This window comes from Parabacteroides sp. D25 (genome assembly GCF_000307475.1).
Taxonomy (GTDB): domain Bacteria; phylum Bacteroidota; class Bacteroidia; order Bacteroidales; family Tannerellaceae; genus Parabacteroides; species Parabacteroides distasonis.
Genome location: NZ_JH976500.1, coordinates 640242 through 697912, shown reverse-complemented (window position 1 = coordinate 697912; position 57671 = coordinate 640242). Strand labels below are relative to the sequence as shown.

Here is a 57671-nt window from a genome sequence, read left to right as displayed (position 1 = left end):
CTCCGGTAAAACCCGGCTGCGGGCAAGACCTGAACCGCCAGATCGAACTGATCTATCCCGAGCATAACGCCATTCTCTACCTTCCGAAAGGCTTCTCCGGGAAGTCCGAGAAATTTATCTTCAAGGCCGCCCACGCCCGCCGTGATGCTACGATTTACTGGCATCTGGACGAAAGCTATCTGGGAGAGACCACCGATAATCACCAGATCAGTTGCTCCGTCGGCCAAGGAAAACATCTCCTTACTCTCATCGACAACGAGGGGAACCAGAAGAAAATACAATTCGAGGTCAAGTAAAGCATCCGTTAAGCCTTGACCTTGACCCAAACAGCCAATTTGCCTCCCTTGACAAGGAAACGGCCCTTCCCTTCCTCATCAATCGCCACGGTATCTTTTACCGAGCCTGTGATCTCATGCCATACCTCGCCTTTCCGGTTCTCCCCCACAGACATTGTTTTCTCTCCATCTTCCCCGTTCGAGATAACCACCGCCAAGCCCGAATCAGCATGTCCCGGATCTCCCAAGCGTACGAAGCCGATCGTGTTCGGATGATCAAAATAATCCACCTCTTCCCCGTACGCATATTCTTTCCGAGCACGCAATAGCATATCCAATACCTTACGATGGGGAGATTTCTTCCCTTTTACGCCATAATAATCCCCATAAAAGATACACGGATACCCCTTCTTCATCAACAGGATCAAACCGTAGGCGGAAGGTTTGAACCAATCCTTCACCTGCGACTCCAAAGAACTGTTTTTCTGGGAATCATGGTTATCCACGAAGGTGACGGCTTGATCCGGGCATATCTCGACCAAGGTCCCTTTTAATAGATCGCGTAAATCATAGTCACGACCTTTCTCGGAAGCCTCATTCAAGTTATAATGTAAGGCTACGTCAAACAAATCCACGTTATATTCTACTTGCGACAGGTAAGCCTCCAACGATTCGGTATCGTTTTTCCAATATTCCCCGACAGCGTAGAAACCCTCTCCCCGATCCGCTCTCACCGCCTCCAGAAAATGCTTGATAAACTGGTCGTTCATATGCTTGATCGCATCAAGGCGCATACCGTCCAAGTTTAGTTCGTTCGATACCCAGATCCCCCAGTCCTGCATCTCACGCACGACTTCGGGGTTATCGAAATCCAGATCGGCGAACATGAGATAGTCATAATTTCCATTCTCATCATCGACTCCCTCACTCCAATGTTTTCCCTCTCCCAGAATCTGGAATATACCTTCCTTCTTGCGGGACACATCATAGTCCGTCCCGGAGAAATGAAACCAATGCCATTTAAAATTAGAATACATATTGCCACGCCCCGGGAAGTCGAAGCCAGTCCATCCCTCTATCTCATGGGGTTCGCTGGTAGCGTTTTCCCGTTGCCCAGGATCTACCTCTTGCGCCATAAACCACTCGGTATAATCGGCTCCCGCCTTATGGTTCATCACGGCATCCAGATATACGCCAATCTGGTTCCGGTGAAGTTCCTCGATCATTTCTTGAAGTTCCTGTTTAGTTCCATACTTGGTGCGTATGGTCCCTTTTTGGTCAAACTCCCCCAAATCATATAGATCATAGGTTCCATACCCCTCGTCCGCTTGCTCATGGCCTTTGTAAGCGGGTGGAATCCATACGGCGCTGATCCCGATCTCATGTAAATGCGAGGCATCATCCTTCAGCCGTTTCCACAGCATTCCATCGTTCGGCAGATTCCATTCGAAATACTGCATCATTACTCCATTTTCCATATGTTTCTTCTATTTGTTGATAAAACAACACTTCTCAAGCGTCATAAGTTGCTGAAACTAACCACCACCTCCTTTTGTTATAGTAAAAAACTAAAGAATAATAAGATGGATTCAAAGCATGTTACAGAGAGTACGTCCGGTCAAGAGGACATTCAAAAGACTTGGTGGAAAGAAGCGATTATATATCAAATCTATCCCCGTAGCTTTCAAGACAGCGATGGCGACGGAATCGGTGACTTAAACGGTATTACCTCCCGCTTGGATTATATACAAAGCTTGGGTGTGGATATCATCTGGTTAAACCCGATCTTTCTCTCTCCCAACGATGATAATGGCTACGACATCAGCGACTATCGGGAAATCATGCGGGAATTCGGTACGATGGAAGATTTCGACCGCCTCCTGAAAGAGATTCATAAACGGGAGATGCGACTGGTACTGGACTTGGTAGTAAACCATACCAGCGACGAGCATCCTTGGTTCGAGGAAGCCCGTAAATCCAGACATAATCCCTATTATAATTATTACCATTGGTGGCCGGCCGAGAAAGGTGAGCCTCCCTTGCGCCTCAGCTATTTCGACGAGGAAGGCAACGCTTGGATGTATAACAAGTCAACCGACTCGTATTACCTGCATTATTTCTCCCGGAAACAACCCGACTTAAATTGGGAGAACCCGGAGGTACGCCAAGAGATTTTCGATATGATGCGCTTCTGGTTCGATAAAGGGATAGACGGTTTTCGCATGGATTCTATCTCTCTTATCGCCAAAGATCCCTCATTCCCTCTCATAGATTCCAAGAAATATCCGGATATCTTTTCTTTCTATGCCAAAGAGCCTCGCCTACACCTCTATCTTCACGAGATGAATCGGCAGGTATTAAGCAAATACGATTGTATGAGTGTTGGAGAAGGTTCGGCCGTGATGGTAGATGATGTCGCTAAATTTGTCGATCCGGCCCGGGAAGAGTTGAATATGCTTTATCATTTCGACGCCGCCCGTATCCGGAATACAACCCTACCGGACAATCCGGAATCCGGTATAGACTATAGCTTGATCGCCCTAAAGAAGATGTTTACGGAATGGGATAAGGCGGTAGATAAGGGTTGGCCCTCGATCTACTTGGGTAATCATGACCAGCCCCGTATGGTCAGTCGCTTTGGTAGCGATAAGGATGAGTTCAGGGCCTTGTCCGCTAAGATGCTTATTACTTTTCTGCTTACGATGAGAGGAACGCCTTATTGGTTCGCCGGGGACGAGATAGGTATGCGTAACATTCGGTTCGACCGTATCGAGGATTATAACGATATCGATACGATCAACCGCTATAAGAAAGCGAAAGCAGAGGGTAAAGATCCGCAGGCGGTATTGGACGAACAGAAAGAGACCGGACGAGACAACGCCCGCACTCCTTTCCAATGGGATCGCTCGCCGGAAACGGGATTTACGGCAGGAACCCCTTGGTTAAAGGTAAATCCGGATTATACTTGGATAAACGTAGCGGACGAAGAAAAAGATCCGACCTCCATACTTAATTATTTTAAGAAAGTAGTCAGTTTCCGTAAGGAGAATCCGAGTTTGATTTATGGCAGTTATCATTTGCTGGATGCGGAGAATCCCCAATCCTATACCTTTTTACGCAAGACTGGGGCCGACACTTATCTGATTATGCTCAATTTCTCCCCCAAGGCGGCAATCTCCACTCCGGGGATAGATATGAGTAACGCACACGTCCTATTGGACAATTACGGGGACCGAAGTCATATGGCGCCTCAAAAAGATATCACGCTCCGTCCTTTCGAAGCGATTGTCTTTCAATTGAACCATCCCGTCTATGAATCCTTCATAGATTCGCTAGATCTTTTGGAATGATTCGTTAAAAAGAGATACAAAGCGCAACCAAAGACTTTTCGGATGTGTTTAAATACAAAGCATCAGAACTTTTAAATAAAATATAAAACTATTCGTTATGGGATTTATTTGGTCTATTATCATCGGTATCGTTGCCGGCTATCTGGCTGGTAAGATTATGCGTGGAGGAGGTTTCGGGGTCATTGTTAATTTGATCCTAGGTATTATTGGAGGTGTATTGGGTGGCTGGGTATTCAGCTTACTAGGCATATCGGCCGGTGGTATCTTAGGAAGCTTGATAACCTCTACGGTCGGAGCTATTTTGTTATTATGGATCGGCTCGCTATTCAACAAATCCAAAGAGGTTTAAGAAGGCGTGCTCAATTATCAAATCATATATTACATGGCAACAAGATCTCACGAAACTTTAGTTACGGCATAATATAATGTAAAAGGCAGTCCTTGCCGGACTGCCTTTTTATTTAGATCGTTTCCACTTTTTCTTTAGGTAAAACCCATTTCAATACCAGATAACCGCAAAGACCGGATATAAACGATCCCGTGAATACACCCAGCTTCGCCTGATTCAAGAGATCGGCACCCGCCGCCGTACTGCCGTCAAAGGAAAGATTCGCTATAAACAAAGCGACCGTGAAACCGATTCCTCCCAACATGGATACTCCAAATAAATTACGCTTGCTCATGCCTGTAGGCATGGAGGCAAATGGCGTACACGCGAACAAGTAAGAGAAAGAGAATATACCTAATGTCTTTCCTACAAATAGGCCCACGAACACTGCCAACGGAACATTAACTAATGTCTGGGGTTGGATATCCCCGAATGTCACACCGGCATTCACGAAAGCGAATAAAGGAAGTATCACATAGTTTACCAAAGGATGCAACTTATCAGCGATGGTCTGCAACGGACTGATCGTTTTATCCGCCAACGTATGGATGTTATTCAATACCTGAATTTGTGTAGGCGTAAGCACTTCCGCTTTACGGGACTGACGAACCTCGGTATAGTCCAGCATATTCAAATACCCGGTCATATCACACGTGAAATCATCTAGCTTAACAACCGGACGGGCAGGAACCGTAAAGGCGATCAACACGCCGGCGATTGTCGGATGGATTCCTGACTCCAGAAATAGCAACCAAACGATAAAGCCACCGATATAGAAAAACAATCGGTTGTGTACCCGGAACTTTCCTCCCACATACAACAAAGCGAGGACTATCAGGGATATCAACAAAGGCTCGAAAGCGATATGCCCGCTATAAAACAGGGCGATAATTATGATACCTCCAATATCATCCACCACAGCCAAGGCGGTCAAGAAGATACGCATGCTCAACGGCACCCGCTTCCCCAACAAGCCCAATACGGCCAAGGCGAAAGCGATATCCGTAGCCATCGGAATAGCCGCCCCGTTTACCTCGGGAGGCGTATTACATACTAACATATAAAATAAGACCGGCACGATCATTCCACCACAGGCGGCGATAATAGGCAATAGCGCCTTCCGCACGGAACTCAACTCACCGATCAATACCTCTTGCTTGATCTCCAGACCGATCACGAAAAAGAAAACCGCCATAAGGGCGTCGTTCACGAAAGCCAGCATAGACATAGTCTCGCCATGATGCGCAAAGAAGTTAAACTGCCCGGCTTGCAGATCGATTGGAAAAGCTAATAACTGGTGATACCTATCTGCCCAAGGCGAATTGGCCAAGACCATAGCAACGATGGTAGCGGCAAACAATAAAAGACTAGCGTTCGGCTTCTGTATAGCGAAGCGACGCAACGGTTTAAGGATAACATTAATCGTACGGTCCATAAATAATAAGTTAGATGAAGGTCTTCAACAATTGATCGTACTATGACTATTCCCTTTCCCTCCCAAGAGGGAAACGGGATATCATCTTGAAATACCTTCAAGTGTTTTTTCTATTAATTGACAGCTTTGGCTTTTCCTGCTTGCTCCAGGTTATAAGCGCTGCGTGTGAGTTTCTCTACCCAGATGACAAAGATACCAGTTAAAATTAAATTAAACACAATAGTTAACACAGAAATTATCAACATAGGGCCACCTAATCCATATCCCAAGGCTATGAAAATAACGCCGGCTCCTACCTCTCCACGGGTAAACATACCGATAGACAGCGCCAAACGCTCCCGTTTCATCCGGTCACGGTAGAAAAACAAAGGAAATAGTTTACCGATATTGGATAAGAATGAGACGATTACGACGTGTAAAGCGATCATTGACCATGACATCATCGGCTGGGAACCTGTCACCGTAGTTACTTCCGCCGCTTGCTGAGCGAAATCCACGCCCATAAACACCGGCATGCTCACTCCGACAAGGAACATAAAGAGATAAGAGATAAAATCGGACACTTGATGCTCGATCTTGGTATCGATATGCTTATGCCGCATGATCATACCTACGACAAACGCAGGTAAAAGTACCTCGATATGGATGCTAGCCTCCTCCCCGTACATATGTTTCGATACCAGATAAATCACTTGCGTGATACCAAACGTCACAACGGCATAGAACAAGATGGCTTTCCAGTCTTGACGTACATTATAATATCCCATTTTCTTCCAGCCCAGGATCAAGAGCAATACCACAACCAGAATAATGACCCCCAATTGCCAGCGCAAGCCGATCATCATGATTTGCAACGGGATCATCAACAGGATCGTATCCAAGTCGTCGAAGATCGCCAATACCTGTACTTTCTTATATACCCAAGAGGCTTTTAGCCCGGCGGCGGCCAACATCGTAAACAAGATACCCGCCGAGGTAGGCGCGGCGAACCGGCTTAGCAACAGGTTCTCCTTCCAAGCGTCCCAACTTCCCCATAAATCGCCCGGAAGCAAGACAAACATATAATATAAAGCCACGAATATCCACGGAAACGCAGCCGTAGCCATCGCTATGAAATAATCTTCGGTATAAGACTTCCACCGGGTCTTATCAATCTCGAACTCACGCCCCACATTAATCATGATAAACGCAAGGCAAATAAACAAAAATGTATTAGAGATCGTCTTTACCAGCGAATACTGTTCCCCAACCATAGCGGGAAGCATTTGCGACACGACCAAACCCAACACTAGAAAAAAAGAGAATAAAAGAACTTTTTTCATTCAGATAAAACTATATTAATATTTACACAATAAAATGCAGGGGCAGGGTTCCTCATGAGCCTTGTCTCTACAAAAAACAATTGAAAATTGAATTAGTTGATCGCTTGCTACTCTTTTAGATAAGCGGTCTCAACCTTTAACAAACGATTTTTGAGGCGTTCAGCCTCTCCTTTACGGATACGAAGCGTCATCTCGCAATCCATCTCGAACTTCTGTGAGATGATAGCGGGGTTATCCTCTTTTACGATACGCATGATCCCGTTCAGGTATGGATATTCGAAAACGACCGTGATGTCCTCGTCTACCGTACGTTCCTCGATCTCTGCGGCGGAGATAGCCTCGGCGGCGGCCGTGCGATAAGCGACGATCAGCCCGCTGGTTCCTAACTCGATTCCACCAAAGTAACGTACTACGACAATCAATAAATCGGTCAGCTCATTCGAGTTGATCTGTCCGAGGATCGGTTTCCCGGCCGTGGAAGAAGGCTCCCCGTCATCGTTGGCCCGGAACGTCTGCCGCTCTGGACCTAACATATACGCCCAGCATACATGGCGGGCATCATAATATTGTTTACGGTATTTCTCCAGTTGCTCCTTCACCTCTTCTACCGTACGCACGGGGATAGCATACGAGATAAAGCGGCTGCGCTTCTCGGTATAATATCCCTCGGCTACTTGCTTGATGGTCTTGTAACTGTCGTCTGCCATAAATCAATCCGGTATTTTAGTGTTAGACACTTCCTCCCGGTACGCCCGGAAATCTTTCATGATCTCTTCGATCTCCTCGATGAAATAAGGATCTTTCACCTTATTCCTCACCTCCTCATAATAGGTCTCTATGGCAGCCAACGCACATACGTCCTGCCCTCTCAGCACGAAGTAAGGTTCCTCCTTCTCCACGCACTGCTTGATCATTTGTATAGGATTCTTCATTTTTTCTTATTTGCTATATCTAACTCTTCTTTCAAGAACGGAGCCGTAAACCCGACACCACTCTTCGCTAAAGCCTCCGGAGTCCCTGTGAAAAGGACATTACCTCCACGGCGACCGCCCTCGGGGCCCATATCGATCAAGTAATCGGCGCTTTTGATAACATCGAGGTTATGTTCGATAACGATGATCGTGTTGCCTTTATCCACCAACTTGTTCAATACCCCCAGCAAGACCCGGATATCCTCGAAGTGCAGACCGGTGGTAGGTTCATCCAATACATAAAGCGTCTTTCCCGTATCCCGCTTCGCCAGCTCGGTAGCCAGCTTGACACGTTGGCTCTCGCCACCGGATAAGGTAGTAGAGGGTTGCCCCAACTTGATATATCCCAGACCTACATCCTGCAGGACCTTGATCTTGGATAAGATAGTCGGGATATTCTCGAAGAACTCCACTGCCATATTAATCGTCATATCCAAGATATCCGCAATTGATTTCCCACGAAAACGAACCTCTAGGGTTTCCCGGTTATATCGCTTGCCGTGACAATCCTCGCAAGGCACCAGCACATCCGGAAGGAAATTCATCTCGATCGTCTTATAGCCATTTCCCTTACAGGTCTCACACCGTCCGCCCGATACGTTAAAAGAGAAACGTCCCGGTTTATACCCTCTCACCTTCGATTCCGGAAGTTCCACGAACAGATTCCGGATATCCGAGAATACCCCCGTATAGGTAGCTGGGTTGCTCCGGGGGGAACGACCGATCGGAGATTGATCCACATTCACGATCTTATCGACATGCTCGATTCCCTCGATGACGTCGTATGCCAAGGGGTCTTCCAGCGAGTGATAGAAATGCTGGCTCAAGATCGGTTGCAGCGTGCGATTTATCAAGGTAGACTTTCCGCTACCCGACACACCCGTGACGCAAATAAGCGTACCCAAGGGAAAAGACACGTCCACATGCTTCAGGTTATTGCCACTGGCTCCCTTGATCGTAATAAACTGCCCGTTGCCTTTCCGACGCTCGGCAGGAACGGCTATCTCCGTGTTTCCATTCAGATAGGAAGAGGTCAAGGTATCTACACGCAACATCTCCTTGGGCGTTCCCTCAAAGACGACCTCACCACCCAGACGGCCCGCTTTAGGCCCCATATCCACCACGTAATCGGCACTCAGCATCATATCCTTATCATGCTCCACGACGATCACGGAGTTTCCCGTATCACGCAATTGTTTCAGGGAATTAATCAAACGGACGTTGTCCCGTTGGTGTAAACCGATACTCGGCTCATCCAATATATAAAGTACGTTCACCAATTGACTTCCGATCTGGGTAGCCAAACGGATACGCTGGCTCTCACCGCCAGACAAGGTAGCGGAACCCCGGTTCATGGAAAGATAATCCAATCCCACATCCAGCAAGAAGCGCAGGCGGGAGCGTATCTCCTTCAATATCTCCGTAGCGATCCGAAGCTGTTTCGGGTCCAGCTTCTCCTCGATACCCTCCAGCCACTCGTATAATTCCGAGATATCCATGGCCGACAACTCGGCGATATTCTTTCCCGCTATCCGGTAGCTCAACGCCTCCTTATTCAATCGCCAGCCGTTACATTCCGGACAAGTGGCCATCTTGATGAATTGTCCCGCCCATTTCTGCGCCGAGGCGGATGCCTCGCTCTCCTGTTGCATCAAGATATACTTGGCGACTCCCTCATACGACAAAAAATAGTTAGACGATCCTAACGAGTCATTCTTGATCTGCAACCGCTCGTCCGTACCGTTCATGATCTCGTCCATCGCCTCCTCGGGAATATCCCGTATAGGCGTCTTGATCGTCACGCCATGCTTTTGGCAAAGCGCCTCAATCTGCCAGAATATCAACGAATTCTTATATTTACCCAAAGCGACGATGCCACCGCTATATATACTTAAGGATGGATCGGGAACGATCTTGTCCATATCCAACAAATTGACCTGTCCTAAGCCTTTACATTTCGGACACGCTCCTTGAGGGGAGTTGAACGAGAAATTATGCGGAGCCGGCTCACTGTAAGACAATCCGGTCACCGGGTCCATCAAGCGACGACTATAATGGCGAACCTCGTTAGTCTCGGCATCCAGTATCAGTACAAGGCCATCGCCTTGCTTCATGGCGATCTTCAAGCTCTCTTTCAAACGGCGCTCGTCTGCCTCGGAGACAATCATCTTATCGATCACTACCTCGATGCTGTGCATCTTATAACGATCCAGCTTCATCCCATGGAAGATCTCTTTCAACTCGCCATCGACACGGACGTTCAGATATCCTTTTTTACGTATCTGCTCGAAAAGTTCCTTATAGTGCCCCTTACGATTACGGACCAACGGAGCCAAGAGATACGTTTTCTTCCCGTTGTATTCATCCAAGATCAGCCGTAAGACTTGATCCTCGGTATATTTCACCATCTTCTCCCCGCTCAAATAGGAATAGGCCTCTCCCGCCCTAGCGTAAAGCAAACGGAAAAAGTCATAGATCTCGGTAGTCGTACCGACAGTGGAACGAGGATTCTTATTGGTTGTCTTTTGCTCAATGGAGATAACCGGACTCAGGCCCGTTATCTTATCCACATCGGGTCTCTCCATATTCCCTAAGAAATTCCGGGCGTAAGCCGAGAATGTCTCCACATACCGCCTTTGTCCCTCGGCGAAAATCGTATCGAACGCCAATGATGACTTGCCGCTACCACTCATGCCGGTAATCACCGTCAACTTATTCCTCGGAATCTCTACATCTATATTCTTCAGATTATGAACACGTGCGCCAAGTATGGATATGCGCCCGCCTTCCAATGCCTGCTTATCTTTTATCATCTTTTACCTATCTGGTTTTAGGGGCCGTAAAGATACGAAAAAAACAGAAGCCAATCAAACTTTCCGGCAAATCATAGTGTAATCTCCGCCACTTCCTCCAGCCTGTTTGTTCCCTACGGGAAGACCTCGCAGTATCCACCGTAAGGAACCAGGGTTTCTATTTATCCTTCACCTCTGGCTGGGGAGAAGGAGCCTGTATGTTCTCATAAAACCTCTTTTTCTCCTCGTTACTTTTTTGGACAAGGCTTGTCACATATACCGTAAATATTGGAAACATCATCATGCCCAAAGCAGCCAATACGACTGAGAGGACTCGTCCCGTAACCGTAATAGCGGATATGTTAGAGCCAACCGTCGTCACATCCATAAACGCCCACCATAGAGCGTCCCCATAATTAGCCACCAACGGGTTCACCTTATGCTCCAAGACAAAAAATATAAGACTTGAGAAATAAACCGTGGCCAACAACATCGTCAAGTAAGAAACAAACAAGCCCGACGCCTTATTGTACGACAACCATCCCACCACGATCGCCAACGCATACCCACCCCGTACCAAAGGAACGAAACGTAAGAAATAACTAAGCTCGGGTGAGGTGATAATATGATAATATTCTATTATATTTTGGTAAGGGATCGCTACGAGCAAGAAAATAAAGTGCGTTCGCAAATAACGTAATTTATCTTTCGACAGGAAAAATTCCAAAACAAAATCGAAAAGAAAAAACAAACAGATCCATAATTGAATCTTCTTATAAGAAGTTTGCGTGTAAAAGGGAATATTCTTAAATGTATCGATGGAGATACTGATAACCAAGAACAGCGACAACAATAGTATAATGATATGTAACACACCATATACCCCCTTCTTTCTCAATGCGAAATCAAATACGGCCATTTTCATAAGCGTTACTATTTATTTAATTATAATCCTTTTCATTTTGGTTTATGACAACAAACCTCATATACCATTTGTTTAAACAGCGAAATGTGTTAATTAACCAAGTTTTACGTAGCAAAAACAAAACATCTTCTTTGATTCGCTGTTATAAACTCAGACTTAAACGAGAGAAGTAATTCTCATTTTTAAAACATAAATCTATGGCAAATATCAACAAGACAGTAAAGCTAGGTGTGTTTACCCTAGCAATCATGAACGTGACGGCAGTAGTATCTTTACGCGGACTGCCAGCAGAAGCCGTATACGGACTAAGTTCGGCTTTCTATTACTTATTCGCGGCAATCGTATTCTTAATCCCGACCTCTTTGGTGGCAGCGGAATTAGCGGCAATGTTCCAAGACAAACAAGGTGGTGTATTCCGTTGGGTAGGTGAGGCCTATGGAAAACGTCTAGGCTTTCTGGCTATCTGGGTTCAATGGATTGAAAGTACGATCTGGTATCCGACAGTATTAACTTTTGGAGCCGTATCCATCGCCTTCATCGGTATGGATCATCCCGAAGATATGCTACTGGCGAATAACAAATACTACACATTAGCGATCGTGTTAATTATTTATTGGCTGGCTACATTTATCTCACTAAAGGGATTGAGTTGGGTTGGAAAAGTAGCGAAAATCGGAGGTATGGTAGGTACTATCATCCCAGCGGCGTTACTCATCATTTTAGGTATCGTATACCTAGCGACTGGCGGGCATTCCAATATGGATTTCCACAGTAACTTCTTCCCCGACTTCAGTAAATTCGACAACTTAGTCTTAGCCGCAAGTATCTTCCTTTTTTACGCAGGTATGGAAATGGGCGGTATTCACGTGAAAGACGTTGACAATCCTTCTAAAAACTATCCGAAAGCTGTATTTATCGGTGCCTTGATCACCGTTGTAATCTTCGTACTAGGAACTTTTGCGTTGGGTATTATTATCCCAGAGAAAGACATCAATCTTACGCAAAGTTTATTAGTGGGATTCGACAATTACTTCAAGTACATTCATGCCTCATGGTTATCCCCAATTATCGCTATCGCTTTGGCATTTGGCGTATTAGCAGGAGTATTGACATGGGTCGCTGGTCCTTCCAAAGGTATATTCGCAGTTGGTAAAGCAGGTTATCTGCCCCCGTTCTTCCAGAAGACCAATAAGATCGGCGTACAGAAAAACATCCTTTATATCCAAGGAGCGGCTGTTACACTTCTTAGCTTATTATTCGTGGTAATGCCATCCGTACAAAGCTTTTATCAGATCTTATCACAGCTTACGGTGATCTTATATTTAATAATGTATATGTTGATGTTCTCCGGAGCGATCGCATTACGTTATAAGATGAAAAAGGCAGGTCGTCCTTTCCGTATCGGAAAAGGTGGCAATGGCTTGATGTGGTTAATCGGAGGTTTAGGATTCTGTGGTTCCTTATTAGCGTTCGTATTAAGTTTCATTCCTCCTAGCCAGATTTCTACAGGAAATAATACGGTTTGGTTCGCCGTTCTCTTCATCGGTGTAATTGTTGTCGTTGCGGCACCGTTTATTATCTATGCGTCTAAGAAAGCATCTTGGGTAGATCCGAACACTGAATTCGAACCGTTCCATTGGGAAGTAAAAAATGACGTATCCGAGACGAATACGACAAAAGCATAACACACATTCATCTCGATAATTACCTAGTCCGGGCTGCGAAAATATTGCAGCTCGGACTTTTTCGTAAAAATAGCACAGAATATTTACGTTTTATTATGTGTATTATAAAAATGTAATTATCTTTGCGATAGTATTCATAAAATAAAATATCAAAAGAACTATGGCACGTACAGTAGATTATTCAAAAAAGGCAGAGAAAATCAAAGAGCAAGTAGATGAATTAGTACAAGAATTAATGGCTGCTAAATCGGCTCCGGTAGTTTCCAAAAGAAGTTTAAAAGTAGCTGACATCAATTTCGAGAACGAGGATGTTAATACATTAATGCAAATACAAGCTCGCCTCGCTCGCGTTATCTTGGAGAAGAGCAAATAAGAAAAAACTCTGCTAAGGTTTTAATAAAAGTGCCTTTCCCGTCTTTAAGGATGTTTCGGAAAAGGCACTTTATTTTTTAGGTCTCGTGCGAACTTTCAAAGAAAAAGCTTATCTTTGAAAACCTAATCAATAACATGTATGGAACTAACACTCCCAACGAAAGTTAATGTGACACATCCCATCATGCTAGACACGAAGATATTAGTCGTGATCGGAGCGAACGGTGCGGGAAAAAGCTCTTTTGGCAGAGATTTATTGGAGAGATATGCGGGTCAAGCGAAAAGAATATCCGGTATACATGCCTTATTCATCAGCGATGACGAATCTAAATTATCGGCCTCCAATGAATTCGCACGTTTACAGTCTATGATCAAAGAACGACTGTTCATGCCACGTATTTCTGAATACGAGAAACTGATTTTGCAACTCCAGAGCGAGGAGTTCGAGGCGGCAGTCAATTTCAAGGAAGCCTGCAAGACTAATAACGAAGTAGATCCTCCGATCACCAAGATAGATATTATACAAGCGATCTGGGAAAAGATGTTTCCGCATAATCGTCTGATACGAAAGTCGGGATTTATCGAGCTTGTATCCACGGGGCGTGATTCAAATTCCTACACCGCCGGACGCATGAGCGATAGCGAGAAACTGGTGTTCTACTTGATTGGGGCCGCATTATGCGCATGCCCGAACGCCTTGCTCGTGATCGAAGAGCCGGAAACCCTTCTCCACAACTCCATAAAGAACCAGCTTTGGGACGAGATTGAGGCGATACGTCCGGACTGTACGTTTGTTTATCTCACACATGACATTGATTTCGCCACCTCCCGCTCCGACAGCAAACGGATCTGGATTCGTTCTTACGACGCGGATCATTCCGTATGGGATTACGAGTTGATCGAGAGTAATGAAAGTTTCCCGGAAGAAGTATATATGGAAATACTTGGCAGCCGGAAACCGATCTTGTTTATCGAAGGGACCGACACGAACAGTATCGACAGTAAGCTTTACCCCTTCATATTCCCCGATTATTTGGTGAAACCGATGGGTGGTTGCCAAAAAGTAATCGAGACAACCAAAGCGTTCGGCCAACTGAAAGACTTCCATACATTAGATAGCAAAGGTATCGTAGATCGTGATAGGCGTACACAAGGAGAAATAAACTATCTACGGGAACAACATATTTATGTACCGGACGTAGCGGAAGTGGAGAACCTATTGATGATAGAGGATGTGATCAAGACGGTCGCCAAACGGTTGATGAAAGATCCGGACGATGTTTTCAAGCAAGTGAAAGAAAACGTAGTACGTCTTTTCCAAAAAGAACTGGACTCGCAAGTAATCCTTCATGCCAAACATCAAGTCCGTAAAAAACTGGAGACTACCGTTGATCGCAAGATAACGACGGTGGAGCAATTAACCGAACATGTAGAGAGTATCCGTCTGAACATCCATGTGGAAGAAATATACAAAAACATAAAAGAAGAGTTCGAGTCTTATATAGAAACGGAGAACTACAAAAGCATCCTCCGTGTTTATAATCAAAAAGGGATGTTACCACAGAGCCGCCTATGCGCGATCTGCGGTATCAGTAACAAAGAGAGTTATTTAAACCTGATTCTCTCCATATTAAAGGAAAACAAGGAGGATGCGGAAGCGATACGAAAGGCTATCAAACATTCATTGGGCACATAAAAAGTTTCTAAAAATGCGGGGAAAGTCCATAAAAAATTGTTCTTTTGCAAACTGTTTTATAACATTAATGGGCCAAAGCCCTATATATTAATTGTCATATGCGTACACCTACACTTCAATATCTTTACTTGCAAAAGCCGGTAACCATGATGGTAGTAATCTGTATTATATCTGTGTTACCTTGGATCGGCCTCGGCGACTTCTCCACCAAAGGGGAACCCCGGGAAGCGGCCGTAGCGATCTCCATGCTCGAGACGGGCAATTGGGTCTTGCCACAATCCTACGCCAACGAGTTCGCTTTTAAGCCACCGATGGCGCATTGGTTAATGGCTGCTTTCTCCTATCCACAGGGATATGTTTCCGAGTTCACCTCCCGCTTGCCATCGGCTTTAGCCTTTATTACCTTGATCGGGTTCGTATTGGTCTTTTTCGGTAAACGAATCGTAAAGTTTCAGGAGGCATTCATAGCGACCCTCCTATTGGTCACCTGCGTAGAGATACATCGGGCGGCCATGACGACTCGGGTGGATATGTTGCTCACTACTTTCATCGTCATAGGGCTTTTCCAGCTATATCGATGGGAAGATAAATTAGAGCTGAAAGGACTTCCCATATTCATACCTTTATTATTAGGATGCGCCGTTCTGACCAAAGGACCGGTAGGCGTAGTATTGCCCCTATTCGTATTCGGCATTTATCTATTAATGTTAGGTCAATACAGTTATCTCACCATATTCAAGACTTTATTATATGCGGGAATTTCCTCTTTATTCCTACCGATGTTGTGGTATACCGCCGCATGGAAGCAGGGGGGAGATGAGTTCCTTAATGTCGTATTAGCGGAGAATTTCGCTCGTTTCTTACACCTAAACACTCCTGAAATTTCCTATGATCTGGGGCATGAGAATGGTGTTTGGTACAATTTCATGACGTTGGCGGCAGGCTTTATACCTTGGACTATTTTCTTTTTCTTCTCTTTATTCGGGCTGAAACTTAGCAAGCCTGAGCAACCTATTAAAGAGATCTTAAAGAATACGTGGAAACGTATCCGCTCCATGGAAAAAGTTCGTTTATTTAGTTTGGTTGCTTTAATCGGCATCCTTTTCTTCTATTCGATCCCTTCCAGTAAACGAAGCGTATATTTAATGCCGGCTTATCCGTTCATTGCCTTGTTCTTGGCTCAGTATGCCTTATATATTACAGAATACCGTACGAAAGTAACTCGGGTATTCGCTGCCTTTTTAGCTTCCGTAGTAAGTGTCGTCATGATAGCGATCTTGCTTACGGTATTCGGTATTATTGATCCTGTTGGTATCGTCGGTCAATATACACAAAACGCATCGACCTTGGACATGGTACGAATGGTATCAAAAGTATTGGTTCATCCCAGCACGCTTACGATCTGTATTATCTTCATAAATCTATTGATATTAGGAACGGTCTATTACCAGATGTTCAAGAAAATAAATATCAAGATTCTCTACGCTACGATAGCCTTGACATTCTCGGTTAATTTATTAATTGATGGTGTCATTATGAGAGGTATTCGTGAAGGGGATTCTTGCCGTGTTTTCGCTGAACGTATCCTGAAAGAATATCCATTGAATAAAAAGAATGTATATGTCGTAAATAACCTTCGGATTTATCGGAATCTGTACGGGTTAAACTTCTATATGGGAAATATCTTCCATGACTTCGATAAAGAAACACCCGCCAAAGGTTATTTCTTGATCGGAGAAAATGAGATGGAAAAGGTACTTTCCACATACGGGGATAAATATACCTTCCGTACACTGACTAAGTCCGATCAAACGTTCAGCGAACTAAAACAAAAAATTGTACTTAGCGAGTTCGAGTTGAAATAGAAATGTAACATCTAATAATATACCATGAATAGCTCCTATATTTCCCCTTTCGCTAAGCCGGTCTACATCATGTTGAAACCGATTGGTTCTGTTTGTAATTTGGCATGCGAGTATTGTTATTACCTTGAGAAAAGCAAGTTCTATCCGGATGTAAAGAATCACATCATGACAGATCAGATACTCGAGAAGTTCATCAAGGAATACATGGAATGCCAAACCATGCAAGAAGTCTTGTTTACATGGCATGGAGGCGAGACGCTGATGCGGCCGATCAGCTTCTATAAAAAAGCCTTGGAGTTGCAGCGTAAGTATGCGGGAGGACGGCAAATAGATAACTGTATCCAAACCAATGGTACCCTATTGAATGATGAGTGGTGCCAATTTTTCAAGGAAAATAATTTCTTGGTGGGTGTATCTATCGATGGCCCGCAAGAGTTCCACGACGAATACCGTAGGAACCGGCAGGGACTCCCCTCTTTCTATAAGGTGATGAAGGGAATCGAGTTGCTGAAAAAACATGGGGTAGAGTATAACGCCATGGCCGTCGTGAATGATTATAACGTGGATTATCCGCTGGAATTCTATAATTTCTTCAAGGAACTGGATTGCCGTTTCATCCAATTCGCCCCGATCGTGGAGCGTATCGGCCGGCACAAGGAAGGCACCAAGCTATCTTCTCCCGAGGAGCAAGACGCAGCGATCGAGCTAGCTCCGTTCTCGGTAGATAGCGAGAAATGGGGGGATTTCCTTTGCGCCTTGTTCGACGAGTGGCTAAAAGAGGATGTCGGCAAGTTCTACATCCAATTATTCGATTCCACCTTGGCGAACTGGGTAGGCGAACAACCCGGGGTCTGCTCCTTGGCTCGCCATTGCGGTCACGCCGGGGTAATGGAGTTCAATGGCGACGTATATGCTTGCGACCATTTCGTATTCCCGGAATACAAACTCGGGAATATCCAAACAAAGACATTAACGGAGATGATGTACAGTCCGGTACAACAAAAGTTTGGAACGGATAAAGAAGATAAGCTCCCTACGCAATGCAAGGAATGCGAATATCTTTTCGCTTGCCATGGAGAGTGCCCGAAAAACCGGTTTCTCCATACGCCGAATGGAGAGCCGGGACTAAATTATCTATGTAAGGGATACAAGAAATTCTTCAAGCATGTAGCTCCTTACATGGACTTTATGAAAAAAGAATTATTGAATCAACGTCCACCCGCAAACGTGATGGATTGGGCTAAACAACAACAACATGAATATTAACAGACGTGATTTCATTAAAACAGGAGGTATGGTTATGCTTGGAACATTAGCGGCTCCTTCCTTACTAGGAAGTTGCACCGGTAGTGAGGGGGATAAAGCAGCCGGTATTTCATTCGCTATGAATTATTTCAAGGTGAGTGAGGGGGATTTGAGGAAGGTATTGGCGGCAGCCTTGGAGAAAGGCGGGGATTATGCCGATTTGTTTTTCGAGCATTCATACAGGAACAACGTGGGGTTGCAGGATGGTGCCGTAAACCGTGCCTCATCCAACATCGATTTTGGGATGGGCGTACGAGTCTTGGCTGGTGACCAAACGGGATACGCCTACGTAGAGAACGTTACCTTAGACGAGATGCTGAAGGCGGCTCGCACGGCCGCACGGATCGCCACCGGATCGGCGAACACCACCGCAATAAACCTGACGGAAAAAGCGTGTACGAACAATTTCTATAACGTACAAACACCTTGGGACGAGATAGCCATTAATGACAAGATGCCTTTCTTGCAGAAACTGAACGATCAGATATTCGCAAAGGACAAGCGGGTCACCAAGGTGATGGCCTCTTTGGGAGACACGACCTCTCATATCTTATTCTGTAACTCGGAAGGGCAGATTTATTACGATTATCGCCCGATGAGCGCCTTGAGCGCCGTCTGCATCATGGAGGATAACGGGAAGATCGAGAACTCGTACGCCGCACGGGCTTTTCGTATGGGAGCGGAATTCCTGACGGACGACCTGATCAACGAGCTTGCCCAAGAGGCAGTGGATAAGACCTCTATCTTATTTCAGGCGATCAAGCCAAAAGGCGGGGAAATGCCTGTTGTCATGGGTGCCGGTGGCTCTGGCATCTTATTGCACGAGGCGATCGGCCATGCTTTCGAGGCGGATTTCAACCGTAAGAACACCTCTATTTTCTCCGATCAGCTGAACAAGAAAGTTTGCAACGAGCATATCAACGTGGTGGACGACGGCACGATTCCTTTCAACCGGGGCTCGGTCAATATCGATGACGAGGGTGTGGACGGACAAAAAACCTATATCGTACGGGAGGGAGTCTTGACCAGTTATCTGCACGATCGTATCAGCGCAAAACATTACGGCATCCCCTCTACGGGCAATGGCCGCCGGGAGTCTTTCCGTCAGATGCCTATCCCCCGTATGCGTGCCACTTATATGGAAGCGGGCAACGTGACGGAAGAGGAGATCATCTCTACCGTAAAGAAAGGTATCTATGCCGCCAACTTCACGAACGGGCAGGTACAGATTGGCGCAGGCGATTTTACCTTCTTCGTGAAGGATGGTTACTTGATCGAGAACGGCAAGCTCACCCAACCTATCAAGGATATCAATATCATCGGTAACGGCCCGAAAGCGTTGGCGGATATCACGATGGTGGGTAATAATTATAAAATGGATAACGGCACATGGACCTGCGGTAAGGATGGACAGTCTTGCCCGGTAACCTGCGGTATGCCGTCGGCCTTAGTCAGCAAACTTACAGTAGGAGGAGAAAACTAATATGATAACAAACGAAAATAAGAAATTGGCTCAATGGGCCATGGAATATGCCTTGAAGAATGGTTGTCAGTCTTCACGTGTCACGCTTTACAATGGTTCCAGCAGTTCGTTTGAGATACGGGATATGAAAATAGACCGTCTGCAACAGGCGTCCGAGAACAGCATGGTGGTTCATTTGTTCGTGGACGGCCGTTACGGCTCCTACTCTACCAATCGCTTGGATAAGAAAGAGCTGGAGAAGTTCATCAAGGATGGTATCTCCGCCACTCGTTTCCTCGCCGAGGACAAGGCTCGCACGCTGCCGGACGCTTCCTTGTATTATAAAGGTGGGGCGGCGGACTTGCGATTGGTCGACCCGAATTTCGACTCCGTGCAACCGGACGACAAGGTAGCGTTGGCCATGAGCGTCTGTGAGGAAATCATGGGCAAAGACGACCGGATCATCTCCGCCAACGCTTCCTACAGCGACGAGAAGGACTTTAAGTACATGGTAGCCAGCAACGGTTTCGAAGGCGAGGCTTCTGGTTCCTCTTATGGCTTGGTGGGGAGTGTCAGCATCCGTGGGGAGGGTGACGCCCGTCCCGAGTCTTATTGGTACGACTCTTCCTTGTATTATGACGAGCTGGTGAAGACCGGTATCGGTACGAAAGCGCTGGAACGGGTGCTTCGAAAACTGGGACAGCGGAAAGTGGCGTCCGGTAAATATACCATGATCGTGGATAACATGAACTCCAGTCGTCTGCTTTCTCCAGTAATCGGAGCCATTTATGGTTCCTCCATCCAGCAAAAGAACTCTTTCTTGTTGGATAAGATCGACCAAAAGGTAGCGAGCGACAAGATGATCTTGATAGATGAGCCTCATTTGGTAAAGGCTTCCGGCGCACGTTATTTCGATAGCGAGGGTGTTGCCACGAAACGTCTTCCGGTATTCGAGCAGGGTATATTGAAAACGTATTATATCGATACGTATTCCGCCAACAAGATGGGCATGGAACAAACGATCGGCTCTCCCTCGATTCTTACCATGCGGAATGGTGATAAGGATCTGGACGGATTGATCGCCTCTATCGACAAAGGTATATTGGTGACCGGCTTCAACGGTGGAAACTGCAATAGCACGACCGGCGATTTCTCGTATGGTGTGGAAGGTTTCTTGATCGAGAGAGGCAAGCTATCCCAACCGATCTCCGAGATGAACGCCACGGGTAATATGCTCTCCCTATGGAGTAACCTAGCGGAAGTCGGAAACGACCCCCGCCTATCCTCCAGCTGGCGAATCCCTTCCTTGCTTTTCAATGGGGTTGATTTTAGCGGATTATAAATACAAGAAACAACATCCGGAAGAACAAGAATAAAAGAAGCCGGAACCGCTAAACACAGTTCCGGCTTCTTTATTTTTCCTTACACCAAATTATAGATCGCTATAAAATGGCAAACCGTTCCCCCGAGAACGAATAAATGCCATGCGGAATGCATATATTTATATTTATCCAGAAAGAAAAAAATCGTTCCTAAGGAATAGAACAAGCCTCCTCCGATCAACCAATATAAGACATACATCGAATCCGTACGCTGGAAAACATCGATCAATGGTTTGAAAGCGATAATCACCACCCAGCTCATCAGCAGATAACAAACCGTTTTCAGATTATCCTTTTTCTTCATCCGACGGAAGCTAAACCATACGCCGATAACCGCTGCCAGCCAAACCGTAATAAATAATCCCCAGCCCCAGAAACCCTCGTCGCGGAGAGCCACCAAGGTAAATGGCGTATAAGTACCCGCGATATGCAAATAAATAGCGCTATGATCCCAACGGCGCAACTGGCATTTCCGCTTGGGATCGGAAGCGGCGTGGTAAAAGGTAGAGGTCACATACGAGGAAGTCATGCACAACGCATAAACGGCGAAACTACCGATCACCCACGGATCACCTGTACGAATCCCGGCGATCATCAAAACGATAATCGCTGTTAAGCCGAACAACATGCCCGCGCCATGCGTAAGCACATTCGCTACTTCCTCACCATGAGTCTGTCTTTGTTTTCTCATCCATCCGATCGCTACGACTACAAGGCGCTAGCCTTGAAACCGGCCTCCGATACGGCGGAAAGAATGGTCTCCGCCGGAAGATCGGTTGTTATAGTCAATGTTTTATCCGGGGATTTCAAGTCGATCGACCATGCGTCCTCTTTTACTAATTTATTCAACTTAGCGCCGATAGCCGCCACGCATCCGCCACATTTAGCGTTTGTCTTAAATTTTAATGTTGCCATATCTCTACTTATTATTTAAAGTTTACTCCATTTCAACCGTAAGCTATTTAATACCACCGACACGGAACTGAAAGCCATCGCGGCGCTCGCCAACATCGGGTTCAGTAACAGTCCGTTCACCGGGAATAGGACACCCGCCGCCAATGGGATTCCGATCAAGTTATAGATAAATGCCCAGAATAAATTCTGGTGGATCGAGCGAACCGTACGTTTCGACAAGCGGATCGCATCCGGCAATAACATCAAATCCGAAGTAATCAACGTGACCATCGCCACATCCATGGCGATATCCGTTCCCTTACCCATCGCAATGCTCACATCCGCACGGGCTAAAGCTTGCGAGTCGTTGATACCATCCCCAACCATAGCCACTTTCCTTCCGGCGGCTTGCAAGGAACGGATATACTCCTCCTTATCGCTCGGCAAGACATCTGCCTTATAATGACGGATATCCAGCATGGCCGCAACGGTCTCGGCGGTCCGTTTTCCATCGCCGGTCAATAAATGAACCTCGATACCCATTTCTTTCAAGGCCTCTACCGCCTCTCCCGACGTAGGTTTCAACCGATCCGAAATAGCCATGACCGCAAGCAATTCCGATTCCCAACCGTAATAAACGATACTCTTGCCATCCTCTTCCCACCGGATGATTTCCCGCCCAGCCTCGGGCGGAACCATCGCCTTGAAGGTTTCCAAAAAGCCTTTGCTTCCTACCCAATACGTCACGCCATGTACCTGCATTTGGATACCACGCCCCGTTACGCTCTCGAAACTATCAGCGTCGATCTCCGCGGCCTCCGTTCCTTTCAACCATGAGAGGATAGCGGACGCCAAAGGATGCTCAGACTTCATCTCGGCGGTATAAAGGATATCCAGCATATCCCGGCTCGCCTCCGATATCCAGAAAGAGTCTGTCACCTCGGGCACGCCCTCGGTCAAGGTCCCGGTCTTATCCAGCACGACGGTATCCACCTTACAAAGGTTTTCCAAGGCAAAAGCGTCTTTGATCAATATATGATGCTCGGCGCCTTTACCCATCCCGACCATCAAGGCAGTTGGCGTAGCAAGTCCCAACGCGCAAGGGCAAGCGATCACCAATACCGATACCGCCGATAAGAGAGCGTACGAGAAGTACCCGCTTCCTCCTACTACCAGCCAGACGATAAAAGTAAGTATCGCCAATCCGACAACGATCGGTACAAATATACCACTTATTTTATCAACGATACGCTGCACGGGCGCCTTACTTCCTTGAGCGGCTTGTACCATCTGTACGATTTGCGATAATACGGTAGCACTCCCCACCCCGGTCGCCTCCATCAAGAAAGCGCCCTTTTGGTTGATCGTCCCGGCCAAGACTCGGTCGCCTTGTGATTTCACGACAGGAATCGGCTCGCCACTCAACATGCTCTCATCCACGGAAGAGGAACCTTGAGACACCGTGCCGTCCACCGGGATCTTCTCACCGGGACGGACACTGACAAGATCTCCCACCCGCAAGAACGAGATAGAGACCTCTTCCTCCTGACCATCTCGCACACGACGGGCGGTTTTAGGCTGCAATCCCATCAAGCTCTTGATAGCGGAAGAAGTGCTGTTCTTCGCCCGCTCCTCCAGAAGTTTGCCCAACAGGACGAACGCTATGATCACGCCGGATGCCTCATAATAAACATGCGGCTCCAATCCTTTCTCATACCAGAACTGCGGATATACGGTATTGAAGAAACTGAACAGGAAAGCGATCGAGGTACTCAACGCCACCAATGTATCCATATTGGCGCTACCGTGCAACGCATGGCGCACGCCGTTCACGTAGAACGACCGCCCGAACACGATCATAATCACCAAGGCCAGTGCCATCATGATCCAGTTACCGCCGGGCGTATGCATAAACACCATTCCCAGCAGGGCCAGCGGAATGGAAAGTACCCACGCCCCGATCGTATTCCGGCGTAGCTTCCGGTAATGCTCTCGTGCCATCTCTTCCTGTACCGCCGTCGGATCCTCTACCTCCACGACCAAATCGTATCCGGCCTCCTGCACGGCCTCTCTCATTTTCTGAGGAGTAATCAAGGATGGATGGTATTTGACGGAAAGCGTATTCGCCGCGAAATTCACCGATGCCTCTTCCACGCCGGGAAGTCCCTTCACCGTATTCTCTACGTTATTGGCACATACGGCGCAACTCATCTCGAGAACCGGTAATATAATTGTCTCCAAATCTTTCATAGATCGTATCACCTGTTTAGTTATATATAAATGAATAACAAAGATACGATAAATATGATTGCAACCAGATTGCAAACTTTACGAAACAGTATTTACGTACGTTAAGAAACCTAGGAACTTAATAGATTTATTTGAGAAATATGACTATTATTTAACAGGGAAATACCCGACATTTGTAAGGATTTTCAAACCAATTACTAAAACTTAATAACAATATGATTCTAGACTCACTTGAGAACTCTAAGCGGATCGAATGTATCCATCCGCTGTTCAAGCAGGCTTTTGACTATGTTAAGTCTACTGATTTTTCAAAAATGGAAGATGGTAAATACGATATAGCGGACGCTGGTTTCACAGTTAGCATCGCCAGCCTCTTCGGAAAGGAGAAGTCGGAAGCGGCCATCGAGACCCACAAGAAATTTATCGATATCCAATTCCCCTTATTGGGCGTAGAGAAAATCGGATGGAAGCCCGGAGATCAATTGCAAGAGGAATCCGTCTCATACAACGAGGAGCAAGATATCGCCTTTTATATCGACAAACCTACCGCCTATACGAAAATCTATCCCGGACAATTCGCCATTTATTTCCCGGAAGACGGGCACGCCCCGGGTATCGGCCAAGGGAATATCCGGAAGGTGGTTATCAAGATCCCGATCCAATAATATCGAATACCCTATCTGTTCCGCAAGAATAACCAGCTGAATACTTATATATTCTATATCGGATCTACTTCTATTCTACAAACCACGGCGTGGTCTTTGTAAACCACGCCATGATCTGTAAAGACCACGCCGTGGTTTATAGGATTCACGACGAGAATCAAGGAATAGATACAGATATGATTATCTTTATTCATAAGAAGATTTCCCTATTCAACCGTATATTCGCATATATGCGTTTGTAATACTTTATTCACCTCAAATCCACTTAAATCTCGTAAATTCTTGTTACCTTTGATGCCCGGTACAAAATAAAAGTAATACAAAGGAAGATGATTTCAGAAGAATTGAAGAACGACCTAAAGATAAAATGGGATCGGATGAGAGATGGTATGGCAAAGATGGGTATGGATGCCTGTTTGCTTACCGTAGATGTAAATCTTTATTATACGACAGGACAAATCTATAGTGGTTATTTTTATTTGCCGGTAGACGGTGAGCCGTGGTTCCTGATCAAGCGACCGAACGGGCTTTCAGGACATCAAGTGGAATACATCCGTAAGCCGGAAGACATCCCAACCTTATTTGCGGAACGAGGAATTAAGATGCCGAAAAGACTCTTATTAGAGGCAGATGAGTTAACTTATAATGAATATATCCGTTTACAAAAGGTATTCCAACCGGAGGAGGCCGGTAACGCCACCGCTTTCATGCGAAACCTTCGCCGGGTAAAAACCCCTTGGGAGATCGGGCAATTCCGTATCGCCGCCCGCAAGCATGAGGCTACTTATAGCGAGATCCCGGAATGTTTCCGTCCCGGTATGACAGACTTGGAGTTTCAGTACGAGATCGAGAAACGTATGCGCAAGAACGGCTCGATCGGTCTTTTCCGTGCTTTCGGAGCCAATATGGATATCTATATGGGCAGTATTCTCGCCGGGGAAAACGCCGAGACCCCATCCCCTTTTGATTTCGCTTTGGGTGGAGGCGGCATAGACGCTTCTTGTCCGCTGGGCGCTAACGGTACTTTATTAAAAGAAGGTACCGCTATCATGGTGGATATGGCCGGCAATTATACGGCTTATATGACGGACATGACCCGTGTCTTCTCCGTAGGCCGCCTGACGGAGGAAGCTTATCGGGCGCATCAAGTGGCCCTTACGATACAGCAGGAGGTGGAAAACGCTACCCGCCCGGGAACCGCTTGTTCGGATTTATATAATATAGCGGCGAATATCGCTAAGAAAGAAGGTCTTTCGGCTAACTTTATGGGAACCGAGCAACAGGCTAAATTCGTAGGACATGGCATCGGTATACAGATCAATGAGCTACCTGTGCTTACCCCTCGCTCGAAAGAGGAGCTTTTACCGAATATGGTGTTCGCCTTGGAGCCCAAATTCGTGATCCCGGGTGTCGGTGCCGTGGGTATCGAGAACAGTTTCCTTGTAACGGAGACGGGCGTGGAGAAGTTGACACGGTTCAACGAGGAGATCATCCCACTTGGAAATTAGGATTTAATAGAAGAATTTGTTATACATTATTAAATTAAAGCACATGAAAAAAACATTAGCTTTTCTGCTTTTGCTGGCTATTATCATCATGCCGGCCAATGCCGTGGAAAAGGAGAACGTGAAGCCTGTCAAGAACGTGATTCTCTTAATCCCGGACGGAACCTCATTGGCGACTATCTCTATCGCCCGTTGGTTGCAATGGTACCAAGATCCCAGCAAACCGAAATTGAACATCGACCCGTATTTGTGCGGAACGGTGCGTACGCATTCTTCTAACGCCCCTATCGGCGACTCCGCTCCTACTACATCATGCTACATGACCGGACAACCGAGCCGTACGGGTTATGTATCCACTTACCCGGAGAACGACGGTGATAACGATATCTACCCGACCGACCCGGCCCGTGCCTTCCAACCGCTTACCACCGTATTGGAGGCTGGAAAGATGTTGCAGGGCAAAGCCACGGGATTGGTTTTCACTTGCGAATTCCCGCACGCTACCCCGGCGGACTGCTCCGCTCATAGCTACAACCGTGGTAAATACGACTGGATCGCTCCGCAGATGGTTCATAATGATATCGATGTCGTTATCGGTGGTGGAGTTTCTATCCTTACAAAGGATATGGAAGATTATCTATTGGCGAACGGATACGGCGTATATAGAAACGACCTGAAAGGTATGCGTGCCGATAATAATCAGAAGATGTGGGCTTTATATGGCAACAAGGAAATGGCTTACGATATCGACCGCAATCCGGAAGAGCAACCTTCTATCGAGGAAATGACTCGTAAGGCGATCGACAAATTATCCAAGAACCCGAATGGCTTCTTCTTAATGGTAGAAGGCAGTAAGGTAGACTGGGCCGCTCATGGAAATGACCCGGTAGGTATGGCTACCGATTTCTTGGCATTCGATCGTGCCTGCGGTGCCGCATTGGAGTTCGCACGCAATAATGGCGAGACTGCCGTTGTCATCGTACCCGACCACGGAAACAGCGGTATCAGCTTAGGTAGAAAAGATTGTAAAGGTTACGATAAATTGACGAAAGACCAATTGTTCCACCAATTCTCCCTGTATAAATTGACAGCCGAGGGTTTCGCCAACAAGGTAAACAGCGTTCCTAACTCAGAAGTGCAAAACGTATTCCGCACCTACGCCGGCTTCGAGCTGACTCCGGAAGAGATGAACGCGTTGAACAATTGCAAGGACTACAAGAACAGCCCGATACCAGAAGACCAACGCAAACCGGAAGATAATTCCTCCATGTACAGTGGCTCGTTAACCGGATTGATGGCGCATATCATCACTTCCCGCACTTGCTTCGGTTTCACGACCGGCGGTCATACGGGCGAGGAAGTATTCCTAGCCGCTTACCATCCGCAAGGAACCTTACCCCTAGGTATGAATACGAACATCGAGCTGAATGAGTACTTATGCAATTTGTTCGGATTGACACACGGAAACTTGGAAGATCTTACAAGCAAGAACTTCGCACGCCACACGGACGTATTCGAGGATTACACTTGCGAGATCGTCCCTGCCGCCGACGAGAAAGGTTCTCCAACCTTGATCGTTAAGAACAAGAAAGATAAGAAAAAACAGCTAACGATCACCCCGTTCTCCAACATCGTGAAGTCCGGGAAGAAAGGCCAAGATGAGATACGGTTAAACTCTGTCGTCGTTTATGTCGATAAAAATAACACATTCTATCTTCCGGCAAGTCTAGTTGATTTCTTAAAATAAAATATAAAGCGGAGGCCCTTCGGTCTCCGCTTTTTTTATACATTCGCGTACATAAGACAGAATATACACAACCTATGAAAAGTAAAAGTTTAGTTTCTATCGATCAATGTTCCAAAGAGGACATTCTTCGTATTCTGGATAACGCAAGGAAGTTTGAGGAAAATCCGAACCGGAAATTACTGGAAGGCAAAGTCGCCGCCACCCTGTTCTTCGAGCCCTCTACACGTACGAGACTGAGTTTCGAGACAGCCGTAAACCGTTTAGGTGGACGGGTGATCGGTTTCTCGGACGCTTCCACGACTAGTTCCTCCAAGGGCGAGACCTTGAAAGATACGATCTTGATGGTAAGCAATTACGTGGACTTGATCATTATGAGACATCATCTGGAAGGAGCTGCCCGCTATGCTTCTGAGGTGACGGATGTCCCTATCATCAACGCTGGTGACGGGGCGAACCAACATCCCTCGCAAACCATGCTGGACCTGTATTCCATCCGCAAGACACAAGGCAAACTGGATAACCTCACCATCACGATGGTCGGCGATTTGAAGTATGGCCGTACGGTTCACTCCTTGATCGTGGGAATGTCTCACTTCCATCCGACCTTCCACTTCGTCGCGCCGAACGAGCTGCGCATGCCGGACGAGCAAAAGAACTTCTGCGACAAGCACGGGCTCAAATACGAGGAGCATACCGATTTCACGGAAGATATCATCAACCAGACGGATATCCTTTATATGACCCGTGTACAACGTGAGCGTTTCACAGACTTGGAAGAGTACGAGCGGGTAAAGAACGTGTATATCCTGCGTAACGACATGCTGAGAAACAGCCGTGAAAACCTGCGTATCTTACATCCGCTACCCCGTGTGAACGAGATCGCTTACGATGTAGATGACAATCCAAAGGCTTATTACATCCAGCAGGCACGCAACGGGCTGTTCGCACGCCAAGCTATCATTTGCGAAGTTTTAGGTATATCTATCGACGAATAAAAACGAAGTTTTATGTCAGCAGAAAAGAAAAAAGAGTTGCAGGTAGCCGCTTTAGAGAACGGTACCGCCATAGACCATATTCCTCCCAGCCAATTATTCAAGGTAGCCTCTTTACTGGGACTGGAGAAAATGAACAATACGATCACGATCGGCAATAATTTCCATAGCAACAAGATGGGATGCAAGGGTATGATCAAGATCGCCGACAAATTTTTCGAGGAGGACGAGATCAACCGTATCGCCATGATCGCCCCGAATATTATATTGAACATTATCCGTGATTATGAGGTTGTAGAGAAGAAGACGGTTACTTTACCCGACGAGCTGATTGGCTTGGTCAAATGTAACAATCCGAAATGTATCACCAATAATGAGCCGATGCTTTCCCGCTTCCACGTGATCGACAAGGAGAAGGGAACCATTAAATGTCATTATTGCGAACGTAAGATTAATAAAGAAGACATTATCATTAAATAATTGAAAGTTGAGAATTGAGAATTGAAAGTCAAAGACCTTTGTGGAGCTAATTCTCAATTCTCAACTCGCAATTGTAAAAACTGCATTTTATATGAAGCACGATTGGAAACCGGGAACCATGATCTATCCATTGCCAGCCGTAATGGTGAGTTGTGGGAATGAGCCTTCCGAGTACAATATAATAACAGTCGCATGGGTCGGTACGATTTGTACGAATCCGGCGATGTGCTATATATCCGTACGTCCGGAACGATTCTCTTATCCGATCTTGAAGAAGAATATGGAATTCGTCATCAACTTGACGAATCGTGAGCTGGCCTACGCCACGGATTGGTGCGGGGTAAACTCAGGGAAAGACCATCATAAATTCGAAGAGATGAAGCTCACTCCCGGAAAAGCGACCGTCGTTAACGCCCCTACGATAGACGAGTCTCCGCTTTGTATCGAATGCCGGGTAAAAGAGGTAATCGCTCTCGGAAGTCATGATATGTTTATCGCTGATGTCGTAAACGTACAGGCCGACGACCGATATCTAGACCCAGAGACAGGGGCTTTTGATATGCAGAAAGCGGATCTTTTGGCTTACTCGCATGGTAAGTATTACGGGTTAGGTGAATTTGTCGGTAAATTCGGCTGGTCCGTGAAAAAGAAAAAATAACGGTATGAAAAAAGTCTACCTTATAGGAGCGTTGCTATCTTTCGGTCTGTTAGCAGAAGCCCAGAGCTTCATGCGTTTCGAGGACAAGGCATTCAACTTTGGAGCCAAAGTGGGATTCAACGCCACTTTCCCAGTCATAAACTCCCTTTCCATCAATGGGAAGGAAGCGGAGAATATAGACATCGAATATAAGGTAGGTTATCTGGCCGCGGTCTTTTGCCGGGTCAATATCGAACGGTTCTTCCTCCAGCCTAGTTTCTCATGGCATCGCTCCGAGGGAAATATCCGTTTTTCCATACCTCAAAGTTTGCCGGAAAATAATATGCTGTCCAATACATCGGCAACTACCGACCTCTTGATGATGAAAACCAGTTCCTTAGAGGTTCCCATAATGGTAGGCTATAACCTAGTGAAGAAAGGGCCTTACGGACTTAGCCTTATGGTCGGCCCCAAATTAAAATACAACTATAAGATCGCCTATACGGTAGAATCTTCCACCACGCATGTAGAATACGTGAATGACAACACCCCGTTCGGAGTCAATGTCGCTACGGGCGTAGGGGTTAGCATCGGACGGCTATTCTTCGACTTTGTCTATGAGTTCGGATTGAATCAAGTGGAATCCGATTTCGAGAAAGTCAACAATCCAGTTCCCGAGATTAATTATGATATCAATATTGACAAGCGAACGAACGTGATGAGTATCTCACTCGGCGTACTCTTCTAAAAAGACATTTTACCCATTTTTCAAGTACTTAACCAAAACCTTATCGATCCGGGCGCCATCCATATCTACGATCTCGAACTCAAAGTCCAGCCACTTTAATTTCTCACCCGTCTTCGGTACACGTTCCAATATCTCTAGGATCAAGCCACTCAAGGTATTATAATCATGCTCGGCATACAAATCCTCCATGTCGAAATATTCCAAGAAATCATAGAAAGAATATTGGCCGTCCACCAACCAAGTACCATCCTCACGTTGTATGATCTCGGACTCCTCTCCGACTTCCGGTACTTGTCCGATTAAGCCTTCCATAATATCCTTCAAGGTTACGATACCTTGGATACCTCCGAACTCATCCGTAACGAGTCCATATTTCACGTGTGTCTGCTTGAAAGATTCCAAGGCGTTATATACGCTCTGGTTCTCGGGAACGAACTGTGCCGGGCGAAGTACTTGATTGATCGAGAAATCCGGTTGATCGATCCTTCCGAACAAATCTTTCAGATAAACGACCCCTACTATATTATCGAACTTCTCCGAGGCCACGGGATATATATTAAATAAGTTCTCCTCCACTTTCTCCCGAATCTTCTCCGTACTATCCGTCACATCCAGCCAAACCAGCTCGCTACGATGCGTCATGATAGAACCCACGTTACGGTCTCCCAGATTAAAGACTCGCTCTACGATGTCCTGCTCTACCTCTTGCACCTCGCCACCGTCGAAGCCCTCTTTCACGATCGCCTTGATTTCTTCCTCTGTTACCCTATTTTCCTCTTTCGTATCCACGCCCGTCATCTTCACAGCCAACGCCGTACTCTTTGAAAGTAGCCAAACAAAAGGAGAGGATATCAAGGAAAGAAAATTCATGGGTTTAGCAACTAACATAGAGACCTTCTCGGCACACCCCATGCCGATCCGCTTCGGTACCAACTCTCCGAATATAAGTGTAAGATACGTCACGATAATAACGATCGTCGTTTTAGCGATCCCCAACGCATACGGTTCTAGGGCCGGTATTTGCGCTATTATAACAGCGAAATTATGAGCTAACGCCTCGCCAGAGTACAAACCGGTCAAGATACCGATCAAGGTAATTCCGATCTGGATGGTTGAGAGAAACTTATCCGGCTCATTTGCCAGCTTCAAAGCAGTGCCCGCAGATTTATTACCACGTTTCGCTTCGGTTTCCAACCTAGCCTTCCGGGCTGAGACCAAGGCGATTTCCGACATCGCAAGAATTCCATTCAGTAAGATAAGGCCAATAATAATGACTATTTCCATTAATTAATTTATAGTTTGATTATGCTGCGAAGATATATAAATACTTTAATATATAAAACAAGACACCTAAGTGTCTGCGCTTACATTTAACTAAAAAACCTTACGAATCCCTTGCGGTTTCAAAAGAAAGGCGTACTTTTGCATGACAAATACAAAGTGTGATTAGAAATGCTCGATAAAATTAAGGCTCTGCTTCAAGAAGTAGAGAATATGAAAGCGGCAAATGCCGAGGAACTAGAAGCTTTACGTATAAAGTATCTCAGCAAAAAAGGCGAGATATCGGCGTTGATGAATGATTTCCGTAATGTAGCGGCTGATCAAAAACGTGAGGTTGGCAAATACTTGAACGAACTAAAGGAAACAACCCAGAGCAAGATCAACGAATTAAAAGAAAGCTTTGAGAATGTACAGACCGCAAACGATGATATCGATTTGACTCGTACGGCTTACCCGATCGAACTAGGCACTCGTCATCCTCTATCACTTGTAAAGAAAGAAATTTGCAATATATTCGGACGGTTAGGATTCAGCATCGCTGAGGGACCGGAAATCGAGGACGACTGGCATGTCTTCTCTTCCTTGAATTTCGCCGAGGACCATCCTGCCCGCGATATGCAAGATACGTTCTTTATCCAGCATAACCCGGATGTATTGCTTCGCACACATACTTCTTCCGTACAGACCCGAGTAATGGAAAAGCAAGAACCGCCTATCCGTATCATCTGTCCGGGACGTGTATATCGTAATGAGGCTATCTCCTATCGTGCTCACTGTTTCTTCCATCAAGTAGAAGCGTTATATGTAGATAAGAACGTCTCATTCGCCGACTTGAAACAAGCCTTGTTGTTCTTCGCCAAGGAAATGTTCAGTCCGGATACAAAAATTCGCTTGCGTCCTTCTTACTTCCCGTTCACGGAGCCATCCGCCGAGATGGACATCTCCTGCAACATTTGTGGAGGTAAGGGTTGCCCCTTCTGTAAAGGAACCGGTTGGGTAGAGATCCTCGGTTGCGGTATGGTAGACCCGAACGTGCTTGAGAACTGCGGTATCGATAGCAAGGTTTATTCAGGCTACGCATTGGGAATGGGTATCGAGCGTATTACCAATTTGAAATACCAAGTAAAAGACTTACGCATGTTCTCGGAAAACGATGTTCGTTTCTTGAGACAGTTTGAGTCGGCCAATTAAATTGAAAACCTAAATCATTTACCATCTCCCCGGGCCTTAACCTAGCCCGGGGGAAACACACTAGGTTGATATGATAAAGGTTTTTCTTTTAATAATAGGAGGAGCTATCGGATCTGCGCTACGGTTCGGAGTTTCCACGTGGGTGCAACGATCGATGCTTTACTCCTTTCCTTTTGGTATCTTGTCGGTCAATGTGATCGGCTCCTTTTTAATCGGCTTCTGCTGGAGTATAGCGGAAGCCTATAATTTTTCTATCAATACAAGAGCTTTCCTATTCACTGGTCTTTTCGGTGGTTTCACGACTTTCTCTTCTTTTGCTCTCGACACGATGGTACTTATGCGTACCGGAGAATACAAGATGGCACTACTCAATGTACTTGCCAGTAATATCCTTGGTTTGATAGCGGTCTTCCTTGGGATCATACTTGGGAAGAATATCATTACAATGATCAAGTAAATAAATAAAAAAACACGGCACAAGTCAGTCATGACAAGGCCGTGTTATATCGAATAAAGCTGTTTCCAAATTATCTATTTACTAACCTCAAGAATACTTTCTTAGAAAAATAAGAAGCTCTATTTTTCCGATATAATTGCCATCCAGATTATAGCTAATCAAATCATGTCCCCATCCATTAAACAGCAAACGCCCGTTCAACTCGTCCACCAAGCAGTCTACGTTTCTATAGCCACCCGGATCCTTCCCTACATGCCCTATCTGACATTTAAACTTTCCTGTAGCCTTATCAAACAAAAGACATTGCCGGTTAGCGGAAGTGATCAGAATATATTTATCCAATAACTTGATATCAGGAGAACTTCCGACTAGACAATCATCCCTCGTCTCTAAAGGGACATACCGGATCTCATCAAAATAATCAGAGGCTTTCAGCTCGGCAGGCGATGAGATAGCTTTACCTACCTCAATCACCCGCTTGCTCGCTTCTTCGTTTTCACGCTCCATACAGGAGGTTAGAAACATTCCCGCACAGAGGGAGCCGAACAAGCCTACCTTGCATATATACGCGAAAATCATTTCTTCAATTTTATCTCGATAACGCCATTACGACCTTTCTCTCCGAATTTAGCGATCGCCTCGTTTCCTTTGTACACATTCATAGACGCAATACGATCGGGATTCAAATTGTCCATCCTCTCTTTAGAAGATTCCATCCCATCGATGTAGACAATACCGGAGAAAGAGGACTTTTCCTTTGATGCCTCCTTAGCAGCCTTCTCATTGATGTCTATGGCTTTCATGGCCTCCTCTATGGCTCGGTTGATCTCCGGTTGAATCTTCTCCATCTCGGCGGCGATAGTCTCATTTATCTTGGCGGCCTCTATCGCCGCTTGCACAGCCTTGTCGATCTCAGCCTGGTGTTTCGCCATTTCCGCAGAAACGATCTCGTCGATATTCGCCGCTTTCACTGCCTCTTCAACCGCCTTGTCAATCTCCGGCTGGTATTTCTCCATCACGGCCGAGACCTTTTCCTGTATCGCTTGCATATCTTTTTCAGAAACGACCGAATCCCTTGCGAGGGTCTCAACTTCTACATTTCTTTTAGGCTCTTTTTTTTCCTGAACCGGAATAATTTCGCTAATTTTGACACTCGAAATCTTCTCCAATTCGTGAGAGATTTCCGGACGGGCAAAGGCTACCACCGTTAAGGCTGCCAACGGGAGTACATACAGATACTTCAACCGTGCCCATGGACTTGATTTTTGTTTTAACATCATAGCTATTCGCTTTTTAAGTGAACTGTGATTAAAGCTGTTGGCCATAGAAGTGAAGCGCTGTGCACCAACAGCTTTTTTGATTAATAATAATTGATATCTTTTTGCGTCGACGCCTTGATTTAATACGCTCTCGTCGGCCTCGTATTCATGGATATTTTGCAATTCCTGTCTCAACAACCAGACAGATGGGTTGAACCAATGGAACAGGATACAAATCTCGGAGATCAGCAGATCAATGGAATGACGGGCTTTTATATGCGCCATCTCATGCGTCATGATCTCTATCCCACTTTCCTCAAAATCCTTCCGGCTTATTACGATCGTTTGCATCCAACTGAACGGGGCGACTGGTTGGTCCATAAGAATCAGATGGATTCCGTCCACCAGCTTCGGTGTACCTTGTCTCATCAACCGGAACAAGGCATAAAATGAATATGCGAATTGACAAAGCGTTAATATCCCTCCGATTATATAGGCTATCACCATAACTCGTAACCATACAGGTTGGCTAGCGGATTCTGCCGACGTTCTCATGGAAACCGCCGCTAGCAAATTCTCCAAATCCATGACCGGACGCTGAATGGCCGTCGCTTCCTCCAAAGTAATCTCACAAAATGGGATGATAACCGAAAGCATGATCAAGCTTAATAAAGCGATCCGGTTGAAACGATGGAAGGTATCACGGCTCAACAATAGCTTATAAAACAGATAAAATATCGTCAAGCACACGGATGATTTAAGGATATATACAAAGAAGATTCCCATATTCGTTCTTATTTACGATTCCCTTGTTCTACATCATCTATTAGTTTTCGCAGATCATCCACAGAGATATCCTCTTCCTTGATCAGCGTAGAGACAACCCCCAGATAAGAATTATTGAAATACTTAGCGATCACATTTTTCAACGTACCGTTGCTATACTCCTTTTCTGTTAAGACCGCATAATATTGATAGCTATTCCCGAAATTCTTATGGGCGAGGAAACCTTTCTCCTCCAAGCCTCGGACAATCGTAGAAAGGGTATTGAAATGAGGTTTAGGCTCCTCGTAATATTCAAGTAACTCTTTCACGAACAGTGGGCCTTTCTGCCAGAACCAGCCCATGATTTCTTCTTCTTTCGCCGTAAGTCGTTTCATAACCTTATCTTGTTTGCGACAAAGTAACTAAAACTTTTAGTTACCAAACTGATTCATATAGTTAATAAACTAAAAGAGATAGTTTATTCATCGATCCAATCAAAAAAGCCGCCCCGGGAATGTCCGGGACGGCCTCTATTATATCCAGATGTTTGAATGATTAGGCGACAGGAATCGTTCCGCCAATCAAGATCACAACCAATAAGGCCAAGATAGCGTACAACTCTGGGAATACGGCCATTACCATCGTAGCACCGAATACGTTGTGTCCGGCACCAACACCAGCAATACCATTCGCGCAAACTTGAGCTTGGCGGATTGAAGAGTAAAAACCAGCGAAACCTAACACTAAACCAGCGCCGAAAACAGCCGTAGCGGCCAACATGGAAATATCAGCGACCAAGAACTTCTGCATCATAAAGTAGCCCACGAATCCATACAAACCCTGTGAAGAAGGCAACGCACTTAAAGCGATGTACGTACCCAGAGCATCCGGATTTTTCTTCATCGCACCTACCACCGCATTACCTGCGATCGTAACACCATAACTACTGCCGATAAAAGTTAAACCTGTCATCAACGCAATACCTACATAAGCTAATAAAATTGGTTCCATAATAAAATGTGTTTTTAAATTATTCTTTTATTGTTTTATTTTCTCGTTTAATTGTTATGCTTTTCTGAATGGCTCATAGGCCTTACCTCCACCTTCGAACTCCGCGTTCTTGTAATATTCCACGAAGATCAAACGAAGCGGGTGTACCAAGGAGCTGATCGTACAAAGAGCGATATTGATGGAGTGACCCACTAACAAGATCAACAACATACAGATCGCACGTGCCACGATATTCATACCGTCTGTCATCGTAACCGCCAACGTATTAAATACGCCACCCAAGATGGAACCGGTCAGACCGATAGCGAACAAACGAATGTATGATAACGTATCCCCCAGCAATCCGGAGGCCATATTGTACGTGTTCCAAAGTCCGGTACCAAAGTTCAAGAATACGTTCTTGCCCGGTGTATTGTACAAATAAGCGACAACCAGACCCAAGATGGCGATTCCGTAACATACCATAACGACAGCGTTCGGCAAGTGAACGTTCAACATCGGAAGTCCGAACGCCAATGCCAAGGATATGATCACGAACACCCAAGCGAACGGAGCGATACTGTGTTTCGTTCCTTTCTGTATCTTGATCTTGTAAGCAGCGACACATTTACCGAATATGATCTGTACCAAACCGATGACAATAGAGAATGTCATCAAGTTGTCACTATTCACAAAGTAGTTCTTGATCTTTGACAAAGCCGGGATATCCGCCAAGGCCACTCCGAAGAAAGATCCCGTACAAGTACCCACCAATAAGGCGGCAAAGCCTAAATACTGGAACAAGGTCAAATAAGGCTTGAAATCCGGGTTCACCTTCTTCTTCAAGATCGTACAAGCGATCATGACCAGCAAACCATATCCGCCATCGCCGAAACAAAGTCCGAAGAACAGCATAAAGAACGGGGCGAACAACGGGGTCGGATCAAGTTCACCGTAATTAGGCAAGGAGAACATCTTCGTGATAGGCTCGTACAGCTTACTGAATTTATTATTCCGTAGCTTGATAGGCACCTTATCCCCATCCTCGATCTCTAATTGCTGGAAGAAATAACCTTGCTTATCCAGCTCGTGCTCCAAGGCCGGAGCGTTTTCCGTCGGCACCCAACCTTCCAACAACATGAGCTTATCACCCGCTTGCCGATCTGTCTGCACTAACGCATTAGAAAGATTAAACTCGTCCTGCAGGTTCTTATCAAATTCCTCCAACGTTTTATAATCCTCCACGGCACGATGTTTCAGCTCATCCTCCACATTCTGGATATCCTTGGTACGTTGATCCAGACGGGCACGCAACTTCGCCAATCCTTGAACCGGCATCTTCGGACGTTCAGCGTCTATATCGATCAAGGTACCTTCCTTGGTAATCGTGATAAAATACGTTACCGATTGGAAGTTATTGATCAGAATGGCGTTATACAGCACGCCCCATTCCGGCTCGTACTTAGCGGTAGGACAGGTAAAGAACGTAACATCGTATCCCGCTCTTTTCAGACGGTTGATATTTTGATAACTGAACTCACCCCATATTTCCATATAAGCCAGATCCTTCTCGATCGATTGCTTGGAAGCGATCAATTGCGCTTTCTTATCTTGCAATTCCTCTATCTTACGCACCAACTTCAAGCCCTCCTCTTTCGTCAACTCACGGGCCGGAGCAAACTTAACGTCTTTCTCCGCCGCATGGAGGTTCTTAAAGTAACGCATCAGCGTATTGATCTGTTTACGCTCAGCCAGAAGCTCTTGCAACCTCTCGTTATCCATCACGGAGTTTGTCTCCTTGATATGGACGACACCTAAGTCACGAAGCGTAGAAAGGAACGTATCATACTCCTTATGGTACACCATAAAGGCATATTTACTCATCTTTACTATCATACCTCGGCCTCCTCTTTTTCTTCTTTTGCCTTACGTTTCTCCTGATTGGCTCTCATGATCTTCTGTGAGGACTTAGAAAGACTCTCCTCGTCTTCCATAAACCGTTTCACCTTACGGATCGCATCCTTATAACCCGGAATCTGTACCTTCTCAAACAGGTTCACCTTCTGAGTAGTCTTTTTCCTAGCATGCTCCAACAACTCCAGCTTCATGCCCGAGAACTCCGCCTCAATACCGGTACGAGCCAGCTTTTTCAGCAACTCGATACCATCCGTATACCATGCGGGGGCATTAAAGAGACTATAGTGTCCGATCTCGAACTTGATCTCGTCCAATAACGGGACGATCACGCCGGCGATCTTCTTCGTGGAAAGCGTCACGTCCTTCACGGAGATCAACTCCGGATTGAACTCGTTCCACAAAGCCACCATATTCTCGTAACTCTGAATCTCTCGTTCTAGCTGAAGTTCCAATTTATTCACTTCGTCCTTGGTCCGCTTCACCTCGATACGCAGGGCGCTCTCCTTGCTCTTGATCGTAGGCAGGGAGCGTTCACGCATCTTCAGTTGCTTTTCCAATTGCTGAAGAGAGGTTTTATTATATTGAAACTTTATTGCCATGTTTATTTAATTTACTTCCAGTACTTATCAACCAATCCTTGTTTGATATTTACCTCCTCCGGGCTGAAATATCTAGCGAACAATCCCCAAGCTACGTCCAGCATCTCCGTCGTATCCAAGTTTACGTCGATAGCCAACAGCTTAGAAGAATAATCCTTGGCGAAAGACAAGGTACGGTTGTCGTAGTCGGTCAAGTCGAAACCGTTCTCCAGCTTGGTCTTAGCGTTGGCGGCATCGGCATACAAACGTACGGCGGCGTTCATTACCTGTGGATGATCCTCACGGGTCTTCTTTCCGGTTACCAGCTGTTTCAAACGAGACAAGCTTCGGAACGGATCGACGATGACCTTACCCACATCGCTATCACGACGCAAATACAACTGACCTTCCGTGATATAACCCGTATTATCAGGTACGGCATGCGTGATATCACCACCGGATAAGGTCGTTACGGCAATAATCGTGATGGAACCTCCCGCCGGGAATTGAACGGCTTTCTCGTAAATCTTCGCCAAATCCGAATATAAGGAACCCGGCATAGAGTCCTTAGACGGGATCTGGTCCATACGGTTTGATACGATCGCCAAGGCATCGGCGTAGTTGGTCATATCGGTAAGCAATACCAAGACCTTCTCGTTCTTCTCCACGGCGAAATACTCAGCGGCGCTCAACGCCATATCCGGGATCAAGATACGCTCTACGGACGGGTCCTCGGTCGTGTTGATAAAACTAACGATACGGTCTAGGGCTCCGGCGTTACTAAATGTATTCTTAAAGAACAGGTAGTCGTCGTTCGTCATACCCATACCTCCCAAGATAATCTTATCGGACTTCGCACGCAAGGCTACCATCGCCATAACTTGGTTGAAAGGCTGGTCGGGGTCGGCGAAGAACGGGATCTTCTGACCGGTTACCAAGGTATTATTCAAGTCGATACCGGCGATACCCGTAGCGATTAATTCAGAGGGTTGTTTACGACGTACCGGGTTCACGGACGGACCACCGATCTCGACCTCACGTCCCTCGGGGATCGGGCCGCCATCGATAGGCTCGCCATAAGCGTTGAAGAAACGTCCGGCTAACTGGTCACCTACTTTCAAGGAAGGGGCCTTCCCCATGAATACCACCTCGGCATTCGTACGGATACCTTCCGTTCCGGAGAATACCTGCAACGTCACCTCGTCACCGATAATCTTTACCACCTGAGCCAGCTTTCCGTCTACAGAGGCCAACTCATCATACCCAACTCCCGTTGCTTTCAGCGAACAGGTAGCTTTTGTAATCTGGGTAATCTTCGTATATATTTTTTGAAATGCTTTTGTTGCCATAACTCTTTTAATTTTCGATTCTCTCCTTCAAAAGTTCATCCAGTTCCGTATTAAACTTCTTGAATTGGTCACTCTCATATTCCGAATAGTTCATCTGCTTAAAGATGTTGATCATCTTCTTAAAGTAGTCCATAACCTCAAGGAAGTTATCAAACTTAAACTCTGAACGGCAAACGTTCACGACTCTATCCAGCATGAATTCCTGACGTTGCAACGGAGTAACCGCATCAATGGCATCGAAAGCATCCTGTTGCAAGATCACGAAGTCGATCAACTCGGACTTCCAGAATGTAACGTGATACTCGACAGGCACACCATCATCACCCAAGATATTGATTTGCTCGGAGATCTCCTTACCACGCAACATACGGGTCTTGATCTCGTTTACTTTCTCGATCCATTCCGGGGAGATATGTTTAGCGATGTATTCCTGAAACTCTGGATACTCGATATACTTGGAATAACTCTCGATCGGGTTTACGGCCGGATAACGTTTACGGTCGGCACGCTCCTGCTCCAAGGCATAGAAACAACGGGCCACCTTCTTCGTATTCTCGGTCACTGGCTCCTTCAAGTTTCCACCGGCCGGCGATACCGTACCGATGAAAGTGACGGAGCCTGTAGCGTTGTTATTCAAATGAACGAATCCCGCACGAGCGTAGAAGTTCGCCACGATAGCGGACAAGTCCATCGGGAAAGCATCCGGTCCCGGCAACTCCTCCAAACGGTTGGACATCTCACGCAAAGCCTGTGCCCAGCGGGAAGTAGAGTCGGCCATCAACAGAACCTTCAAACCCATGCTGCGATAATACTCGGCGATGGTCATCGCCGTATATACGGATGCCTCACGAGCGGCTACCGGCATGTTGGATGTATTGGCGATAATGATCGTACGTTCCATCAATTTACGTCCCGTATGTGGGTCTACCAATTCCGGGAACTCCGTAAATACCTCTACGACCTCATTCGCACGCTCACCGCAGGCGGCGATAATCACGATATCCGCTTCCGCTTGTTTAGAGATAGCGTGCTGAAGCACCGTCTTACCCGTACCGAACGGACCGGGGATAAATCCGGTACCACCCTCAACGATCGGGTTCACGGTATCGATCGTACGAACGCCCGTCTCCAGCAATTTGAATGGACGGGGCTTTTCCTTATAACAAGTGATGGCTTTCTTTACCGGCCATTTCTGGATCATCGTCACGTTTACGTCCGTGCCATTTTCGTCCGTAAGGACAGCCATCGTATCATTGATGGTGTATTGTCCGGCTGGAACCACCGACTTCACAATATAAGATCCCTCGAACTTAAAGGGGACCATAATCTTATGAGGTTGGAAATTCTCGTCCACCTCTCCCAGCCAATCACCGGCGCTCACGGTATCGCCCGCTTTAGCCAGAGGCTTGAAATCCCACTTCTTATCATTGTCCAACGCAAACGTATAATCGCCACGTTTCAAGAATACACCTTCCATCTTGTCCAAGTCATTCTGCAAACCGTCATAGTTGCGGGACAACATACCCGGACCCAGCGTAACTTCCAACATATGCCCTTGGAATTCAGCCTCGTCGCCGACACGCATACCACGTGTGCTCTCAAATACTTGTACAAAGGCATTCTTTCCTATCACCTTGATTACTTCCGACATCAGCTTCACGCCTCCGACAGAAATGTAACAGATCTCATTCTGAGAAACCGGACCACCCACCTCTACGGTTACTAGGTTGGATACGATTCCTTTTACAATTCCTTTCGTAGCCATAATTTATTTTATATTGTTTCTTTTAAATTCTTCCAACGCATTCTCACTACCCATCTTCATGGCGCCTACCAATTCACGGAAAGTCTTCTCGCCTCTCGCCTTATCCAAGGTTACCCAGCGCTCTATCATCTCCAATTTCAATAAATAAGCGAATACACTCTCTATGTCGAACGTCTTGAAGAAGGTATTATCGTCCAGCCATTTCCATTTCAAAAGATCGATTTTCTTCTCACGAACGATCAGATCGGTCTCTTCGGCGATGCGTTGTAACTCGGGCAAATATTCCACGGAATCGCCCAAGCCGAAATCACGGGCGTTCGACGTACGGATATTTTCTGCTATCTCATTATGCCCCACGATATAATTGGCCTTATCAAATCCATATTTACGGCAAGTGATCGCAGTAAGAACATTGTTGATATTCAGGTTAAGCTCGAACCAATCGGCCACGAACTTATTCCCACATTTCATGGCATATTCATAATATAACGCAGCCAAGCGGTCTTCCCATGATATATATTCTTTCTCGCTTTTGGTGTCCTTAGCCTCTTCGGCTAGATACAGTTTAAAGAATTGCACGAAATAAGGCGGGAGATTATCATTTTTGGGAATTTTTTCCTCATCCTTCAACGCTTTATATAAAGTATTGAACTCATCATACGTTATTCTTCCTCTTTGATCCGGATCGGAGTCCGGTCTTTTAGCGTGAGCCAGCAGATTTATATTATCATATTTCAAATAAAATAAATCAATCAGCTTTTTGTCCTTAGAAGATAGCATATCCTCTATTTCTGTCCGGAACTCACAGACCGAATAGGCTAGTTTACTATCATCCAACGCTATGTTAGGAAGTCCGGAGATTAAGTAGTAATACTTACTCATATCAGAACAGCATTTCTACTAATTGCGGACGCAAGAACTCTTTAAAGAACTCGATGAACTCGTCTTCGCCAAACGTCACTTTATAAGACCCATCCGCCGGGATAATAGAGAAAGACGCTTTCTTTCCGCTTACCTTCTCGATCTTATACCCTTTCTCTAGCAAGCCTTTGGCATTGGCCTCAAAATACGCCTTCAAGCCATCGGAATCAGAAGCTTGGATAGTCAAGAACTCATTAGCGGGCCAGCTTTTCACAAGCTCAAGGATCACTTTCTGCATATAGGCGGGATCCATCAACGCCGCTTTCACATTCGAACTAGCGATATCACCAGTGATAAGGTTTGTCACCTCGCTCTTTAACGCCTCGACAGACTGGGTGGCGAACAATTTCAATTCGGCTTCCGTATTCTTCTTCAACTCGGCAGCTTGTTTCTCGGCAGCCGCTACGATACGTTTCGCTTCCGCTTCCGCATCTTTAAGAATCGTATCCTTTTGAGCATTGGCCTCGGCGATTATACGCCCCGCTTCTTCGTTCCCCTTCTCTACACCTTCCTTGTAGATCTTGTCTGTTAGTTCCTGAATCTTTGTATCCATTTCCTATTATGTATTTGAATTGTATTTTTCAATAGTAAACGCCCACAAAGTTATTATTTTTCGCGGATTAACATCAAAATAAGTGTGAAATCAAGCTAAAAAATAACACTAGTCAAGTAAAATTCTATTTACATTCGTCTATATTGTATTTTTGTTCGTCTATTTGTATCTTTGTGAGTCAAAATACAAAATTAACATGTTTACGATTAGAAAAGCGACTATTGATGACCGTTCTCTTATTCATGACCTTGCCTCACGCATTTGGGAGAACACGTATGGAAAGATACTTTCTAAAGAGCAATTGGATTATATGTTCGATATGATGTACGCTCCGGATAACATTCTTAAACAAATGGAAGAGTTACATCATCAATATTTTATTATATTGGCGGACGATATGCCGGCAGGCTATTTATCCATAGAGAAAACAGGTGAAAACACGTACAATTTTCAAAAGATCTATTCCCTACCGGAAATGCATGGCACGGGAATCGGGCGTTTTATCATCGAACAAGGTATTAACTATTTGAAGGAGGTACATACCGGACCTTTCACTATAGAATTATACGTAAACCGCTACAATCCCGCCATAGGCTTCTACAGACATATGGGATTACGGGAAATAGGCACACGGGACCATCATATAGGAAACGGCTATTTCATGAACGATTATATCATGGGCATGGAAGTGGAGAATAAATAGACAGTCATCCCCTATTCATATATTTATATATAGAATAGGGGATGATGATTGTCAACGGGTCTTCCCTCTTTTCGGATTACGAGGTTTCTCTAGGATTCGTACACTACTAACTTTTACAGAGTAAATAACAGCGATCCTATCATTCTTCGGATTCTCAATCGCAAGTTGAGAGTTCCAGATTTTCTTTTCTTGTTTTTTATCCATAACGCTACAATTTAATAGTTCATATTTAATAAGTCAAACCTTGACTGTCTTTTTCTCTTTTCCTTCCGCTATCTCAACCAGATAAACCCCGGCGCAAATACAGATAATGGCGAACGTCTGTGTCCAACTGAAACGGTCTTGCCCGATCAATAGGGATGTAATCGTTGCCACGATCAAGATCAGATAGCCATAAATAGCCACTAACGTAGTTTTCAAATACTTCAATCCGATAGGAATCAACAGATAACTGATTACCGTAGGGAAAATAAGCACAAACATCAATACGGCAAAAGGCCACCAATGAAATGGCTCCGAGAATAAAGGAGCATGAAAGCCTTCTATCGGCAAAATCAATAGACTGGAGAAAGCGGCGCCCGTGAATGTATATCGAAGCATCGTCATCGTCCCTACTTTTTGTAAGATCCGCTGGCTTAATACCAGATACACGGCATAAAACACGGAGCTAGCCAGACATAGCATATTCCCATTAAAAGCGTCCGCCGCTAAATCGTCGCTTTGCTGGGTCAAGATGCAAACCAAGGCTCCGGATAAACCAATCAAGATACCGAGTATTTTCATCCAAGTAGCCTTTTCCTTATAAAAGAATACCATAATCAAAAATACCCAGATCGGTTGCAAGCTCGTGAAAATAGAACTCGAGACCGGCGTTGTCTTGCTAAGCCCCACTAAATAAAGAAACATAAAACCATAGATACCGATAGCGCCTAATAAGAATAGCCACACCTTATCTTTCGTCGTAGAAACCTCCGGTTTCATAAACCAGCCGATCACCCAAAACGCCACGGCCGCAAACACGCATCGGAAAGAAGCGCCCGTCAACGGGCTCATCCATAAGGGAAGCAAGTATTTCAAGGCGTTCATATTCAATCCACTGAAAGTTTTTGAGACCACCATGCTAATATTAGCTTCTGTTTTCTTATTTTTCACTGTCTATCGTTTTTTAGTTTTATATTCGTAAATCATATTTTATCGTTGAAAAGGAACGAGTCTCGTTTTACATAAGCCCAGATCGTAGCGACCAGCGCAATACAGAGATTAAAAATAAACGCGAATTGCTGGCTTTTGACATGGAACATAGACTGGAAGAAATCGATAATAAACGGACAAAGTAATATCGCCAAATAATTCATCGCCATCACGAAAGCTAATGCCAATGTAACTTTCTCAGGAATGGCCGTACGAGTCGTTTTATCATAAGCGATTGGCTGGATAACACCATATCCGAAACCGATAAAAATACATCCCAATCCAATTAGCCATTCCGTACGAGATATCAAAATCAAGGCCATCCCTAAAGCGATCGCCAATAGACTGACAAATTTTGTCTTTTGCTTAAATAAATCAACGATCTGATTCAAGATAAAACCGGGAGCCATAATAGCCAAGAAAAACAATGATATCATTAATCCGGAATTACCGCTTGTAAACTTATATTCCTTCATTAAAAACGGTAAGTTAAAGCTGACTATAATCACTAAATACGTAGCCAATCCATAAAAACACATGATTTGTACCAGATGCTTTATATCCACACCATATTTACCCGGAACCGTGACGGGATCTGCCGTAACAGGGGCTTTCACTTCTGATTTCGATACGATCGCCGACTCATTTTCCATACTCCTTTTCAAGTATACGGAAAGTACGATGGAAATCAAGGGCAATAGATAAACGGCAAACGGTAAATGCCAATTCACCTCCGCCAGATATCCCGTTAAGATCGTGGCTAATACCAACGTTACATTCGTAATAGCAGAACTTAAACCAAATTGCTTCGTCCGGTATTTCCCGATAAAGAAACGAGATATCAAACCGGTCGATAAGGGTACGATCAAGCCAGATCCGATTCCCATTAAGGCGCTCACCGCTATCAACTGCCACATCTTATTAGAGAGTAAGTATAGAATACCACTTAGGGCAAAGATCACCAAGCCTAATTGCAATAGACGTATCTCATTTACTTTCTCCGTTAATTTACCCGACAATATAATAAATGGAATTATCAATAACGATGGCAAAGAGGAAAGCATCTGGATATCCAGTTCCGTAGAATGAGGAAAAATAACGGAAAGTTTCCCTAATATCGGAGAAACCGCTAAACCCGGTAATGCATTTAAAGCGGAGATAGACCATATCCCTACCAGAGTTATAAGGGGAATTGTGCCCCGGCCTGTCTGTATTCTCATAAAGATTTAGTTTTACGTTTTTATCTAATCAAAACAAACATTTTATGTGAAAGTTCATCATTTTCGCTCTTTCCAAGAGGACTGGACTTGTATCGCTAATAAACCCCAAATAATGTAAATCCAAAAAACTTTCCAATCCATAATCTGTTTTGGCATAAACGCTCAGTGGAAGCAGTATTCCATTGATTCAAATCATTTTATTAACAAAAAAACTAAAGAAAAATGAAAGACTCAAATTTCAGAAATGGCGATGCCAAAACAGCGATTTTTGGCTCAGAAGTGATGTTGACACCCTCTCCTGTAGATAAGATTCCAGATGGCCCTACAACCCCGGAGATCGCTTATCAAATGGTTAAAGACGAGACTTTCGCACAAACACAGCCTCGCTTGAACCTAGCTACATTCGTTACTACGTATATGGACGAGTACGCGACAAAATTGATGAACGAGGCTATCAACATCAACTATATTGACGAAACAGAGTATCCGAGAATCGCTGTTATGAACGCCAAATGTATTAATATCATGGCGAGTCTTTGGAATTCTCCCGAGCAAGAAAAATGGAAAACCGGAGCCTTGGCTATCGGTTCTTCAGAGGCTTGTATGCTAGGTGGTGTAGCCGCTTGGTTACGTTGGCGCAAAAAGAGACAAGCACAAGGTAAACCAACTGACAAGCCTAATTTCGTGATCTCTACTGGCTTCCAAGTCGTATGGGAGAAATTCGCCCAGCTATGGCAAATCGAAATGCGTGAAGTTCCCTTGACTTTAGACAAGACGACACTTGATCCGGAAGAAGCACTTAAGATGTGTGACGAGAACACGATTTGTATCGTTCCTATCCAAGGTGTAACATGGACAGGACTGAACGATGACGTAGAAGCCTTGGACAAAGCGCTCGACGCATACAATGCCAAGACCGGTTATGATATACCTATCCACGTAGATGCCGCCAGCGGTGGTTTTATCCTTCCGTTCTTAAGCCCGGAGACAAAATGGGACTTCCGTTTGAAATGGGTTCTTTCTATCAGCACATCCGGACATAAATTCGGATTGGTTTACCCGGGATTGGGTTGGGTTGTTTGGAAAGACAAGAAATATTTGCCGGAAGAAATGGCATTCAGCGTAAACTATCTTGGAGCGAATATCACTCAGGTTGGTTTGAACTTCTCTCGTCCTGCCGCACAAATCCTCGGACAATACTATCAGTTTATCCGTCTCGGATTCGAGGGCTACAAACAAATCCAATATAACAGTATGGAAATCACGAAATACATCCACCAAGAAATCGGTAAGATGGCCCCATTCGTTAATTACAGCAACGAGGTTGTGAATCCATTGTTTATTTGGTACATGAAACCGGATTACGCTAAGAACGCCAAATGGACACTTTACGATTTGCAAGATAAATTGCAACAAAGCGGTTGGATGGTTCCAGCGTATACACTACCGAAGAAGCTGGATAACTACGTGGTTATGCGTGTCGTAGTTCGTCAAGGTTTCAGCCGTGATATGGCCGATATGTTATTAGGTGATATCAAGAACGCTGTAGAGGCATTGGAGAAACTTGAATATCCGACTCCTACTCGCATCGCTCAAGACAAAAACGTTCCGGTTAAGGGTAAGGTATTTACTCACACCGCAATGAGCAACGCTAAGAAATAAAAACAAAATTCATCAAGGCGTGCATGAAAGGACTATCAGTGTTTTCATACACGCCTTCTTTAATCCAATTCATATATGGACAAAAAAATAACGATCGCCCAAATAAAGGAAGTAGCTCAACAGGCTTACGATCTTTACAAGACAAATACGGATGGTAAGAATGCCGATTACATTCCTTATCTGGCGAATATCAATAAAAATCTATTCGGAATCAGTATTTGCCTTTTAAACGGACAAACCATCGAGGTGGGAGATTCCGAATATCGTTTCGGTATCGAATCCGTATCGAAAGTACACACCGCTATCTTGGTACTGCGCCAATACGGAGCGAAAGAATTATTGGAGAAAATTGGTGCCGACGCTACCGGATTGCCATTTAACTCCATCATCGCTATCCTATTGGAAAACGACCATCCTTCTACCCCATTGGTAAATGCCGGCGCTATCACGGCTTGTAGTATGGTGAAGCCTGTCGGTGATTCCAAACAGAAGTGGGATGCTATCGTAGCCAATATCACGGATTTGTGCGGAAGCGCACCGCAGTTGATCGACGAACTCTACAAATCCGAGTCTGCAACGAACTTCAATAACCGCTCCATCGCTTGGTTGCTAAAGAATTACAATCGCATTTATGACGATCCGGATATGTCTTTGGATCTGTATACCCGTCAATGTTCTTTGGGTATCACGGCTAAGCAACTATCTGTCGCTGCCGCTACGGTCGCAAATTTAGGTCTTAATCCTGTGACAAAGAAACAAGTATTCGATGCGGAGTTATCTCCGAAGATCACTTCCATGATCTCTACCGTAGGTTTTTATGAACACACCGGTGATTGGTTGTACACTTCCGGTATTCCCGCAAAAACTGGCGTAGGCGGTGGTGTCATGGGTGTACTTCCCGGACAATTCGGTATTTCCGCATTCGCTCCTCCTATTGACCAAGCTGGTAACTCTGTAAAGGCACAGCTTGCTATTAAGTATGTAATGAATAAACTCGGATTGAACGTGTTCAACGGTCACCGTGTGACGATCGTTGACTAATAGACTGAATCAGTTTAAACGAGAAGTAGTATAGAAAAAGTGTTTCATTACGATGGGCTGTTATACCATCTAAATGAAACACTTTATTTTTTGTATCAATAAAAATCGGATCAATTCTCCGACACGACCCAAGCCGAATCGTATACTTCCGTATTCGGGGTCTTATAATACATATCCTTTTCTTGAGGAATGCTTAATTTATAGGTCTTCCCACCTGTCACCAACTTACGATCACGGAGCCAAGGATTAAAACGTTTCAAGTCCGCATAAGTGATCCCATGCTCTTTAGCGAAAGCCGACAGATTCTGTATATCTTGGCTTACAGCCACATCTACGGTAGGGATCGGCTTATACAGGTCACGGGCACGAAGCACAAAACCGTACTTCGACGGATTCTCGAAAATTTGCTTGATCGCCATGATTCGATAAATATAACGGGTAGTCTCCTCCACCAGCCAGAGATCAAAGGAGGAATCCGCATCTTGTTTGACCAGCTCACCGGATATACGTCCCATGCCGCCATTATAAGAAGCGGCTACCGCCGCCCAATCTCCATATTTCTTATAGGCGGCCTTCAAATAGCGGCAAGCCGCCCCGGTCGCTTTCTCCACATGGCAACGCTCATCGACCGTCGGGGTGATTGTCAAACCATACTCCCTTGCCGTGCCCTCCAGTAATTGCCACATCCCGACAGCACGAGCCGGAGAGGATACACGGGGGTCCAAATGGCTTTCTATCACCGCTAGATATTTGAAATCATCGGGAATGCCGTTCGCCTTCAAGATCGGCTCGATCACCGGGAAATAACGGTTCGCCCGCTTGATCAGAAGCATCGTCGTAGAATGGAAATAAGTAAAGCTACTCAATTCACGGTCATAGGCTTCCCGCATATCATAGCGGGTAATATCGATTAGTTTCCCACAAAAAGGAACCGAGGACGGAACATCCGGCGACAGGGTCATGGATGAGACAACCGGACGGCTCTCTATCACTTTTTCCACGTCATTCGAACCCATCGAGATACATGCGGTCAAGCAAACGACGCCTCCACATAAAAAACTAGCTAAATTATTCTTGGATATTCTCATTTTCATCTTGAATTGTTTTAGGTCTAAGAATGTTTATATCGCCTTTTTCCTTGTACTTAATACCATCGGAACCTTCGGCTTCTATCACATAAAAATACACACCCGGCTGAACGTATTTACCACCTTTCTTACCATCCCATCCTTGGGCCGGATCTGTCCAGTAATACATCTGTAGGCCCCAGCGATTAAATATCCATGCCTTAAATTTCACCAACGACTTATAGGCAACCCGGAACTCATCATTAATTCCGGGCGTGGTACCCGGGGAGAATGCGTTCGGTATCATCAGATAAGACTCCGAGATATCAATCTGAACCTCATCTTCCGTGCTGCAAGTAGTGCTTTGGTCGCTTACTTCCAACTTGATGATAAAAGTCCCGGATTGGTTGAACGTATAATCCACTTCCTCACCCGTAAAACGAACAACCGGATTATCTTCTTCCCCTTGCCGATAGATTTTCCAATTAAACAGGGCGGCTGTCGGCGTATTCGCGATAGCCGAGAATTGAACAGTGGCGGGAGCGCAATAACCGCTCTTCGTCGTATTCATATTCGGGGCCTCTTGCTCAATCAGCAACGTGTCTATATGAGCATCTACTGCAGCGGCCTGATATTCATCGATACAAAGCGTAACCTCCTTTCCAAAATGACGAGCGAAATAATCGCCTTTCACACAGATCTCCGTATCACACCAAGGAGCGGGAATGGATTTACCGAACAAATTACCCTCGATGACCGCCGTCTCTTGTTTAGAGGTATATTCTTTTTTATCCGAATTATATTCCAATGTATTATAAATAACATCAAATTGGCGAGACAGTTCACGTCTTGTTCCCGTATTCGGCCAATAATAATAAATAGGTTGGATCGTACCTGTCCCAGCCAAGACCAATCCGCTACATGGATCGCTATTATCGGAGACATGCAGGTTGGATATGTTTAAGGTGTATTTGCTGTAATCAACGATCCAGACGTAACGAGATACGGCTCCTTCCTCGACAAAATAACCATATCCCTCCTCTACATTCCGAATGGTGGAAGTAGTTCCATTTTGGGTGGAGGCCACCTTCTCGGCCTCCAATCGCTTGGTTTTATAACGATACCATTGATGCGAAGAAGAAGAGGATGAGGTATAACTAATCGTCACGTTATCCATTCCATACACCAAGTAGACCTCAAGTCGCTCGGCGGAATCGCCGGAACTCTGCGTGGCTTTCATCGGGCTACCACTTCCTCCCGTCACCACATACTGGGCACACGAGACAGCCGCTACAAACACAAAACTTAGCGATAACAGTATCTTTCTTAATTCCTTCTTTAGCATATATAGTCTAAAAATTACGGTTCCAAAATTAGGGAAATAAAAGGACATACGTAGCATGATAAGCAAAATTCACTATCTTTGTCACAAAATACTCCGAACAGCAAATGAACAAGATTAGTATATACGCATTGACGTTCTTTTTAAGTTTATCGAGCGTAACCGTTTATTCCCAAAAGAATAATAAGCAAGTTATTTTTACTAACGAACAAGGGAGCGATATATTTTATCATACCATCGAACGCGGACAAACCGTATACGCCATAGCGACCATGTATGGCGTAAGCGTAGAGGATATTTATCGGTTGAATCCGGAAAGTAAAGAAGGGATCAAGGCCGGTTCTACGTTAAGAATCCCGCAGAAGGACTCCGCTATCGCACCTTCCGGCAAAGCAGATAACTATACATACCATACGATCCAGCCGAAAGAGACCTTGTACTCTTTATCCATTAAATATTCAGTGCCCGCCACGGATATTATCGCCGCCAATCCGGGTCTCTCCACATCGACCTTTACGATTGGCAAGAATATCCGGATCCCGCCGACACGACTGGAAACCTTGCCTACTACGGAAAAAAAGACCGTACAGAAGGAAATGGAATATACCATACAGAAAAAAGAGACCATGTACCGTATCTGCCGGAAGTTCGATATTTCCAGCGTGGAGCTTTTAAGACTCAACCCCGAGCTGAAAAACGGAGTGAAAGCGGGCATGGTTATCAAGATACCGGTAGCCAGTGAAGAAGTGATCACCCAAAACATAAGACAGCCGGAAGAGCGTGAGGTGAACGCCCTCCTCTCTACTCCTAAAGATATAAAGAAGGTGAACCGTATCCAAGTCGCCTTATTGTTGCCGTTCATGACGAACGAGACAACGCAATCATCCGCAACCTCCCGTTTCGTGGAATATTACGAGGGATTGCTATTGGCGGTCGACAGCTTACGAAATATGGGAACCTCTATCGAGCTATCGGTATATGATACTGGAAACGGTACGAAGAAAGTCAAGGAGATATTGAAAGAAGATGCGTTATCAAACGCTAATTTGATCATTGGCGCCGTACAGAACGACCAAATCGGATTGATCGCTGATTTTGCCCAAAAGCATAATATCAAATACGTGATCCCTTTCACCTCCAAGAATGATGATGTCTTGTCAAACGCGAATGTTTATCAAGTAAACACACCTCATTCCTATTTATACTCCAAGGCGGCACAAGCCGGATGCGATTTATTCTCGGATTACAATATCATACTTGTCAATATAAAGGATAAAGAAGAAAAGCCGGAATTTATCAAAGCCTTCAAGACGGAGATGCAGCAACGCGATATCCCGTTCAAGGAAGTAACTTATAAAGGGGATACTTTCGCCACGGATATAGAGGCAGCCATGGTAAGGGACAAGCGGAATGTGGTATTGCCAACCTCCGCCTCCTTAGATGCGGTGAATAAGATCAAGGCACCGCTCCGTATGCTTTCCGAGTTGAAAGAGGAGGAGAAAGAGCCTTATATGGTCAACCTATTCGGTTATCCGGAATGGCAGACCTATACAAGAGAGTGTCTGGAGGACTTCTACGCATTGAACACCTATATCTATAGTAATTTCTATGCGGACAACTTATCTCCGGAAGTCCATAGCTTTTATTCCGATTATAAAAACTGGTATAGCAAGAATTTAATCAACACATTCCCGAAATATGGAATCCTAGGCTTTGACACGGGTATGTATTTCCTAGGTGCCATCAATAAATATGGCTCGAACTTCGAGAATAATCTAGACAAGATCCATTATAAGAGCATCCAGACCGGATTCGATTTCCATAGAGTGAATAATTGGGGCGGTTTTATCAATACGAACTTGTTTATTGTACATTACAAGAATGATTATACGGTAACCCGCAGTGAGGTAAGATAATTGATATGATGACGAAAAAAATATTTGTAGCGATATTTCTGTGCATGGCAAGCTTATCGATTTGCCATGCGCAGAAAAGTACTTTTAAGCAAGAGCTTGCGGTTGGAGCGTCCTTCGGATTAAATTTCTCTAGCGTAAGTTTTGCCCCAAAAGTCCCTACGAAGATGAAACTTGGGTTTAACGGGGGAGCGACGATACGTTGGAATACGGAACCCAATTTAGGCATACAGGCGGAATTGAACTTTACCCAACATGGATGGGAAGAGAAGTTTGAGGAGAAACCTCAATATAAATATAGCCGTACGGTAAACTATATGGAACTTCCGTTCTTGACGCACATCCATTTCGGAAGCAAGCGAGTGCGTGTATTCGTCAATCTAGGGCCTAAAATCGGTTATGCGCTGAGCGAAAGCACGGAGTCGAACCTTAATGGCGAGAACCCGAACGCGAACCGTCCGGACGAACAACATACAATGGAAGTCCAAAAGAAGTTCGATTGGGGGCTTTGCGGCGGACCGGGAATCGAGCTCCGCACCGGAATAGGCTCTTTCCTGTTGGAAGGTCGTTATTACTATGCGCTGGGCGATATGTTCAATAGCCGTAAAGGAGACACATTCTCTAAATCTTCCAGCCAAATAATATCCGCGAAACTAACCTATCTGATTCCCATCTTTAGCAAATAAAGGAGATGGGCCCGTGATAATATCGTAACAACCAATCGTAAGATCTGTGCCGCAAGTAATCCCACTCAAGGGATAAGAACGGTGGATAGTATAGCCAATCTCCGGACGATCTGATCTTTTCACACCTGTGAAGAGATCTTTTCACGCTCGTGATACGATCGTTTCACCCTTGTGAAAAGATCATTTCACATCCGTGAAAAGATCTTTGGATACAGGCGTACAAGCTACTCCCGATAATACCTTTATCCAACAGGAAGGTTCTACAGTAATAAATCATGAATACAATGGGGAACGCATCTAACTATCATTATTGTTGAGGTGACCTACTATAAAAGAAAAGGCCATCCGTCACGGACAGCCAATCTCATTGTTAACCTTAAATCTAATACCATGAAAAACACAGTGCAAATATAGAGACTTTATGTTATGCAGCATAATTTTCCAACAAGAAAAGCTTACTCATTAACTTTATTTAAGACAAACATGCTATACAACATAGAATTCAGCTCTTTTTATCTCGTTTTTTCTATTAATAGCGAAATACTACCACTATAAATATTTCTTACCTTTGCATTTATAAACATAAATATGGATTAATATAAGAAATCATGCTAATTATAGGTATAGCGGGCGGGACTGGTTCCGGGAAAACTACAGTGGTAAAAAAGATCATAGAAAGTTTACCTCCCGGTGAGGTCGTATTACTCCCTCAAGATTCTTATTACAAAGATAACAGCCATGTGCCGGTAGAGAAACGTCAATATATTAATTTCGACCATCCCGACGCATTTGATTGGCCGCTCCTCTCAGAGCAAGTCACCTTGCTGAAAGAGGGGAAATGCATCGAGCAGCCCACTTATTCTTATCTTACCTGCTGCCGATTGCCCGAGACCATTCATATCGAGCCTCGTGATGTTGTCATCATCGAAGGGATCCTCGCTTTATGCGACCCTCAATTACGAGACTTGATGGACTTGAAAGTATTTGTCGATACAGATTCCGACGAACGTCTTATCCGTGTGATCCAACGGGATATGATCGAGAGAGGACGCACGGCGGAAGCGGTAATGGAACGCTATACCCGGGTACTAAAGCCTATGCACCTGCAATTTATAGAGCCTAGCAAACGATATGCCGACCTAATTATACCCGAAGGAGGAAGCAACCAGATCGCCATCAATATATTGAAAATGTTTATCGAGAACAATCTGGGGCTTCCCCATACAGATAATCAATAAACCAATCGTTCCGACAGGGATCTCCCCAATATAAATGCGTGTACCCCGCCAATACGTTCTTGTAGCGATATAGCGGGGTATCCGTTTGACCTCCTTTCGCCGTAAAGGCTTTCGCTACCGAAGGCAGCGGACTTTCCATAGGCACGATCCGGGAATAATGGAACTCATGCCCTCGTAAGACATCATTCTTATAGCATAAAGTCCGATACCCTAAACGTAACTTCATGTTCTCCATCGTGGCGGATTGCGGTAATACACCGGCCATTGGATAGGCATTCCCATCCGTACCGATAATCTCTTTACAGAGATACATCATCCCCCCACATTCCGCCAGCAACTTGCCCCCCACTTCCACAAAGGAATGAATCGATTCACGCATCCCGGAATTCATGCTCAACTCCGATAAATATAACTCGGGATATCCACCCGGCAAATAGACAAAATCGGCCTCCGGTAAACAATCATCCCTCAATGGACTGAAATAGGTAATCTTGCCTAGAGTAGATAAGAAATGTATATTTTCCTCATATGAGAAATTAAAAGCGGGATCACGGGCGATGGCTATATTTAAGTTTGCCTTTGAAACAGTCCTCATGACTTCCTTAACCCGAGGAACTGGCTGTCGCTCTGGCAAAGCCGTGATTGCCAACAGGCGGTCTATATCCACATGCTCCTCCACCAAGCAAGCAACCCGGTCCGCAAACTCCTCAAAGCAAAAATCCTCATCCAACGACAACCCCAAATGCCGGCTCGGGATCTCTACATCCGCACACTTCGGTAGATAGCCTAACGCTTCCACACCTGCATCCTCACACGCTTGTCTCAAGAAAGAATAATGACTCTCCGACGCCACGAAATTAAATACCGCCCCCACGACATTCAGATCTTTCCGAAAATTCCGGAAGCCATAAAGCAAGGGAGCTACCGAATAAGCCGTACTTTTAGCGTTCACCACCAATACGATCGGTATCCGCAATAAACCGGAGATCTCCGCACTACTCCCTCGCATGGCATCGTAGCCATCGAACAGCCCCATCACCCCTTCGGTCACGGCTACATCCGCATTCGAGGTATACCGGGCATATAAATCCTTGATATGCCCTTCCGACATCATGAAACCATCCAAATTCACGGAAGCGCAACCAGCCGCCATTTTATGATGACGAGTATCTATATAATCCGGCCCACACTTAAAAGGCTGCACCCGTAAAGAACGATTTCTCAAGGCACGAAGCAATCCTAAGGTAAAAGTAGTCTTCCCGCTTCCCGACGAAGCAGCACCTATTAGCAAATGAGATCTCATGTATTCTGTTTCTAATATATCTGGGAAACAAAGATATGAAACCAACTCGTAAATGTAACATAGAAATAACATAAATTCTTGTTATACTATAAATCGATCCTATTATATTCGCTGCATGAAACAAAAAGAATAAGTA

General features: G+C 45.2%; 53 protein-coding genes (1 of these 53 only partly in view). 25 read left to right on the top strand and 28 right to left on the bottom strand.

Annotation, left to right across the window (positions count from 1 at the left end; genetic code table 11):
• A protein-coding gene (gene pbpC / locus HMPREF0999_RS02750) for a penicillin-binding protein 1C (RefSeq protein WP_009275113.1) crosses the window boundary here: on the top strand, positions 1 to 296 show its end. Its footprint begins 2251 nt before the window's first position; the window shows 296 of its 2547 coding nt (coding positions 2252–2547); its start codon lies off the left edge, out of view; the stop codon is at positions 294 to 296.
• A gap of 8 nt (positions 297 to 304) precedes the next feature.
• Here pbpC and HMPREF0999_RS02745 read toward each other — a convergent pair whose 3' ends face one another.
• Complete coding sequence (locus HMPREF0999_RS02745) at positions 305 to 1753, bottom strand: alpha-amylase (protein ID WP_009275112.1); 1449 nt, start codon at positions 1751 to 1753, stop codon at positions 305 to 307.
• Positions 1754 to 1858: 105 nt separating this feature from the next.
• On the opposite strand from HMPREF0999_RS02745, the gene HMPREF0999_RS02740 reads away from it, so the two are divergent.
• Both HMPREF0999_RS02740 and HMPREF0999_RS02735 read left to right on the top strand, forming a co-directional pair.
• Positions 1859 to 3625, top strand: coding sequence for a glycoside hydrolase family 13 protein (locus HMPREF0999_RS02740; protein WP_009275111.1), 1767 nt, complete (start codon positions 1859 to 1861; stop codon positions 3623 to 3625).
• 97 nt (positions 3626 to 3722) lie between these two features.
• A complete protein-coding gene (locus HMPREF0999_RS02735) occupies positions 3723 to 3974 on the top strand; it encodes a GlsB/YeaQ/YmgE family stress response membrane protein (protein ID WP_005857281.1) in 252 nt (83 codons plus the stop codon).
• A 112-nt stretch (positions 3975 to 4086) separates the two neighbouring features.
• On the opposite strand, the gene nhaA is transcribed toward HMPREF0999_RS02735, so the two are convergent.
• The 6 genes from nhaA to HMPREF0999_RS02705 form a co-directional block, all read right to left on the bottom strand.
• Positions 4087 to 5448, bottom strand: coding sequence for a Na+/H+ antiporter NhaA (nhaA, locus tag HMPREF0999_RS02730; protein ID WP_005857282.1), 1362 nt, complete (start codon positions 5446 to 5448; stop codon positions 4087 to 4089).
• Positions 5449 to 5561: 113 nt separating this feature from the next.
• Complete coding sequence (locus HMPREF0999_RS02725) at positions 5562 to 6770, bottom strand: cation:proton antiporter (RefSeq protein WP_005857283.1); 1209 nt, start codon at positions 6768 to 6770, stop codon at positions 5562 to 5564.
• A gap of 107 nt (positions 6771 to 6877) precedes the next feature.
• A complete protein-coding gene (locus HMPREF0999_RS02720) occupies positions 6878 to 7477 on the bottom strand; it encodes an IMPACT family protein (protein ID WP_005862686.1) in 600 nt (199 codons plus the stop codon).
• A gap of 3 nt (positions 7478 to 7480) precedes the next feature.
• Positions 7481 to 7702, bottom strand: coding sequence for a hypothetical protein (locus HMPREF0999_RS02715; RefSeq protein WP_005857287.1), 222 nt, complete (start codon positions 7700 to 7702; stop codon positions 7481 to 7483).
• Positions 7699 to 10554 carry an excinuclease ABC subunit UvrA gene (gene uvrA, locus HMPREF0999_RS02710; RefSeq protein ID WP_005857289.1) on the bottom strand — a complete coding sequence of 952 codons (2856 nt, stop codon included), beginning with the start codon at positions 10552 to 10554 and terminating at the stop codon, positions 7699 to 7701. Before uvrA ends, HMPREF0999_RS02715 begins: the two co-directional genes overlap by 4 nt.
• Positions 10555 to 10711: 157 nt before the next feature.
• On the bottom strand, positions 10712 to 11458 hold the full coding sequence (locus HMPREF0999_RS02705) for a potassium channel family protein (RefSeq protein ID WP_009275110.1): 747 nt from the start codon (positions 11456 to 11458) through the stop codon (positions 10712 to 10714).
• Between the two features lie 197 nt (positions 11459 to 11655).
• On the opposite strand from HMPREF0999_RS02705, the gene gadC reads away from it, so the two are divergent.
• The 7 genes from gadC to HMPREF0999_RS02670 all read left to right on the top strand — a co-directional run bounded on the left by gadC (position 11656) and on the right by HMPREF0999_RS02670 (position 21185).
• Entirely contained in the window at positions 11656 to 13143 is a 1488-nt protein-coding gene (gene gadC, locus HMPREF0999_RS02700; RefSeq protein ID WP_005857294.1) for a putative glutamine/gamma-aminobutyrate antiporter GadC, read from the top strand.
• A 160-nt stretch (positions 13144 to 13303) separates the two neighbouring features.
• Positions 13304 to 13516 (top strand): hypothetical protein, encoded by a 213-nt coding sequence (locus tag HMPREF0999_RS02695; protein ID WP_005857296.1) that lies wholly within the window; start codon positions 13304 to 13306, stop codon positions 13514 to 13516.
• 138 nt (positions 13517 to 13654) lie between these two features.
• Positions 13655 to 15211 carry a DUF4435 domain-containing protein gene (locus HMPREF0999_RS02690; RefSeq protein ID WP_005857298.1) on the top strand — a complete coding sequence of 519 codons (1557 nt, stop codon included), beginning with the start codon at positions 13655 to 13657 and terminating at the stop codon, positions 15209 to 15211.
• A 98-nt stretch (positions 15212 to 15309) separates the two neighbouring features.
• Positions 15310 to 17076 carry an ArnT family glycosyltransferase gene (locus HMPREF0999_RS02685; RefSeq protein WP_005857300.1) on the top strand — a complete coding sequence of 589 codons (1767 nt, stop codon included), beginning with the start codon at positions 15310 to 15312 and terminating at the stop codon, positions 17074 to 17076.
• 24 nt (positions 17077 to 17100) lie between these two features.
• A complete protein-coding gene (locus HMPREF0999_RS02680) occupies positions 17101 to 18342 on the top strand; it encodes an anaerobic sulfatase-maturation protein (protein ID WP_005857302.1) in 1242 nt (413 codons plus the stop codon).
• Entirely contained in the window at positions 18332 to 19864 is a 1533-nt protein-coding gene (locus HMPREF0999_RS02675; RefSeq protein WP_010183233.1) for a TldD/PmbA family protein, read from the top strand. The genes HMPREF0999_RS02680 and HMPREF0999_RS02675 overlap by 11 nt, the downstream gene beginning before the upstream one ends.
• Position 19865: 1 nt before the next feature.
• Positions 19866 to 21185: a TldD/PmbA family protein gene (locus HMPREF0999_RS02670; RefSeq protein WP_009275108.1), complete on the top strand. Its 1320-nt coding sequence runs from the start codon at positions 19866 to 19868 to the stop codon at positions 21183 to 21185.
• 80 nt (positions 21186 to 21265) lie between these two features.
• Here the strand turns inward: HMPREF0999_RS02670 and trhA are convergent, their stop codons facing one another.
• The 3 genes from trhA to HMPREF0999_RS02655 are packed head-to-tail and all read right to left on the bottom strand — an operon-like array spanning position 21266 to position 24369.
• Positions 21266 to 21916: a PAQR family membrane homeostasis protein TrhA gene (gene trhA / locus HMPREF0999_RS02665; protein WP_009275107.1), complete on the bottom strand. Its 651-nt coding sequence runs from the start codon at positions 21914 to 21916 to the stop codon at positions 21266 to 21268.
• A gap of 17 nt (positions 21917 to 21933) precedes the next feature.
• Positions 21934 to 22140: a heavy-metal-associated domain-containing protein gene (locus HMPREF0999_RS02660; RefSeq protein WP_005857310.1), complete on the bottom strand. Its 207-nt coding sequence runs from the start codon at positions 22138 to 22140 to the stop codon at positions 21934 to 21936.
• A 15-nt stretch (positions 22141 to 22155) separates the two neighbouring features.
• A complete protein-coding gene (locus tag HMPREF0999_RS02655; protein WP_009275106.1) occupies positions 22156 to 24369 on the bottom strand; it encodes a heavy metal translocating P-type ATPase in 2214 nt (737 codons plus the stop codon).
• A 215-nt stretch (positions 24370 to 24584) separates the two neighbouring features.
• Here HMPREF0999_RS02655 and HMPREF0999_RS02650 point away from each other — a divergent pair, with 215 nt between their 5' ends.
• Positions 24585 to 25034: a YhcH/YjgK/YiaL family protein gene (locus HMPREF0999_RS02650; RefSeq protein ID WP_009275105.1), complete on the top strand. Its 450-nt coding sequence runs from the start codon at positions 24585 to 24587 to the stop codon at positions 25032 to 25034.
• 53 nt (positions 25035 to 25087) lie between these two features.
• Here the strand turns inward: HMPREF0999_RS02650 and HMPREF0999_RS22605 are convergent, their stop codons facing one another.
• Complete coding sequence (locus HMPREF0999_RS22605) at positions 25088 to 25228, bottom strand: hypothetical protein (RefSeq protein ID WP_170078648.1); 141 nt, start codon at positions 25226 to 25228, stop codon at positions 25088 to 25090.
• A gap of 135 nt (positions 25229 to 25363) precedes the next feature.
• Here HMPREF0999_RS22605 and HMPREF0999_RS02645 point away from each other — a divergent pair, with 135 nt between their 5' ends.
• The 6 genes from HMPREF0999_RS02645 (at position 25364) to HMPREF0999_RS02620 (ending at position 31143) form a co-directional block, all read left to right on the top strand.
• Complete coding sequence (locus HMPREF0999_RS02645) at positions 25364 to 26542, top strand: M24 family metallopeptidase (protein ID WP_005857318.1); 1179 nt, start codon at positions 25364 to 25366, stop codon at positions 26540 to 26542.
• A gap of 43 nt (positions 26543 to 26585) precedes the next feature.
• Complete coding sequence (locus tag HMPREF0999_RS02640; protein WP_009275104.1) at positions 26586 to 28286, top strand: alkaline phosphatase; 1701 nt, start codon at positions 26586 to 26588, stop codon at positions 28284 to 28286.
• Positions 28287 to 28360: 74 nt separating this feature from the next.
• Positions 28361 to 29281 (top strand): aspartate carbamoyltransferase, encoded by a 921-nt coding sequence (gene pyrB, locus HMPREF0999_RS02635; RefSeq protein ID WP_005857322.1) that lies wholly within the window; start codon positions 28361 to 28363, stop codon positions 29279 to 29281.
• 12 nt (positions 29282 to 29293) lie between these two features.
• Positions 29294 to 29758 carry an aspartate carbamoyltransferase regulatory subunit gene (gene pyrI, locus HMPREF0999_RS02630; RefSeq protein ID WP_005857324.1) on the top strand — a complete coding sequence of 155 codons (465 nt, stop codon included), beginning with the start codon at positions 29294 to 29296 and terminating at the stop codon, positions 29756 to 29758.
• A 91-nt stretch (positions 29759 to 29849) separates the two neighbouring features.
• Entirely contained in the window at positions 29850 to 30416 is a 567-nt protein-coding gene (locus tag HMPREF0999_RS02625) for a flavin reductase family protein (RefSeq protein WP_005862715.1), read from the top strand.
• A 4-nt stretch (positions 30417 to 30420) separates the two neighbouring features.
• A complete protein-coding gene (locus HMPREF0999_RS02620) occupies positions 30421 to 31143 on the top strand; it encodes a porin family protein (protein WP_009275103.1) in 723 nt (240 codons plus the stop codon).
• A gap of 9 nt (positions 31144 to 31152) precedes the next feature.
• Here HMPREF0999_RS02620 and HMPREF0999_RS02615 read toward each other — a convergent pair whose 3' ends face one another.
• The gene (locus HMPREF0999_RS02615) at positions 31153 to 32427 is read right to left on the bottom strand and encodes a hemolysin family protein (protein ID WP_005857328.1); all 1275 of its coding nucleotides are present in this window, start codon (positions 32425 to 32427) and stop codon (positions 31153 to 31155) included.
• A gap of 168 nt (positions 32428 to 32595) precedes the next feature.
• On the opposite strand from HMPREF0999_RS02615, the gene pheS reads away from it, so the two are divergent.
• Together pheS and crcB are read left to right on the top strand one after the other, a co-directional pair.
• Complete coding sequence (gene pheS / locus HMPREF0999_RS02610; protein WP_009275102.1) at positions 32596 to 33615, top strand: phenylalanine--tRNA ligase subunit alpha; 1020 nt, start codon at positions 32596 to 32598, stop codon at positions 33613 to 33615.
• 70 nt (positions 33616 to 33685) lie between these two features.
• On the top strand, positions 33686 to 34072 hold the full coding sequence (gene crcB / locus HMPREF0999_RS02605) for a fluoride efflux transporter CrcB (protein ID WP_008779782.1): 387 nt from the start codon (positions 33686 to 33688) through the stop codon (positions 34070 to 34072).
• Positions 34073 to 34159: 87 nt separating this feature from the next.
• Here crcB and HMPREF0999_RS02600 read toward each other — a convergent pair whose 3' ends face one another.
• From HMPREF0999_RS02600 to HMPREF0999_RS02555, 10 genes are all read right to left on the bottom strand, one after another.
• Complete coding sequence (locus HMPREF0999_RS02600; protein ID WP_008779781.1) at positions 34160 to 34651, bottom strand: DUF4934 domain-containing protein; 492 nt, start codon at positions 34649 to 34651, stop codon at positions 34160 to 34162.
• Positions 34648 to 36117 (bottom strand): M56 family metallopeptidase, encoded by a 1470-nt coding sequence (locus HMPREF0999_RS02595; RefSeq protein ID WP_009275100.1) that lies wholly within the window; start codon positions 36115 to 36117, stop codon positions 34648 to 34650. The genes HMPREF0999_RS02600 and HMPREF0999_RS02595 overlap by 4 nt, the downstream gene beginning before the upstream one ends.
• An 8-nt stretch (positions 36118 to 36125) precedes the next feature.
• On the bottom strand, positions 36126 to 36491 hold the full coding sequence (locus HMPREF0999_RS02590) for a BlaI/MecI/CopY family transcriptional regulator (RefSeq protein ID WP_005857360.1): 366 nt from the start codon (positions 36489 to 36491) through the stop codon (positions 36126 to 36128).
• Positions 36492 to 36651: 160 nt separating this feature from the next.
• Positions 36652 to 37107 carry a hypothetical protein gene (locus HMPREF0999_RS02585; protein ID WP_005857362.1) on the bottom strand — a complete coding sequence of 152 codons (456 nt, stop codon included), beginning with the start codon at positions 37105 to 37107 and terminating at the stop codon, positions 36652 to 36654.
• Between the two features lie 54 nt (positions 37108 to 37161).
• Positions 37162 to 38982, bottom strand: a complete 1821-nt coding sequence (locus HMPREF0999_RS02580; protein WP_005857364.1) for a V-type ATP synthase subunit I — start codon at positions 38980 to 38982, stop codon at positions 37162 to 37164.
• Positions 38979 to 39602 carry a V-type ATP synthase subunit D gene (locus tag HMPREF0999_RS02575; protein ID WP_005857366.1) on the bottom strand — a complete coding sequence of 208 codons (624 nt, stop codon included), beginning with the start codon at positions 39600 to 39602 and terminating at the stop codon, positions 38979 to 38981. The genes HMPREF0999_RS02580 and HMPREF0999_RS02575 overlap by 4 nt, the downstream gene beginning before the upstream one ends.
• An 11-nt stretch (positions 39603 to 39613) precedes the next feature.
• Positions 39614 to 40930, bottom strand: a complete 1317-nt coding sequence (locus HMPREF0999_RS02570) for a V-type ATP synthase subunit B (RefSeq protein ID WP_005857368.1) — start codon at positions 40928 to 40930, stop codon at positions 39614 to 39616.
• Between the two features lie 7 nt (positions 40931 to 40937).
• A complete protein-coding gene (locus HMPREF0999_RS02565) occupies positions 40938 to 42695 on the bottom strand; it encodes a V-type ATP synthase subunit A (protein ID WP_009275099.1) in 1758 nt (585 codons plus the stop codon).
• A gap of 3 nt (positions 42696 to 42698) precedes the next feature.
• Positions 42699 to 43577 carry a DUF2764 domain-containing protein gene (locus tag HMPREF0999_RS02560; RefSeq protein ID WP_009017298.1) on the bottom strand — a complete coding sequence of 293 codons (879 nt, stop codon included), beginning with the start codon at positions 43575 to 43577 and terminating at the stop codon, positions 42699 to 42701.
• A 1-nt stretch (position 43578) separates the two neighbouring features.
• The gene (locus tag HMPREF0999_RS02555) at positions 43579 to 44169 is read right to left on the bottom strand and encodes a hypothetical protein (protein ID WP_005857375.1); all 591 of its coding nucleotides are present in this window, start codon (positions 44167 to 44169) and stop codon (positions 43579 to 43581) included.
• A 196-nt stretch (positions 44170 to 44365) separates the two neighbouring features.
• On the opposite strand from HMPREF0999_RS02555, the gene HMPREF0999_RS02550 reads away from it, so the two are divergent.
• Positions 44366 to 44872, top strand: coding sequence for a GNAT family N-acetyltransferase (locus tag HMPREF0999_RS02550; RefSeq protein WP_005857377.1), 507 nt, complete (start codon positions 44366 to 44368; stop codon positions 44870 to 44872).
• Between the two features lie 51 nt (positions 44873 to 44923).
• Here the strand turns inward: HMPREF0999_RS02550 and HMPREF0999_RS22600 are convergent, their stop codons facing one another.
• The 3 genes from HMPREF0999_RS22600 to HMPREF0999_RS02540 are packed head-to-tail and all read right to left on the bottom strand — an operon-like array spanning position 44924 to position 47283.
• Positions 44924 to 45076 (bottom strand): hypothetical protein, encoded by a 153-nt coding sequence (locus tag HMPREF0999_RS22600; RefSeq protein WP_005857379.1) that lies wholly within the window; start codon positions 45074 to 45076, stop codon positions 44924 to 44926.
• A gap of 33 nt (positions 45077 to 45109) precedes the next feature.
• Positions 45110 to 46024 (bottom strand): DMT family transporter, encoded by a 915-nt coding sequence (locus tag HMPREF0999_RS02545; protein ID WP_005857381.1) that lies wholly within the window; start codon positions 46022 to 46024, stop codon positions 45110 to 45112.
• Between the two features lie 32 nt (positions 46025 to 46056).
• A complete protein-coding gene (locus HMPREF0999_RS02540; protein WP_009275098.1) occupies positions 46057 to 47283 on the bottom strand; it encodes an MFS transporter in 1227 nt (408 codons plus the stop codon).
• A gap of 222 nt (positions 47284 to 47505) precedes the next feature.
• Between HMPREF0999_RS02540 and HMPREF0999_RS02535 the strand changes: the two genes are divergently transcribed.
• On the top strand, positions 47506 to 48945 hold the full coding sequence (locus tag HMPREF0999_RS02535) for a glutamate decarboxylase (protein ID WP_005857385.1): 1440 nt from the start codon (positions 47506 to 47508) through the stop codon (positions 48943 to 48945).
• 75 nt (positions 48946 to 49020) lie between these two features.
• Positions 49021 to 49986 carry a glutaminase A gene (gene glsA, locus HMPREF0999_RS02530; protein ID WP_005857387.1) on the top strand — a complete coding sequence of 322 codons (966 nt, stop codon included), beginning with the start codon at positions 49021 to 49023 and terminating at the stop codon, positions 49984 to 49986.
• Between the two features lie 110 nt (positions 49987 to 50096).
• Here the strand turns inward: glsA and HMPREF0999_RS02525 are convergent, their stop codons facing one another.
• Complete coding sequence (locus HMPREF0999_RS02525; RefSeq protein WP_008772325.1) at positions 50097 to 51080, bottom strand: lytic transglycosylase domain-containing protein; 984 nt, start codon at positions 51078 to 51080, stop codon at positions 50097 to 50099.
• Positions 51055 to 52398: a gliding motility-associated C-terminal domain-containing protein gene (locus HMPREF0999_RS02520; protein WP_005857391.1), complete on the bottom strand. Its 1344-nt coding sequence runs from the start codon at positions 52396 to 52398 to the stop codon at positions 51055 to 51057. Before HMPREF0999_RS02520 ends, HMPREF0999_RS02525 begins: the two co-directional genes overlap by 26 nt.
• 104 nt (positions 52399 to 52502) lie before the next feature.
• Here HMPREF0999_RS02520 and HMPREF0999_RS02515 point away from each other — a divergent pair, with 104 nt between their 5' ends.
• The 3 genes from HMPREF0999_RS02515 (at position 52503) to udk (ending at position 56232) form a co-directional block, all read left to right on the top strand.
• Positions 52503 to 54311, top strand: a complete 1809-nt coding sequence (locus HMPREF0999_RS02515; RefSeq protein WP_005862770.1) for a LysM peptidoglycan-binding domain-containing protein — start codon at positions 52503 to 52505, stop codon at positions 54309 to 54311.
• An 8-nt stretch (positions 54312 to 54319) separates the two neighbouring features.
• Entirely contained in the window at positions 54320 to 54994 is a 675-nt protein-coding gene (locus HMPREF0999_RS02510) for a porin family protein (RefSeq protein WP_009275097.1), read from the top strand.
• Positions 54995 to 55602: 608 nt separating this feature from the next.
• Positions 55603 to 56232, top strand: a complete 630-nt coding sequence (udk, locus tag HMPREF0999_RS02505; RefSeq protein WP_005862771.1) for a uridine kinase — start codon at positions 55603 to 55605, stop codon at positions 56230 to 56232.
• Here udk and HMPREF0999_RS02500 read toward each other — a convergent pair.
• Positions 56189 to 57535, bottom strand: coding sequence for a cobyrinate a,c-diamide synthase (locus HMPREF0999_RS02500; protein WP_009017295.1), 1347 nt, complete (start codon positions 57533 to 57535; stop codon positions 56189 to 56191). The two genes, udk and HMPREF0999_RS02500, sit on opposite strands and share 44 nt — an antisense overlap.
• Positions 57536 to 57671 lie beyond the last annotated feature (136 nt).

What these genes read in the sequence shown, in the direction of transcription:
- HMPREF0999_RS02680 (WP_005857302.1), top strand. Translation starts at nt 17,101, where the DNA reads ATGAATAGCTCCTATATTTCCCCTTTCGCTAAGCCGGTCTACATCATG.
- HMPREF0999_RS02575 (WP_005857366.1), bottom strand. Translation starts at nt 39,602, where the DNA reads ATGGCAATAAAGTTTCAATATAATAAAACCTCTCTTCAGCAATTGGAA.
- HMPREF0999_RS02695 (WP_005857296.1), top strand. Translation starts at nt 13,304, where the DNA reads ATGGCACGTACAGTAGATTATTCAAAAAAGGCAGAGAAAATCAAAGAG.
- HMPREF0999_RS02535 (WP_005857385.1), top strand. Translation starts at nt 47,506, where the DNA reads ATGAAAGACTCAAATTTCAGAAATGGCGATGCCAAAACAGCGATTTTT.
- HMPREF0999_RS02615 (WP_005857328.1), bottom strand. Translation starts at nt 32,427, where the DNA reads ATGGAAATAGTCATTATTATTGGCCTTATCTTACTGAATGGAATTCTT.
- HMPREF0999_RS02620 (WP_009275103.1), top strand. Translation starts at nt 30,421, where the DNA reads ATGAAAAAAGTCTACCTTATAGGAGCGTTGCTATCTTTCGGTCTGTTA.
- HMPREF0999_RS02595 (WP_009275100.1), bottom strand. Translation starts at nt 36,117, where the DNA reads ATGGGAATCTTCTTTGTATATATCCTTAAATCATCCGTGTGCTTGACG.
- HMPREF0999_RS02585 (WP_005857362.1), bottom strand. Translation starts at nt 37,107, where the DNA reads ATGGAACCAATTTTATTAGCTTATGTAGGTATTGCGTTGATGACAGGT.
- HMPREF0999_RS02540 (WP_009275098.1), bottom strand. Translation starts at nt 47,283, where the DNA reads ATGAGAATACAGACAGGCCGGGGCACAATTCCCCTTATAACTCTGGTA.
- HMPREF0999_RS02690 (WP_005857298.1), top strand. Translation starts at nt 13,655, where the DNA reads ATGGAACTAACACTCCCAACGAAAGTTAATGTGACACATCCCATCATG.
- HMPREF0999_RS02735 (WP_005857281.1), top strand. Translation starts at nt 3,723, where the DNA reads ATGGGATTTATTTGGTCTATTATCATCGGTATCGTTGCCGGCTATCTG.
- HMPREF0999_RS02675 (WP_010183233.1), top strand. Translation starts at nt 18,332, where the DNA reads ATGAATATTAACAGACGTGATTTCATTAAAACAGGAGGTATGGTTATG.
- HMPREF0999_RS02745 (WP_009275112.1), bottom strand. Translation starts at nt 1,753, where the DNA reads ATGGAAAATGGAGTAATGATGCAGTATTTCGAATGGAATCTGCCGAAC.
- HMPREF0999_RS02500 (WP_009017295.1), bottom strand. Translation starts at nt 57,535, where the DNA reads ATGAGATCTCATTTGCTAATAGGTGCTGCTTCGTCGGGAAGCGGGAAG.
- HMPREF0999_RS02525 (WP_008772325.1), bottom strand. Translation starts at nt 51,080, where the DNA reads ATGAAAATGAGAATATCCAAGAATAATTTAGCTAGTTTTTTATGTGGA.
- HMPREF0999_RS02570 (WP_005857368.1), bottom strand. Translation starts at nt 40,930, where the DNA reads ATGGCAACAAAAGCATTTCAAAAAATATATACGAAGATTACCCAGATT.
- HMPREF0999_RS02590 (WP_005857360.1), bottom strand. Translation starts at nt 36,491, where the DNA reads ATGAAACGACTTACGGCGAAAGAAGAAGAAATCATGGGCTGGTTCTGG.
- HMPREF0999_RS02550 (WP_005857377.1), top strand. Translation starts at nt 44,366, where the DNA reads ATGTTTACGATTAGAAAAGCGACTATTGATGACCGTTCTCTTATTCAT.
- HMPREF0999_RS02510 (WP_009275097.1), top strand. Translation starts at nt 54,320, where the DNA reads ATGACGAAAAAAATATTTGTAGCGATATTTCTGTGCATGGCAAGCTTA.
- HMPREF0999_RS02650 (WP_009275105.1), top strand. Translation starts at nt 24,585, where the DNA reads ATGATTCTAGACTCACTTGAGAACTCTAAGCGGATCGAATGTATCCAT.
- HMPREF0999_RS02640 (WP_009275104.1), top strand. Translation starts at nt 26,586, where the DNA reads ATGAAAAAAACATTAGCTTTTCTGCTTTTGCTGGCTATTATCATCATG.
- HMPREF0999_RS02565 (WP_009275099.1), bottom strand. Translation starts at nt 42,695, where the DNA reads ATGGCTACGAAAGGAATTGTAAAAGGAATCGTATCCAACCTAGTAACC.
- pyrB (WP_005857322.1), top strand. Translation starts at nt 28,361, where the DNA reads ATGAAAAGTAAAAGTTTAGTTTCTATCGATCAATGTTCCAAAGAGGAC.
- HMPREF0999_RS02560 (WP_009017298.1), bottom strand. Translation starts at nt 43,577, where the DNA reads ATGAGTAAGTATTACTACTTAATCTCCGGACTTCCTAACATAGCGTTG.
- HMPREF0999_RS02625 (WP_005862715.1), top strand. Translation starts at nt 29,850, where the DNA reads ATGAAGCACGATTGGAAACCGGGAACCATGATCTATCCATTGCCAGCC.
- HMPREF0999_RS02555 (WP_005857375.1), bottom strand. Translation starts at nt 44,169, where the DNA reads ATGGATACAAAGATTCAGGAACTAACAGACAAGATCTACAAGGAAGGT.
- HMPREF0999_RS02655 (WP_009275106.1), bottom strand. Translation starts at nt 24,369, where the DNA reads ATGAAAGATTTGGAGACAATTATATTACCGGTTCTCGAGATGAGTTGC.
- gadC (WP_005857294.1), top strand. Translation starts at nt 11,656, where the DNA reads ATGGCAAATATCAACAAGACAGTAAAGCTAGGTGTGTTTACCCTAGCA.
- crcB (WP_008779782.1), top strand. Translation starts at nt 33,686, where the DNA reads ATGATAAAGGTTTTTCTTTTAATAATAGGAGGAGCTATCGGATCTGCG.
- glsA (WP_005857387.1), top strand. Translation starts at nt 49,021, where the DNA reads ATGGACAAAAAAATAACGATCGCCCAAATAAAGGAAGTAGCTCAACAG.
- HMPREF0999_RS22605 (WP_170078648.1), bottom strand. Translation starts at nt 25,228, where the DNA reads ATGAATAAAGATAATCATATCTGTATCTATTCCTTGATTCTCGTCGTG.
- HMPREF0999_RS02600 (WP_008779781.1), bottom strand. Translation starts at nt 34,651, where the DNA reads ATGATTTTCGCGTATATATGCAAGGTAGGCTTGTTCGGCTCCCTCTGT.
- udk (WP_005862771.1), top strand. Translation starts at nt 55,603, where the DNA reads ATGCTAATTATAGGTATAGCGGGCGGGACTGGTTCCGGGAAAACTACA.
- pheS (WP_009275102.1), top strand. Translation starts at nt 32,596, where the DNA reads ATGCTCGATAAAATTAAGGCTCTGCTTCAAGAAGTAGAGAATATGAAA.
- HMPREF0999_RS02740 (WP_009275111.1), top strand. Translation starts at nt 1,859, where the DNA reads ATGGATTCAAAGCATGTTACAGAGAGTACGTCCGGTCAAGAGGACATT.
- HMPREF0999_RS02520 (WP_005857391.1), bottom strand. Translation starts at nt 52,398, where the DNA reads ATGCTAAAGAAGGAATTAAGAAAGATACTGTTATCGCTAAGTTTTGTG.
- HMPREF0999_RS02705 (WP_009275110.1), bottom strand. Translation starts at nt 11,458, where the DNA reads ATGAAAATGGCCGTATTTGATTTCGCATTGAGAAAGAAGGGGGTATAT.
- HMPREF0999_RS02685 (WP_005857300.1), top strand. Translation starts at nt 15,310, where the DNA reads ATGCGTACACCTACACTTCAATATCTTTACTTGCAAAAGCCGGTAACC.
- HMPREF0999_RS02725 (WP_005857283.1), bottom strand. Translation starts at nt 6,770, where the DNA reads ATGAAAAAAGTTCTTTTATTCTCTTTTTTTCTAGTGTTGGGTTTGGTC.
- uvrA (WP_005857289.1), bottom strand. Translation starts at nt 10,554, where the DNA reads ATGATAAAAGATAAGCAGGCATTGGAAGGCGGGCGCATATCCATACTT.
- HMPREF0999_RS02715 (WP_005857287.1), bottom strand. Translation starts at nt 7,702, where the DNA reads ATGAAGAATCCTATACAAATGATCAAGCAGTGCGTGGAGAAGGAGGAA.
- HMPREF0999_RS02580 (WP_005857364.1), bottom strand. Translation starts at nt 38,982, where the DNA reads ATGATAGTAAAGATGAGTAAATATGCCTTTATGGTGTACCATAAGGAG.
- pyrI (WP_005857324.1), top strand. Translation starts at nt 29,294, where the DNA reads ATGTCAGCAGAAAAGAAAAAAGAGTTGCAGGTAGCCGCTTTAGAGAAC.
- HMPREF0999_RS02720 (WP_005862686.1), bottom strand. Translation starts at nt 7,477, where the DNA reads ATGGCAGACGACAGTTACAAGACCATCAAGCAAGTAGCCGAGGGATAT.
- HMPREF0999_RS02660 (WP_005857310.1), bottom strand. Translation starts at nt 22,140, where the DNA reads ATGGCAACATTAAAATTTAAGACAAACGCTAAATGTGGCGGATGCGTG.
- HMPREF0999_RS02645 (WP_005857318.1), top strand. Translation starts at nt 25,364, where the DNA reads ATGATTTCAGAAGAATTGAAGAACGACCTAAAGATAAAATGGGATCGG.
- nhaA (WP_005857282.1), bottom strand. Translation starts at nt 5,448, where the DNA reads ATGGACCGTACGATTAATGTTATCCTTAAACCGTTGCGTCGCTTCGCT.
- HMPREF0999_RS02670 (WP_009275108.1), top strand. Translation starts at nt 19,866, where the DNA reads ATGATAACAAACGAAAATAAGAAATTGGCTCAATGGGCCATGGAATAT.
- HMPREF0999_RS02515 (WP_005862770.1), top strand. Translation starts at nt 52,503, where the DNA reads ATGAACAAGATTAGTATATACGCATTGACGTTCTTTTTAAGTTTATCG.
- HMPREF0999_RS22600 (WP_005857379.1), bottom strand. Translation starts at nt 45,076, where the DNA reads ATGGATAAAAAACAAGAAAAGAAAATCTGGAACTCTCAACTTGCGATT.
- trhA (WP_009275107.1), bottom strand. Translation starts at nt 21,916, where the DNA reads ATGAGAAAACAAAGACAGACTCATGGTGAGGAAGTAGCGAATGTGCTT.